Annotated in this window: 51 protein-coding genes and 1 pseudogene (1 of these 52 cut by a window edge); 30 read left to right on the top strand and 22 right to left on the bottom strand. The window is 61.1% G+C overall.

The window, feature by feature from the left end:
* Positions 1 to 1430: the 3' portion of a penicillin-binding protein 1A gene (locus ACP7AD_RS06250; RefSeq protein ID WP_426145606.1), read on the top strand. It extends 988 nt beyond the left edge of the window; the window shows 1430 of its 2418 coding nt (coding positions 989-2418); its start codon lies beyond the left edge, outside the window; the stop codon is at positions 1428 to 1430.
* 81 nt (positions 1431 to 1511) lie between these two features.
* Here the strand turns inward: ACP7AD_RS06250 and cyaY are convergent, their stop codons facing one another.
* Positions 1512 to 1847: an iron donor protein CyaY gene (cyaY, locus tag ACP7AD_RS06245; RefSeq protein ID WP_426145604.1), complete on the bottom strand. Its 336-nt coding sequence runs from the start codon at positions 1845 to 1847 to the stop codon at positions 1512 to 1514.
* A gap of 12 nt (positions 1848 to 1859) precedes the next feature.
* Here cyaY and lptM point away from each other — a divergent pair, with 12 nt between their 5' ends.
* Both lptM and lysA read left to right on the top strand, forming a co-directional pair.
* Positions 1860 to 2075 (top strand): LPS translocon maturation chaperone LptM, encoded by a 216-nt coding sequence (gene lptM / locus ACP7AD_RS06240; RefSeq protein ID WP_426145602.1) that lies wholly within the window; start codon positions 1860 to 1862, stop codon positions 2073 to 2075.
* Positions 2076 to 2203: 128 nt separating this feature from the next.
* Positions 2204 to 3487 (top strand): diaminopimelate decarboxylase, encoded by a 1284-nt coding sequence (gene lysA / locus ACP7AD_RS06235; protein ID WP_426145600.1) that lies wholly within the window; start codon positions 2204 to 2206, stop codon positions 3485 to 3487.
* Between the two features lie 122 nt (positions 3488 to 3609).
* Here the strand turns inward: lysA and ACP7AD_RS06230 are convergent, their stop codons facing one another.
* The 5 genes from ACP7AD_RS06230 to ACP7AD_RS06210 form a co-directional block, all read right to left on the bottom strand.
* A complete protein-coding gene (locus tag ACP7AD_RS06230; RefSeq protein WP_426145598.1) occupies positions 3610 to 4269 on the bottom strand; it encodes a sulfite oxidase heme-binding subunit YedZ in 660 nt (219 codons plus the stop codon).
* Positions 4269 to 5267 (bottom strand): protein-methionine-sulfoxide reductase catalytic subunit MsrP, encoded by a 999-nt coding sequence (gene msrP, locus ACP7AD_RS06225; protein WP_426145597.1) that lies wholly within the window; start codon positions 5265 to 5267, stop codon positions 4269 to 4271. Before msrP ends, ACP7AD_RS06230 begins: the two co-directional genes overlap by 1 nt.
* An 85-nt stretch (positions 5268 to 5352) precedes the next feature.
* Entirely contained in the window at positions 5353 to 6744 is a 1392-nt protein-coding gene (gene ccsB, locus ACP7AD_RS06220) for a c-type cytochrome biogenesis protein CcsB (protein WP_426145596.1), read from the bottom strand.
* On the bottom strand, positions 6741 to 8966 hold the full coding sequence (locus ACP7AD_RS06215; RefSeq protein ID WP_426145594.1) for a cytochrome c biogenesis protein ResB: 2226 nt from the start codon (positions 8964 to 8966) through the stop codon (positions 6741 to 6743). The genes ccsB and ACP7AD_RS06215 overlap by 4 nt, the downstream gene beginning before the upstream one ends.
* Positions 8967 to 9173: 207 nt before the next feature.
* Positions 9174 to 9857, bottom strand: a complete 684-nt coding sequence (locus tag ACP7AD_RS06210) for a c-type cytochrome (RefSeq protein ID WP_426145592.1) — start codon at positions 9855 to 9857, stop codon at positions 9174 to 9176.
* Between the two features lie 200 nt (positions 9858 to 10057).
* Between ACP7AD_RS06210 and yihA the strand changes: the two genes are divergently transcribed.
* Both yihA and ACP7AD_RS06200 read left to right on the top strand, forming a co-directional pair.
* On the top strand, positions 10058 to 10819 hold the full coding sequence (gene yihA, locus ACP7AD_RS06205; RefSeq protein ID WP_426145590.1) for a ribosome biogenesis GTP-binding protein YihA/YsxC: 762 nt from the start codon (positions 10058 to 10060) through the stop codon (positions 10817 to 10819).
* Positions 10820 to 10922: 103 nt separating this feature from the next.
* On the top strand, positions 10923 to 11834 hold the full coding sequence (locus ACP7AD_RS06200; RefSeq protein ID WP_426145588.1) for an alpha/beta fold hydrolase: 912 nt from the start codon (positions 10923 to 10925) through the stop codon (positions 11832 to 11834).
* Between the two features lie 115 nt (positions 11835 to 11949).
* Here ACP7AD_RS06200 and ACP7AD_RS06195 read toward each other — a convergent pair whose 3' ends face one another.
* Positions 11950 to 12813: a lipid A biosynthesis acyltransferase gene (locus ACP7AD_RS06195; protein ID WP_426145818.1), complete on the bottom strand. Its 864-nt coding sequence runs from the start codon at positions 12811 to 12813 to the stop codon at positions 11950 to 11952.
* A 29-nt stretch (positions 12814 to 12842) separates the two neighbouring features.
* Positions 12843 to 13700, bottom strand: coding sequence for a lysophospholipid acyltransferase family protein (locus tag ACP7AD_RS06190; RefSeq protein WP_426145587.1), 858 nt, complete (start codon positions 13698 to 13700; stop codon positions 12843 to 12845).
* Between the two features lie 169 nt (positions 13701 to 13869).
* Here ACP7AD_RS06190 and metK point away from each other — a divergent pair, with 169 nt between their 5' ends.
* Positions 13870 to 15057, top strand: coding sequence for a methionine adenosyltransferase (metK, locus tag ACP7AD_RS06185; RefSeq protein ID WP_426145585.1), 1188 nt, complete (start codon positions 13870 to 13872; stop codon positions 15055 to 15057).
* 336 nt (positions 15058 to 15393) lie between these two features.
* Here metK and ACP7AD_RS06180 read toward each other — a convergent pair whose 3' ends face one another.
* Positions 15394 to 16056, bottom strand: coding sequence for a hypothetical protein (locus ACP7AD_RS06180; RefSeq protein WP_426145584.1), 663 nt, complete (start codon positions 16054 to 16056; stop codon positions 15394 to 15396).
* 430 nt (positions 16057 to 16486) lie between these two features.
* On the opposite strand from ACP7AD_RS06180, the pseudogene ACP7AD_RS06175 reads away from it, so the two are divergent.
* The 9 genes and pseudogenes from ACP7AD_RS06175 to groL all read left to right on the top strand — a co-directional run.
* Positions 16487 to 16621, top strand: a pseudogene (locus tag ACP7AD_RS06175) (transposase); the annotation flags it as partial.
* A 471-nt stretch (positions 16622 to 17092) separates the two neighbouring features.
* Positions 17093 to 17896, top strand: coding sequence for a bacteriorhodopsin-like (locus ACP7AD_RS06170; RefSeq protein WP_426145583.1), 804 nt, complete (start codon positions 17093 to 17095; stop codon positions 17894 to 17896).
* Between the two features lie 211 nt (positions 17897 to 18107).
* Positions 18108 to 19034: a polyprenyl synthetase family protein gene (locus ACP7AD_RS06165; RefSeq protein WP_426145581.1), complete on the top strand. Its 927-nt coding sequence runs from the start codon at positions 18108 to 18110 to the stop codon at positions 19032 to 19034.
* Positions 19031 to 20509, top strand: coding sequence for a phytoene desaturase family protein (gene crtI / locus ACP7AD_RS06160; protein WP_426145579.1), 1479 nt, complete (start codon positions 19031 to 19033; stop codon positions 20507 to 20509). Before ACP7AD_RS06165 ends, crtI begins: the two co-directional genes overlap by 4 nt.
* A gap of 20 nt (positions 20510 to 20529) precedes the next feature.
* Positions 20530 to 21492 (top strand): phytoene/squalene synthase family protein, encoded by a 963-nt coding sequence (locus ACP7AD_RS06155; RefSeq protein ID WP_426145578.1) that lies wholly within the window; start codon positions 20530 to 20532, stop codon positions 21490 to 21492.
* A complete protein-coding gene (locus tag ACP7AD_RS06150; protein WP_426145576.1) occupies positions 21482 to 22684 on the top strand; it encodes a lycopene cyclase family protein in 1203 nt (400 codons plus the stop codon). The genes ACP7AD_RS06155 and ACP7AD_RS06150 overlap by 11 nt, the downstream gene beginning before the upstream one ends.
* 3 nt (positions 22685 to 22687) lie before the next feature.
* Positions 22688 to 23569: a Brp/Blh family beta-carotene 15,15'-dioxygenase gene (locus ACP7AD_RS06145; RefSeq protein ID WP_426145574.1), complete on the top strand. Its 882-nt coding sequence runs from the start codon at positions 22688 to 22690 to the stop codon at positions 23567 to 23569.
* Between the two features lie 472 nt (positions 23570 to 24041).
* Complete coding sequence (groES, locus tag ACP7AD_RS06140) at positions 24042 to 24332, top strand: co-chaperone GroES (RefSeq protein ID WP_011800072.1); 291 nt, start codon at positions 24042 to 24044, stop codon at positions 24330 to 24332.
* Between the two features lie 100 nt (positions 24333 to 24432).
* Positions 24433 to 26082 (top strand): chaperonin GroEL, encoded by a 1650-nt coding sequence (gene groL / locus ACP7AD_RS06135; protein WP_426145572.1) that lies wholly within the window; start codon positions 24433 to 24435, stop codon positions 26080 to 26082.
* A gap of 144 nt (positions 26083 to 26226) precedes the next feature.
* Here the strand turns inward: groL and ACP7AD_RS06130 are convergent, their stop codons facing one another.
* The gene (locus ACP7AD_RS06130) at positions 26227 to 26556 is read right to left on the bottom strand and encodes a DUF805 domain-containing protein (protein ID WP_426145570.1); all 330 of its coding nucleotides are present in this window, start codon (positions 26554 to 26556) and stop codon (positions 26227 to 26229) included.
* A 202-nt stretch (positions 26557 to 26758) separates the two neighbouring features.
* Between ACP7AD_RS06130 and ACP7AD_RS06125 the strand changes: the two genes are divergently transcribed.
* Complete coding sequence (locus tag ACP7AD_RS06125) at positions 26759 to 27052, top strand: hypothetical protein (protein WP_426145569.1); 294 nt, start codon at positions 26759 to 26761, stop codon at positions 27050 to 27052.
* A gap of 61 nt (positions 27053 to 27113) precedes the next feature.
* On the opposite strand, the gene ACP7AD_RS06120 is transcribed toward ACP7AD_RS06125, so the two are convergent.
* The 3 genes from ACP7AD_RS06120 to tal are packed head-to-tail and all read right to left on the bottom strand — an operon-like array spanning position 27114 to position 30368.
* Positions 27114 to 27737, bottom strand: coding sequence for an HAD family hydrolase (locus tag ACP7AD_RS06120; RefSeq protein WP_426145567.1), 624 nt, complete (start codon positions 27735 to 27737; stop codon positions 27114 to 27116).
* Positions 27734 to 29404, bottom strand: coding sequence for a glucose-6-phosphate isomerase (pgi, locus tag ACP7AD_RS06115; protein WP_426145566.1), 1671 nt, complete (start codon positions 29402 to 29404; stop codon positions 27734 to 27736). The genes ACP7AD_RS06120 and pgi overlap by 4 nt, the downstream gene beginning before the upstream one ends.
* Before the next feature lie 16 nt (positions 29405 to 29420).
* On the bottom strand, positions 29421 to 30368 hold the full coding sequence (gene tal / locus ACP7AD_RS06110; protein WP_426145564.1) for a transaldolase: 948 nt from the start codon (positions 30366 to 30368) through the stop codon (positions 29421 to 29423).
* Between the two features lie 149 nt (positions 30369 to 30517).
* On the opposite strand from tal, the gene zwf reads away from it, so the two are divergent.
* A complete protein-coding gene (gene zwf, locus ACP7AD_RS06105; RefSeq protein ID WP_426145562.1) occupies positions 30518 to 31984 on the top strand; it encodes a glucose-6-phosphate dehydrogenase in 1467 nt (488 codons plus the stop codon).
* A complete protein-coding gene (locus ACP7AD_RS06100) occupies positions 31985 to 32830 on the top strand; it encodes a MurR/RpiR family transcriptional regulator (RefSeq protein WP_426145560.1) in 846 nt (281 codons plus the stop codon).
* A gap of 113 nt (positions 32831 to 32943) precedes the next feature.
* Here the strand turns inward: ACP7AD_RS06100 and ACP7AD_RS06095 are convergent, their stop codons facing one another.
* From ACP7AD_RS06095 to ACP7AD_RS06085, 3 genes are all read right to left on the bottom strand, one after another.
* On the bottom strand, positions 32944 to 34209 hold the full coding sequence (locus ACP7AD_RS06095; protein WP_426145559.1) for a M20 aminoacylase family protein: 1266 nt from the start codon (positions 34207 to 34209) through the stop codon (positions 32944 to 32946).
* 323 nt (positions 34210 to 34532) lie between these two features.
* Positions 34533 to 35582, bottom strand: coding sequence for a porin (locus ACP7AD_RS06090; RefSeq protein ID WP_426145557.1), 1050 nt, complete (start codon positions 35580 to 35582; stop codon positions 34533 to 34535).
* A 351-nt stretch (positions 35583 to 35933) separates the two neighbouring features.
* The gene (locus tag ACP7AD_RS06085; RefSeq protein WP_426145555.1) at positions 35934 to 36995 is read right to left on the bottom strand and encodes a porin; all 1062 of its coding nucleotides are present in this window, start codon (positions 36993 to 36995) and stop codon (positions 35934 to 35936) included.
* A 738-nt stretch (positions 36996 to 37733) separates the two neighbouring features.
* On the opposite strand from ACP7AD_RS06085, the gene ACP7AD_RS06080 reads away from it, so the two are divergent.
* Positions 37734 to 38978: a porin gene (locus tag ACP7AD_RS06080; RefSeq protein ID WP_426145553.1), complete on the top strand. Its 1245-nt coding sequence runs from the start codon at positions 37734 to 37736 to the stop codon at positions 38976 to 38978.
* Positions 38979 to 39183: 205 nt separating this feature from the next.
* Entirely contained in the window at positions 39184 to 39813 is a 630-nt protein-coding gene (gene coq7, locus ACP7AD_RS06075) for a 2-polyprenyl-3-methyl-6-methoxy-1,4-benzoquinone monooxygenase (protein WP_426145552.1), read from the top strand.
* A gap of 271 nt (positions 39814 to 40084) precedes the next feature.
* Here coq7 and ACP7AD_RS06070 read toward each other — a convergent pair whose 3' ends face one another.
* Positions 40085 to 40549, bottom strand: a complete 465-nt coding sequence (locus ACP7AD_RS06070; protein WP_426145550.1) for an OsmC family protein — start codon at positions 40547 to 40549, stop codon at positions 40085 to 40087.
* A gap of 328 nt (positions 40550 to 40877) precedes the next feature.
* Between ACP7AD_RS06070 and ilvA the strand changes: the two genes are divergently transcribed.
* The 7 genes from ilvA to ACP7AD_RS06035 are packed head-to-tail and all read left to right on the top strand — an operon-like array spanning position 40878 to position 48167.
* Positions 40878 to 42527, top strand: a complete 1650-nt coding sequence (gene ilvA, locus ACP7AD_RS06065) for a threonine ammonia-lyase, biosynthetic (protein ID WP_426145549.1) — start codon at positions 40878 to 40880, stop codon at positions 42525 to 42527.
* Positions 42528 to 42535: 8 nt separating this feature from the next.
* A complete protein-coding gene (locus tag ACP7AD_RS06060; protein ID WP_426145547.1) occupies positions 42536 to 42859 on the top strand; it encodes a cysteine-rich CWC family protein in 324 nt (107 codons plus the stop codon).
* Positions 42822 to 43874 (top strand): nicotinate-nucleotide--dimethylbenzimidazole phosphoribosyltransferase, encoded by a 1053-nt coding sequence (cobT, locus tag ACP7AD_RS06055; RefSeq protein ID WP_426145546.1) that lies wholly within the window; start codon positions 42822 to 42824, stop codon positions 43872 to 43874. The genes ACP7AD_RS06060 and cobT overlap by 38 nt, the downstream gene beginning before the upstream one ends.
* A gap of 8 nt (positions 43875 to 43882) precedes the next feature.
* A complete protein-coding gene (locus tag ACP7AD_RS06050) occupies positions 43883 to 44719 on the top strand; it encodes an adenosylcobinamide-GDP ribazoletransferase (protein ID WP_426145544.1) in 837 nt (278 codons plus the stop codon).
* Positions 44720 to 44724: 5 nt separating this feature from the next.
* Positions 44725 to 45294 (top strand): histidine phosphatase family protein, encoded by a 570-nt coding sequence (locus ACP7AD_RS06045; RefSeq protein WP_426145542.1) that lies wholly within the window; start codon positions 44725 to 44727, stop codon positions 45292 to 45294.
* 49 nt (positions 45295 to 45343) lie between these two features.
* Positions 45344 to 46324, top strand: a complete 981-nt coding sequence (locus tag ACP7AD_RS06040; protein WP_426145541.1) for a 5'-nucleotidase — start codon at positions 45344 to 45346, stop codon at positions 46322 to 46324.
* Between the two features lie 22 nt (positions 46325 to 46346).
* The gene (locus ACP7AD_RS06035; protein WP_426145539.1) at positions 46347 to 48167 is read left to right on the top strand and encodes an ABC transporter ATP-binding protein/permease; all 1821 of its coding nucleotides are present in this window, start codon (positions 46347 to 46349) and stop codon (positions 48165 to 48167) included.
* Positions 48168 to 48211: 44 nt separating this feature from the next.
* Here the strand turns inward: ACP7AD_RS06035 and queC are convergent, their stop codons facing one another.
* From queC to ACP7AD_RS06020, 3 genes are all read right to left on the bottom strand, one after another.
* Positions 48212 to 48937: a 7-cyano-7-deazaguanine synthase QueC gene (gene queC / locus ACP7AD_RS06030; RefSeq protein WP_426145537.1), complete on the bottom strand. Its 726-nt coding sequence runs from the start codon at positions 48935 to 48937 to the stop codon at positions 48212 to 48214.
* Between the two features lie 75 nt (positions 48938 to 49012).
* A complete protein-coding gene (locus ACP7AD_RS06025; protein WP_426145536.1) occupies positions 49013 to 49264 on the bottom strand; it encodes a GlsB/YeaQ/YmgE family stress response membrane protein in 252 nt (83 codons plus the stop codon).
* 61 nt (positions 49265 to 49325) lie between these two features.
* Positions 49326 to 49907 carry a hemerythrin domain-containing protein gene (locus ACP7AD_RS06020; protein WP_426145535.1) on the bottom strand — a complete coding sequence of 194 codons (582 nt, stop codon included), beginning with the start codon at positions 49905 to 49907 and terminating at the stop codon, positions 49326 to 49328.
* Between the two features lie 202 nt (positions 49908 to 50109).
* Between ACP7AD_RS06020 and ACP7AD_RS06015 the strand changes: the two genes are divergently transcribed.
* The 3 genes from ACP7AD_RS06015 to ACP7AD_RS06005 all read left to right on the top strand — a co-directional run bounded on the left by ACP7AD_RS06015 (position 50110) and on the right by ACP7AD_RS06005 (position 54222).
* Entirely contained in the window at positions 50110 to 51570 is a 1461-nt protein-coding gene (locus ACP7AD_RS06015) for an AAA family ATPase (protein ID WP_426145533.1), read from the top strand.
* A gap of 14 nt (positions 51571 to 51584) precedes the next feature.
* Complete coding sequence (gene ybaL / locus ACP7AD_RS06010; protein WP_426145531.1) at positions 51585 to 53303, top strand: YbaL family putative K(+) efflux transporter; 1719 nt, start codon at positions 51585 to 51587, stop codon at positions 53301 to 53303.
* Positions 53304 to 53379: 76 nt separating this feature from the next.
* Positions 53380 to 54222, top strand: a complete 843-nt coding sequence (locus tag ACP7AD_RS06005; protein WP_426145530.1) for a DUF4239 domain-containing protein — start codon at positions 53380 to 53382, stop codon at positions 54220 to 54222.
* On the opposite strand, the gene ACP7AD_RS06000 is transcribed toward ACP7AD_RS06005, so the two are convergent.
* Complete coding sequence (locus ACP7AD_RS06000) at positions 54206 to 54454, bottom strand: hypothetical protein (RefSeq protein WP_426145528.1); 249 nt, start codon at positions 54452 to 54454, stop codon at positions 54206 to 54208. The genes ACP7AD_RS06005 and ACP7AD_RS06000 overlap by 17 nt on opposite strands.
* Positions 54455 to 54464: 10 nt before the next feature.
* Entirely contained in the window at positions 54465 to 55316 is an 852-nt protein-coding gene (locus tag ACP7AD_RS05995) for a DNA/RNA non-specific endonuclease (protein WP_426145526.1), read from the bottom strand.
* Positions 55317 to 55615: the final 299 nt, after the last annotated feature.

Here is a 55615-nt window from a genome sequence, read left to right as displayed (position 1 = left end):
GCAAGGGCATCATGGATTACGAGCGCAGGCAGATTTACCGGGGTCCCGAAAAATTCATCGACCTGCCGTCCAACCCCCCGGAAATTGAAGACGCCATTGACGACGCCCTGGCCGAGAACCCCGACAACGGAGACATCATGTCGGCTGTCGTGCTGGAGGCCAGCCACAAGCGGATCATTGCGATGCGTCTGAACAGCGAAAAGGTGACCATCACCGGAGAAGGCCTGCGGCCTGCGCAGTCGGGTCTGGCCGACAAGGCCAGCCCGAACATCAAGATTCGTCCGGGCGCACTGATCCGGGTAGCCAAGACGCCGAAGGATGACTGGGAAATTACCCAGTTGCCGGAAGTCGAAGGCGCCTTCGTGGCCATGGACCCGCGCGATGGCGCGGTTCGCGCGCTGATTGGCGGCTTTGATTTCGAGAAAAACAAGTTCAACCATGTGACCCAGGCCTGGCGCCAGCCCGGTTCGAGCTTCAAGCCTTTTATTTATTCGGCGGCGCTGGAAAAAGGCTTTACCCCGGCCACGGTCGTGAACGACGCGCCGCTGTTTTTCGATGCTGGCGTGACCGGCGGGCAGCCGTGGGAACCGAAAAACTATGACGGCGGCTTTGAAGGCCCGATGAGCCTGCGCACGGCCCTGAAGAAATCAAAGAACCTGGTGTCGATCCGCATCCTGCAATCAATCGGCGCCAAGTATGGGCAGGAGTGGGTGACGCATTTCGGTTTCGACGCGGACAAGCATCCGGCCTACCTGACCATGGCACTGGGCGCGGGCTCGGTCACGCCGATGCAGATGGCGACGGGATATTCGGTTTTTGCCAACGGCGGCTACCGCGTCAATCCTTACCTGGTCACCAAAATCACCGACCAGCGCGGCAAAGTTTTGCTGGACGTCACGCCTCCTGCGCTCAACGAGTCGATGCGCGGCATTGATGCCCGAAATGCTTTCATCATGAACAGCCTGCTCCAGGAAGTGGCGCGTTCAGGCACCGCCGCCAAGGCCCAGGCCATGCTCAAGCGGCCGGATATCTTCGGCAAGACCGGCACGACCAATGACTCGATCGACACCTGGTTTGTCGGTTTCCAGCCGACGCTGGCGGCGGCGGTCTGGATGGGTTACGACACGCCCAAGAAGCTCGGCGACCGTGAAACAGGCGGGGGCTTAAGCCTGCCAATCTGGATCAACTTCATGGAATACGCCCTCAAGGGCGTGCCGGTCACCGAGTACCAGCCGCCGGCAGGCGTGGTGAATCTCAATGGCGAGTGGTACTACGAAGAATATGCCAAAGGCGCGGGCATCAGCAGCGTGGGCATGCAGCCGGAGGCGGGTGCTTCCAGCGAGGAAACAGCGCCTGCGCCGGGCGGTGGCATTGAAGTCCTGCCCCCGTCTGACGAGAAAAAACGAATCCTGGATCTGTTCAAGAACTGATCGTTACCCGGGTCCGGGAGAATCCCTGAACAAAAAAACGGACCTTGAAGGTCCGTTTTTTTGTTCAGGGATTTCCAAGGATCAGGCGGCAGCGGCAAACACCAGTGGCTGGCCTGCCTGATCGCTGGCGTAACGCGACAAATTGGCAAAGAACTCCCGGCCATCCTTGGTGTCAAGCCATTGCCCGCCATTGAATTTGTAGTGAAAACCGCCAGCCCTGGCTGCCATCCAGATTTCCTGCAGCGGCTTTTGCAGGTTGATGATGATCTGGCTTTGGTTTGAAAAGCTCAGCGTGATCATGCCGCCGGTGCGCTGGTTGTCGATGTCCACATCGCTTTCGTCGTTCAGCCGGTCGCAGGCCTGCTCGATGGCCTTGAGCACGCTCTCCGCCTGGTTCTGGTATTGAAGGTCCGTCATTACAATCCTGTCATGGTTTTTTCACACCGAATTCTAGGCCGCCTTGCCCGTGTCGTTACCAGGCATGGTTTTCTCGCCATCGTGGCGGGCGCTGCAATGCTGTCCGGCTGCGGGCAGAAAGGCCCGCTGTTTTTGCCGGTGCCGCCACAGGCGCCTGCGCTGGCAATGTCGCCCGGCCTTTCCCAGCTTCCCGCGCCGGCGACTGCCCCGGCATCGGCAGCGCGATAGGCGCTGGCGACATGGCACTCCTAGATCCTTTGATGCGCTGACTCGCATGGCGGCAGTTTATGCAGCCTTCCCGCAGGGCCAGCCCGTCATCGCTCCCATTCTTGCCCCTTGCTAACAGAACCCGTCCCATGCTACTTCCCGTCCTTCCCGGCCATCCCCACTTTTCCTACCAGGGCAACGCACTGTTTGCCGAGGCGGTGCGCGTCAGCGAACTGGCCGCCACCTACGGAACGCCGCTGTTCATCTATTCAAAAGCCGCCATGCTGTCGGCGCTGGCGGCTTACCAGCGCGGCTTTGAAGGCCGGGATGCGCAGATCTGCTATGCGATGAAGGCCAATTCCTCCCTGGCCGTGCTGCAGGTGTTTGCGCGAGCGGGATGCGGCTTTGACATTGTCTCGGGCGGCGAACTGGAGCGGGTTCAGGCGGCGGGCGGCGACGTGAAAAAGGTCATTTTTTCAGGCGTCGGCAAAAACCGGGCGGAGATGCGGCAGGCGCTCGCGGCAGGCATTGGCTGCTTCAATGTCGAAAGCGAAGCCGAGCTTGACGTGCTCTCTAGCGTGGCTCTTGAAATGAAGTTGCGCGCGCCGGTGAGCATCCGCGTCAATCCAAATGTCGATCCCAAGACGCATCCGTATATTTCCACCGGTCTGAAAGGCAGCAAGTTTGGCGTTGCGCATGAAGACGCCCTGCGCATTTATCAGCATGCCGCTTCGCTGCAAGGGCTGAAGGTCGTTGGCATTGATTGCCACATCGGCTCGCAGATCACCGATGCAACGCCCTACCTCGATGCCATGGACAGAATGCTGGACCTGGTGGCCGTGATTGAAGCGGCCGGCATTGCGCTGGCGCATATCGACTTTGGCGGTGGCCTGGGCATCAACTACAACGACGACACGCCGCCCGAAGCCGACGCGCTCTGGCGGCAGCTGCTGGCCAAGCTCGATGCGCGCGGCTATGGCGGCAGAAAACTGATGATCGAGCCCGGCCGCTCGCTGGTCGGCAATGCCGGCATCTGCATCACCGAAGTGCTTTACCTCAAGCCCGGCGAACAGAAGAACTTCTGCATCATTGACGCGGCCATGAACGACTTGCCCCGCCCGGCCATGTACCAAGCCTTCCATGCCATCGTGCCGGTCGAGCCGCTAACCCCGAAGTCTGCCGGGCTGGTTTACGACGTGGTCGGTCCGGTGTGCGAAAGCGGCGACTGGATTGGCCGCGACCGCCTGCTCAATGTGGCGGCCGGCGACCAGCTGGCCGTCATGTCCGCCGGCGCCTACTGCATGAGCATGGCCAGCAACTACAACACCCGGGGCCGCGCTGCGGAACTGCTGGTGGATGGCGACGTGGCCCGGCTGATTCGTGAGCGCGAGTCAGCGGCCGACACCTTTCGCGGTGAATTGCTGCTACCTTGATTCCGCAGCACCCGGCGGGGTCATGGGCGCCCAGTGCCAAAACCGCCTTAATTTTAAGAAAAATATGCCTTTACCGCCCTGTCCTTGGGCATAGTATGCTATTTATTTAATAGCAAACAAATTCAATGAACGCCAACGGCTGACTGGCGGGAAAGTTGCTTGCGTGACTTCGACCAATGGTTCCAAACCCGCCAGCCCAGCAGCATGGCGACAATGGCGGCATAGACAAAGACTTCATTAAAATTGTTTTTTCCGGCGCGCATCCAGAAAAAATGCAGGATGCCCAGACCGGCGATCAGGTAGACCAGCTTGTGCAGCAACTGCCAGCGCTTTGGCCCCATGGCCTTGATGGCCGCATTGAACGATGTGGCCGCCAGCGGAGTCAGCAGCACGAAGGCCGAAAAGCCCACCAGAATGAACGGCCGCTTGATGATGTCCTTGACAATGTCGGCCACGTCAAAACCCATGTCGAACCAGCTGTAGCTGAGCAGATGGACGACGACATAGAAATAGCAAAAAAGCCCCAGCATGCGCCGAAAGCGCGCCAGCGCCGGGGTTTTACTGATGATCCGCAAAGGGGTGACCGCCAGCACGATGCAGACAAAACGCAAGGTCCAGTCACCCGTGGCGCGGATCAAGGCTTCAGCCGGATTCGCGCCCAGCTGGTCACTGAAGGCCTGGTAGAAAAGCCATGCGAACGGCAGCAGGCACAGCATGAAAACCAGCGGCTTGGACCCAGGGTGCAGCAACCATTTTTGCCGCCCCGCCATCGCGGCAGCCATCAGAAATTCTTCTTGAGGTCCATGCCGGCGTAGAGCTGGCCGACTTGCGCTTCGTAGCCGTTGAACATCAGCGTCTTGCGCTTTTTGGCGAACAGCCCGTCCTCGCCAATGCGCCGCTCGGTGGCCTGGCTCCAGCGTGGGTGGTCCACCAGCGGGTTGACGTTCGAATAAAAGCCGTATTCCTGCGCGGCGGCCTTGTTCCAGGCGGTGCGCGGCTCCTTGTCGGTGAAGCGGATCTTGACGATGCTCTTGCCGCTCTTGAAGCCGTATTTCCAGGGCACGACCAGGCGCACCGGCGCGCCATTCTGGTTGGGCAACACTTCGCCATACATGCCAAAGGTCAGCAGCGCCAGCGGATGCATCGCCTCGTCCAGGCGCAAGGCCTCGACATAAGGCCATTCGAGCACGCGCGAGCCGACAAACGGCATGGTCTTGGGATCGGCCAGCGTGATGAACTCGACGTATTTGGCGCTGCCCAGCGGCTCGACCTTCCTGATCAGCTCGGACAGCGAATACCCTACCCACGGAATCACCATCGACCAGCCCTCGACGCAGCGCAGGCGGTAGATACGCTCTTCCTGCGGGCTGAGCTTGAGCAGCTCTTCGAGCGTGAAGGTTTTAGGATTCTTGACCAGCCCTTCGACCGCGACCGACCACGGTTTGACCGGCAATGTCGCGGCATTTTTCGACGGGTCGGCCTTGTCGGTGCCGAATTCGTAGAAATTGTTGTAGGTCGTCGCGTCTTTGTAGTCGGTGAGTTTTTCCATCGTCACCGCGCCAGCCGCCGCTGATTTTCCGCCGGCCAGCGCCGCCAGCTTGCCGGGTTTCTGGACGGTTTGCGCCAGCGCATTGCGCCCGGCCCAGCCGGCCAGTGCCGCGCCGGCCGTTCCCGTGGCCATGAGCTTGATCAGGTCGCGCCGGCCCTGATAGATACCTTGCGGCGTGATGTCATTGGAAACCGGATGGCTGAATCCGCTGGAATTTGTCTTGATGAGCATGATGGTTCCTTTCAATCCTGCAATGGTTGCCGGTAGTACGCGGCAAGTCCCGCAAAGGATTCAATGACAGGGACTCGCCCGGTGCCTACAAGGTTCCGTAGCTGTGCAGACCCGACAGGAACATGTTGACGCCCAGAAAGGCAAAGGTGGTGACGGCAAGGCCGCCGAGCGCCCACCAGGCCGCCACCGTGCCGCGCAAGCCCTTCATGAGCCGCATGTGCAGCCAGGCGGCATAGTTCAGCCAGACGATCAATGCCCAGGTCTCCTTCGGGTCCCAGCTCCAGTAGCCGCCCCAGGCCTCGGCCGCCCAGAGCGCGCCCAGCACCGTGGCAATCGTGAAAAACGCAAAGCCGACGGCAATCGCCTTGTACATCACGTCGTCCAGCACTTCCAGGCTTGGCAGCCGCGCGGCGATGTGCTTGCGGCCCAGCAAGATGCCGCCGGCAATCAGGCCGGCCACCAGCAGGTAACCGATCCAGTAGTTGCTGCCGCCGGCTTCGAGAGGCGACTTGCGAAACACGATAGGCACGAAGCACAGCACCACGCCCAGCATCCACAGCGGCGTGAGCTTGTACCAGCGGGTTTCCTGAGCCTGCTGCTTGACGTGGTAGGACAGCGCCACCATGGCCGCCAGCGCGAACATGCCGTAGCCGATGAAGTTGGCCGGCACATGCAGCTTCATCCACCAGCTTTTCAGCGCCGGCACCAGCGGCTGGATTTCATGCGCTTCGCGAATGACGGTGTACCAGAGCAGAAAACCGACCGCGCCACTGACCACCAGCATCACAAAAGCGCCCAGCGCGCGGGTCTTGTACTCGGCTTCGAAATACAGGTAAAAAGCCGCCGTCATCCAGCAAAACAGCACGAACACTTCATACAGGTTGCTGACCGGAATGTGGCCGATGTCCGGGCCGATCAGGTAACTTTCGTACCAGCGCACCAGCGTGCCGATCAGCGCCATGCCGACGCCAACCCAGGCGATTTTGGAACCCAGCGACTCCAGCGTGGCGCTGTGGCTTGATCCGACGCTGTTCGGCTTGTTGCTGGCGAACATGCCAAGCCAGTAGAAAATCGTGCTCATGAAGAACAGCACGCTCATCCACAGGATCGCCGACTGGCTGGACAGGAAATACTTGAGCCAGAACACCTGCTCGGCCCGCGCCAAATCGCCCTGGTAAGACGTGATGCCCAGCAGGGCCAAACCGGCGACGACCATCATCAGCACACGCAGTGGCCGCCAGAACCAGCCCATGGCAATGGTGGCCGGAATGGCACCAAACAAGATGCTTTTTTCATAGACATCCATGTACGCGCTGTACTGGGCAAAGGCATACAAAAAGCCGCCCGCCACCAGCATGGCAAACACCCAGTCCAGCGCATTGCGCCTGGCGAAATAGCCTTCGTTCAGGCTCAGCGCGCTGCCTGCGCGTCCGGCCGAAAGGGTGGTCGTGGTGTTGATGCTTGTCGTGGTATTCATAGGGGCGCCTGCAGCAATTTTGTCTTCAACATCTCAAATTCCTTGTCGCCGTCCATGGTTTTGCGGTTGGTGGACAAGGCCATGGTGGCTTGGGCTTTTCCGGCAGATTTTGACACCGAATGCATGGTCTCGATACCGCCTTCGGAATCAGCATTAACGGGTGCAGGGGCAGGCGCCAGCCAGACCCATATCCGGCGCTCGCGGATGTAAAGCATGGCAAAGATACCGAGGATCAGGAAGGCGCAGCCCAGGTAGACGATGGTCTTGCCTGGCGCCCGCGCCACCTGGAAAACGCTGGCCTGGACCTGCTTGAAATCCTTCAGCTCAAAGGCCATGGGCGCCGGGTAATGCGGCGCGTCCGACAGGCTCAGCACCATCTGCGACATGAAGGCCTGCGTTTTCCCGTCCTGCGCCAAAGGCTTGAGGCCAGCTTGCTCGCGCGTCATCGAGGTCAGCTCGAACAGCACGCCGTTGAGGATGCGTATCAGCACTTCGCCAGCGCGGCTGCGTTCGGCTTCAGGCACATTGGCCTCCATGAAGTCCGAGACGGCCTGCAAGCCTGATGGCGGTTTTGCCTTGCCGGCTGGCGTACCGGCAACGGCTGGCAGACCAGCGTCCGCGCCGGCAAAAAGCGCCAGCGCACGCGATGCCGACTCGTTGAGTTGCTGCGCGAGTTCCGGGCGGTCCGTGCCAATGGCCAGGCGGGTGTAGCGCCTGACGGCCAGGTCGCGCTGCACCGGATCGGCCAGCGCGGCACGCAGGCGCGCGAAGGTTGCCGTGCTGCTTTCCGGATCGGCCGGAATGCGCAGGTACTGGAAGGCGTCCACCGTGTTCTCGCGCACACCCATCAGGAACATGGCCGGGGTGTCTGGGTTGTCATCCATCTTGACCGGCAGCATGTAATTTTGGAACTCGCGCGCCTGTCCGGCCGCATCGCGCAGCTTGTAGCTGACGCTGGGGCCGACATTGCGCAGTTTCTTCTGCGTGACGGTCTTGTTGGCCGCACCCAGCCGCGTTTCAATCGCCTTGTGCAGGTCCACCTTGCGCACATCGGCGCCCGGGCTGGACGCATTGCCCGAAACGCCGGCGAAATTCTCGACATTGATGACGCGCAGCGCGGTGTATTCCAGCGTGAGCTGCTCGGCGCCAGCGCCCTGGCCGTTGGTCAGGGCGCTGGCGCCGCCAATTGTTCCCTGAATCTCGAAAGGATTGCTGGCGGCGGACATCGGAATCGCCTTGAGCGTGACACTGGAGCCGCCGTCGTCAAAGCTGGACTGGTAGATCTCGATGCCCTTGTAGCTGGCCGGATGGTTGACCTCGACCCGCGCCGGCGTTTTCTCGCCCGTGTCCTTGTCGTGAATGACGATGTCGCTGGCAAACAGCTTGGGCATGCCGGTGGAGTAGTACTCGACGCTGAACTTCTTCAGTTCTATGGCAAAAGGCAATTCCTGCAGCAGCACGCCGCCCGGCTGGTTCAGGATCGCGGTGCTCGACTGCGTGCCCTCGGCCACCAGCAGGTTGGCGCGAAAGGTGGGGTTGCGCTCGCTCAGCCGATGCTCGGCCGGCACGTTGGCGATCAGCCCACCGCCGGTGAAGGTGGACTTGCCGTTCAGCAGCATCTGCGCCCGCACGATCATGTCGCCGTCAAGCAGTCCGCCCACGCAGATCAGCACGATGGCGCTGTGCGCGGCGATGTAGCCGAGCTTGTTGGCCGAGCCCTTCTTGGCGGCGACCATCCAGCCGGCGCTGCGCTGCTGGAGCTTGACCTTCCAGCCGCTTTGCACCAGGGTCTGGCCAATGCGCCGCGCGGCCACTTCCGGCGACTCGGCCAAACCCGCCTGCGCGCGGTGGCCAAAGGCCTTCAGGCTTTGCTCGCGCACGTCTTCTTTGAGCTGGCTGTAATCGGCCAGGATCTTGGGTGTGTTGCGGGCAATGCACAGGGACGTTGACAGCACCAGGAACGCCAGGATCAGCAAGAACCACCAAGCGCTGTAGACCGTATTGAGGCTCGCCAGGCTGAACACCTGCGCCCAGAACGGCCCGAACTGGTTGACGTAGTTGCCAAGGGGCTCTTGCTGCTTGAGGACCGTGCCGATCACCGAGGCAATGCAGATGACCGTCAGAAGCGAGATCGAAAAGCGCATCGACGACAGCAACTCCACCGACGCGCGCAGGGTGCGCGAGCCCCAGTTGACCTTCATGCCTTCGGTGGAAACTGTCATAAGTGAAATTAAAAACCCGAGGGCTTTGTGTGTGGCGTGGAAATGGGCGGTGAAAAACAAAAAGGCGGGCTTTCCTCAGAAAGACCCGCCTTGGTGTGATTGATTATTGGAGCTTCGGTTCAATGCCATCCAAGGATTTTTGGCGGGCACCGGCAAAAAATGAAAGTTTGCCTTGAACCATGGCAAACCTGCAGCTTCAAGGGCTGCTTAGCGCAAGCCGGCGATGTAGTCGGCAACCGCCCGGATTTCCTTGTCATTGAGCTTGGCCGCCACCTGGGTCATCTGGATGCTGTTGGTGCGAATGCCGTCACGGAAATAGGTCAGTTGCGCAGCGGTGTATTCAGAATGCTGGCCGCTCAAGCGCGGGTATTGTGAAGGTATGCCGCGTCCCGTCGGGCTGTGGCAGCCGGCGCAGGCAGCGATCTGGCGGTCGGCGATGCCGCCGCGATAAATGCGCTCACCCAGCGTGACCAGATCTTTTTCCGTGGAAAAACCGGGCTTGGCCTGCTTGCTGGTGGCCCAGTAGGCGACATTCTTCATGTCGGCATCGGAGAGCGTGGCGGCAAAGCCCTGCATGATGGCATTTTTACGCTTGCCTGCCTTGTATTCCTGCAACTGCTTGACCAGGTATTCGGGATGCTGCTGCGACAGCTTGGGATATGCCGGCGTTCCGGAATTGCCGTCTGCGCCATGACAGGCTGCGCACACGGCGGTGAAGGTGGCTTCTCCCTTGACCAGGTCGGGCTTGGCTGGCATGGCCGGCGCCGCTGCAACGACCGGCGCTGCCTGCGCCTGCGCGGCATCCGCAGGCGCAGCTTCGCCTGCGGCAAATGAAGACATGGCGGGCAAGGCCAGCAAGGCGGCCAGTAGGGAAGTAGCGAACAGCTTCATATCGGGACTTTTAATTGGTTGGCGCACAGAACTTGGTAACGCGCGATTTTACAATGGCTTCACGCCAAGTTCTATTATCGGGATTTGGATAACGGCTATTGCCTGCCTTGCACGCCAGCGCCTGCCGCTTCACATGTTTATTTTTCCCGGCCTGCCTTGCAACGGCAGCGCAGCCACCGACCTTCAGGGATCGCCCCATCATGACTTCTTCAGCCTCCTTGCCTCTTGCAGCCGCCGCCAAGCCCGATCCCAAGATCGCCATGGGCTGGCTGCACACCGCCAAATTTTTGACGACCGCACCCGAACTCAAGCACCTGCCGCGCATCGAAGTGCCTGAAATCGCCTTCGTGGGCCGCTCCAACGCCGGCAAATCGACCTGCATCAACACCCTGACGCAGCAGCACCGGCTGGCGTTTGCCTCCAAGACACCGGGGCGCACGCAAAGCATCAACCTGTTTTCGCTGGGCAAGCAGGGCGTGACCGATGCGGTGCTGGCCGACCTGCCGGGCTACGGCTATGCCGCCGTTCCCAAGGAAGCCAAGTACCGCTGGCAGCAGGTGATGGGCAATTACCTGCAGACACGCGACAACCTGCAGGCCATCGTGCTGCTGTGCGACCCGCGCTTGGGGCTGACGGAACTCGACGAAGTGCTGCTCGACGTGATCCGGCCGCGCGTCGAGGAAGGGCTGAAATTCCTGGTGCTGCTGACCAAGTCCGACAAGCTCAACAAGACCGATGCCGCCAAGGCGCTGCAAATTGTCAAGCTGCAGGCGGGCGGCGGCGACGTCAAGCTCTTTTCCTCGCTGAAACGCCAGGGCGTCGAGGAAGTGGCCCAGCATTTGTGGGACTGGGCGCATCCGAAGGAAAAGCCGGTCAAGGCATCCAAGCCCGCGCCAGAGTCGCAAGACGGCCCGGAGTCAATGCCGCAAACGTCCATCCCGCCAGCAGCTGATCCAGCCTGATCGCCGGGAAGCCAGCCGGCGCGGCCAGCAACTTCAATTTCAAGCAAATAATGGCCGTGGCGCACGTCCTGCCTGCGCAAGCAGCTATCAACAAAATAGCATCATGATTGAAACCAGCTTGTTCACCCTGCCCCACGGCATCACGCTTTCATGCCGTTTCGCAGGCGCCAGGGGCCGGCCGGTGCTGATGTTCCTGCACGGGTTTCCGGAAGCGGCCTTTGTCTGGGACGGCTTGCTGGCGCATTTCGCGCGCCCCGAAAACGGCGGCTTTCGCTGCATCGCGCCCAACCTGCGCGGCTATGGGCAGTCCAGCGCACCCGCCGACGTGGCCGACTACCGGCCGCGCCACCTGATGCAGGACATTGCCGCGCTAATCGAACACGAAGGCGGCCCGCTGGCGTGTTTGATTGCGCATGACTGGGGCGGCGCCGTCGCCTGGAACCTGGCCGCCAGTGCGCCGGGCTGCATGGAAAAGCTCGCCATCATCAACTCGCCGCATCCCGGCACCTTTTTGCGCGAACTGCAGCATTCGCCGGCGCAGCAGGCCGCCAGCGCCTACATGAACTTTTTGATCCGCCCGGATGCCGAAGCGCTGCTGGCCGAGAACGATTTTCGCCGCCTGTGGGAATTTTTCAGCAGCATGGGCGCGGTCAATGGCCCGCATTCCTGGCTGACCGACGCCGTCAAGGCGCAATACCGCAACATCTGGCGCGCCGGCTTGAGCGGGCCGCTCAATTACTACCGCGCCTCACCGCTGCGCCCGCCACGGCCCGGCGCGCCGCACCACGATCCGGCGGCCGCCGCCGTGGTGATTGCGCCCGAGAAGCTGAAAGTGAATGTGCCGACACTGGTCGTCTGGGCCATGGACGATACCGCCCTGCCCCCGGCCTTGCTCGATGGACTCGAAGACTTTGTGCCGCGAATGCAGTTGCACCGTGTCGAGGGCGCCACCCACTGGATCGTGCATGAGCAGCCCGAGCTGATCGCCGGCTATTTACAGGAATTTTTGCGCTGAGCCGGACTTTCGGGCGCGCAGTTCGCTACAAATAGCATAGCTGGTAGCGCCCGCCAGGTAAGCGCGACAGCCCTAAAAAGCTTAAAAACCGTGGTTTCGACCGCCGCCGGGCGGATCAATACACCGAAGGCTCGCCTTCCGGCCGTGTCTTGAAGCGTTTGTGCACCCAGTAATACTGCGCCGGCATGGTGGCGATGTAGTCCTGCAGCCGCGCATTCATCAGCGCGGTGTCGGCCACCGGGTCGGCGCTGGGGAAATCGGTCCAGGCTGGCAGCACCTGCACATCGTAGCCATTGGCCGTCAGGCGTGGCAGCAGGGGCACGACCTTGGCGCGTCCCAGGCGGGCAAAGCGGGACAGCGACGGCACGGTGGCGGTGGTGATGCCGTAAAACGGCACGAACACCGACTCGTCCGGGCCGAAATCCATGTCGGGCAGCAGGTACAGCGGCTGGCCTTCGCGCAGCGCCGCGACGATGGGCTTGACGCCCTCGATACGGCCGAACAGCCGCAAATGGCCAAAGCGCTGGCGGCCTTGCAATATCCATTGATCGACCAGCTTGTTCGACTGATCGGTGTAGATCGTCGTCGAGGACCTAGGCATGGCCAGGGCTGTTGCAGCCCAGGCGGCATCCAAACCGATGAAGTGCGGCAGGAAAATCACCGTCGGATCGTTGCCCATGAGTTCTTCGACAGCGCCGGTCAGCCGGACTCGCCGCCGAACGCATGCTTCAGGCGCATGCCACAGCCAGGCGCGGTCCAGCCAGGCTTGCGAGAAACAGACAAAGGTCTCGATGGCGAGCTTGCGCCGCCCGGCCTTTGAAAGCGCCGGAAAGCACACCTTGAAGTTCGCATGCACGACGCGCCGGCGCGCGCCGATCAGGCCATACAGCACCCAGCCCAGCACCGTTCCCAGGGCGCGCACGGCCGGCAGCGGCAGCCAGGCGAGCGCTTTCATGAAGGCGATGCCGGCCTGCGTCATGGCATGGCCGGCCGAGTGGCGAAAATGGTTCAAGCGGCTTCCTTGCGCGGCGTCTTGTAGCGCGCATAAGCCCACAGGTATTGACCGGGCTGGCTGAGCACGATGGCCTCGATGGCTTGGTTGATCCGCGTGACCACCTGCAGCATGTCGGGCTTTGCACCTTTTTCGCCCGCGTCCAGACCAGTCACGGCCGGCCAGATCTTCAGGAAATAGCCCTGGCCCCGGGGCAGGCGCTCGCAGCTGACCGGCAGCAGCGCCGCGCCGGTTTGCAGCGCCAGCCGGGCCGCCAGCGTCATGGTGTAGGCCGGCTTGCCGAAAAACGGCGCCCAGACGCCCCAGCCCTCGGGCGGCACCTGGTCGGTCAGCATGGCGACGGCCTGGTTGGCCTTCAGGGTCTTGTGCATCAGCCGGATGCCGCTCAGGCTGGCCGGCACGACGGTGAGGTTCTGGCGGTCGCGCGCAAAGCTTTCCAGGCGCGCCAGCCAGGCCTTGCGGGCGGGCCGGTAAATCGCCGTGATCGGACCGTAAAGCTCGGCCAGCGCTTGCGGTCCCAGCTCGAAACTGCCGCAGTGCGGCCCGAAAAAAATCACGCCCTTGCCTTGCGCAAACGCCTGCTCGGCATGCGCTTGGCCTTCCACGCGGACATTGCCCAGGCACGACTGCGAACGCGGCCGCATCCACAGCTTGGGCAACTCGCCAACAAAGCGCCCAGCCTCGGCAATCGCCGGACGCGCTGCAGCAAACGGCAGGCCGGCCTGCGCCACATTGGCCCGGAACTGGGCGCGGTAACGTGCGCTGACCAGCCAGACTAACCAACCCAAGGCGGCGCCCAGCGTGTGCAGCACGCCCAAGGGCCAGCGGGAAAAAAAACGGAATAACCAGAGCATGAAAAGGTTGGATTGGGGCCAGGTCCGGCAACAAGGGCCGCGTCTTATAATTTCACCTGTCGCCGAGTTACTGAACAACTTGCAGGGCGACGTTAAACCAAACTGCTAAAGCGTTCGCCAAAGCACTTCCTGCTGGCAACGCGCCAACAAAACTTATGGAGTGTACGCAATGGCGAACGATTTTCTCTTTACTTCCGAGTCCGTCTCCGAAGGCCACCCCGACAAGGTCGCCGACCAGATTTCCGACGCGATTCTCGATGCTGTTTTCAAGCAGGACCCGCATGCCAGGGTCGCTGCCGAAACCCTGACCAATACCGGCCTGGTCGTGCTGGCCGGCGAAATCACGGCGCGCGAGGACGTGAACGTGGATTACATCCAGGTGGCGCGCGACACCTTGAAGCGTATCGGCTACGACAACACCGAGTACGGCATCGACTACAAGGGCTGCGCGGTCATGGTCTGCTACGACAAGCAGAGCAAGGACATCGCCCAGGGCGTTGACCATGCCAGCGACGACCACCTGAACACCGGCGCCGGCGACCAGGGCCTGATGTTTGGCTACGCCTGCGACGAAACGCCCGAGCTGATGCCTGCGCCGATTTATTATGCGCACCGCCTGGTCGAGCGCCAGTCTCAGTTGCGCAAGGACGGCCGCCTGCCGTTTCTGCGTCCCGACGCCAAGAGCCAGGTGACGATGCGCTATGTCGATGGCAAGCCGCACAGCATCGACACCGTGGTGCTGTCCACCCAGCACAGCCCCGACCAGAGCGAAACGCCGCACAAGATGAAGGCATCGTTCATCGAAGCGGTGATTGAAGAGATCATCAAGCCGGTGCTGCCGAAAGAATGGCTGCAGAACACCCGCTACCTGATCAACCCGACCGGCCGCTTTGTCATCGGCGGCCCGCAGGGCGATTGCGGCCTGACCGGGCGCAAGATCATTGTCGATACCTACGGCGGCGCCTGCCCGCACGGCGGCGGCGCCTTCAGCGGCAAGGACCCGAGCAAGGTGGACCGCTCGGCGGCCTATGCGGCGCGTTACGTGGCCAAGAACATCGTGGCCGCTGGCCTGGCCCGGCAATGCCAGATCCAGGTGGCTTATGCCATTGGCGTTGCCAAGCCGATGAACGTGACGGTCTATACCGAAGGCACCGGCGTGATTCCGGACAGCCAGATCGCCGAACTGATCAACGCGCATTTCGACCTGCGCCCGAACGGCATCATCCAGATGCTCGACCTGCTGCGGCCGATCTACGAAAAGACCGCCGCCTATGGGCACTTTGGCCGCGACGAACCCGAATTCACCTGGGAACGCACCGACAAGGCAGCGCTACTGCGGGAAGCCGCCGGGCTCTAGTGCAACTTGCGCTGTGCACACCCGAGACCGTAGACCAGTACGGTCAGCCGCGCGTGCAAGGAGATTTTGGAATGCGCCTTGGCACTTGTCGCGGTGCGCCTCGCTCTGTTGAAACGGTAAAAAAATTTTGCAGTCATGCTGCATGGGGCGCAACCTGAGGCATTGTCAAACCTTGATCGGCAATAGATAGAACCTGACTCGATTGCCGGGCTTGCCGCCAACCTGGGGCGTGACCTCCATAAGCCTGCAGGAGACGAGATCGAATTTTTCAGGACTTTTCTGAATCGCGCTTCAAGGCTGGCTGTGGCCATGCCGCACCGCTAACGCCGCAACCACTCAACCGTGCAGCGCCTGCACGCTGTAGCCCAGCGTTGTACCCCGGTCATCATGGCGAAGGCTGACGCCCTCGGCAGACGCCAGCGCCAGCACGTCATCCCAGCCCAGGCTGCGGTAGGGCTGTGTCCGCAAGCTGCCATGCATGGCCAGGTCGGCGCTTCCGCCCTCTTCCAGCGAAATTTCCAGGTAAGCCACGTCGGCCGCATTGCCGGCGGTGACGATGACACGCGCCACCCCGTCCCAGCCGTCAGTCAGCGCAATCAGGCTGGCGGTGAACACGCTGCGCAGCATGCCGCGGGGCAGTTCCATTTCCAGGTCAGCGGTTTCGTTGGCGATTGCAAATCCCCGAAACGACAGTTCGGTGCTTATCAGGTTCAGCGACTCCTGCACTGCATGGCTTACCGCCACCAGATTATTGTCTGTCGGCGCCAGCCAGGACATCAGGTTCACCGACAAAGCGGCAGCCTCCCGCGACAGCACGTTCAGCATCTGGCTGTTTTTGCCCAACTGGACCAGGTCGGGCGTGGCCGCCTTGGTGCGTTTTTCCAGCATCGCGGCCATCATGCCGATCGGTTGTATGCTGCCTGCAAGGTCGTGGCGAATGGCAGGAAGCAGCCGGCGCATCAGCGCATAGCGCGCTGCTTCTGCCAGGCGTTCGTTCAAAAAAGGATGGGTGCTGGACATAAGACATTCAACTCGATTCGGTGTGGCATGGCCCCCAGGCGCCTGACACAAGCGTGCCCGGTTGCCAATGCGTCTGCTGCACCCACTTTCGCACTTGGCGCGGTATCGGGCGAGGCGGTGGGACCGGGATAATAGCAGTTCGGCAACAGGGCCGTAGGGCGGCTCGCCAGCGTAAATGTCGATTCCGACTCGACTCTGCATACAGGGGTCATACAGATCGGAAGCTTGTCCACGGCCTGCTCTGCCGACACTGAATTGCTGCTTCACGTAACTATGAATTTTCCATTGCGAAACGCATTCAGTTTTAAATTCATATTTAGCCCGGCAGCCGGCCATATGCGAGGTTATTCCCTGAATACTTAGCGCACGGACCCAATCCGTTCAGTTGCCCATGGTGGCTGCGCAGATTGAATATGGACGCCGAACCCGCGTAGCCACGCTGTTTCCCAACTCTGCCAGTTGCCTGCGCCTGGTCAGTGCCCTGCTGGCCGAACAAGATGAGGAAGGGATGACCGCAAAAATCTACCTGTCCATCAAACCCTGAGCATTACCAACGCCCAAAACCGAATCTCGGAAATTTACAGAAAAGAAGTTGCTTTATCAGTGATTCATCACCTGAGCCAGATCATGAACGTGTTGCCAAGCAGCCCTGCAACCTTCGCTATCGTTACAAGAGAAAGTTCGTCATACAGGCGCAGCCACCTGACCTTGCCAAACAGGCCCACAGCGATTATTTCTTTGCTCTCCCCTGCTTAAATATTCAGCAGATCAACGGAACACCATGGTCGAATTTGAGTCGGCACAATTCCTGTCGATGGCAGTGCTCGGCCTGCGGCAGCATGCTGATCCACTGGGATTAGGGGCATGCTGGTTCGCTTGCAGTACTCACCCAAACATCTCAATACAATCCAAATTTCATGCACGGTTAGTCTGAGCCTAGACTACCGAAACCATGGCAAACGAGAGATTTAAAATTCTCTCGTATCAACTAATCGTGTAACTTCAAGGAAACCATATGGTCACTTTAAAAACCAGGTCCGCCACGAATAAAGTAGGAGTTGCTAGCGCATTCATAGCTCTCTTATCCAGTCCGGCATTTGCAGCCGAAACCTTGGTGCTAAAACAGGACGATTTTGTTGGAATATCCTTCTGGATAATTTCAATGGCGCTCGTTGCATCCACTGTTTTCTTCTTTCTGGAACGAGACAGGGTTTCTCCAAAATGGAAGACATCCCTGACCGTATCCGGTCTGGTGACACTGGTAGCCGCCGTCCATTATTTCTATATGCGCGATGTGTGGGTCCAAACTGGCTCGACCCCTACTGTGTTCCGGTATATCGACTGGCTGATCACGGTGCCGCTGCTGATGATCGAGTTTTACCTGATCTTGTCGGCAATCACGAAAGTTCCCGTAGGCGTCTTCTGGCGCCTCATGATAGGCACGCTGGTCATGTTGATTGGCGGCTACCTCGGAGAAGCCGGATACCTTGCGGTATGGCCTGCGTTCATCATTGGCATGGCTGGCTGGGCATTTATCCTTTACGAAATTTTTGCAGGCCAAGCCGGCAAAATCAATGCACAGAGCGCACCGCCGTCTGTGAAGTCAGCCTTTAACACCATGAGGTGGATTGTGACAATTGGCTGGGCGATTTATCCAGTCGGCTATTTCTTTGGTTACCTGACCGGCAGCAGTCCTGAGACCAGCGCCAACGCGCTCAACATTATCTATAACGCGGCTGACGTGTTGAACAAAATAGCTTTTGGTTTGATCATCTGGACTGTCGCGGTGAGCGAAACCGAAAACGCAAAGGCAAAGTAAGAATCGCAAAGACAAGTACACGCTTGTCAACTGGCGTGTATTGTGATTTGTTTGCAAGATGCAAGGACAGCTGCTGGTAGTGAAAATGCACCATCCGGTGTACCTTCTCTACCAGCAGTCGACAGAAAATCAGATTCCAAGCCGGTAGTGACATTTGATTAAAAAATCCGATATGAAAGCCGCCCTTACTTTGCTTTCATAGGAACACTTTATGCACGGTCTTGTTACCAAGCATGCGCCCCGTGCCGACGTGGTGGCTCCGGATTTGCTTGAAGTGGAACAGCGAATGGCCTCTCTCATTGGACTAAACGATGAAGATGACACGGCCACACCAAATGTCTCAAGCGCTGCGGCAATGTACCACCTCAAAACAGGTGGCCAAAGAATTCGCGCAAGACTTGCCTTGCATGCCAGCAACAGCCTAGGCTTGGCAAGGGACGATGCCTGTTCAATCGCATCCACTGCCGAGCTTTTGGACAATGCATCGCTGATACACGACGATCTCCAGGATCGAGACAGGTCAAGGCGTGGTTCTGACACAGCATGGGTCGTCTATGGCGACGAGATTGCCGTTTGCGCAGGCGACCTATTGCTATCCGCAGCATATTGCGCCCTTGCGGGAGTTAGCTGCAAGGGCAGATTGTCACAAATGATGAACCTCACGCATTCGCGAATCACGCACGCTGTTCGCGGGCAATGTGCGGACCTTTCCGTATCGAGAACTCAGCCGTTCAGTATTGATGACTACAGAAAAATTGCAACCGCGAAATCCAGTGCGCTACTCGGCTGGCCGATCGAACTTGCGCTGATGGCAGCTAACAAGACTGACACTCTGGCTGTTGCCAAAAGAGCCGCCGATTCGTTCGCAATCGACTATCAGATTGATGACGACCTGTTTGATGTGAAAGCAGACACAGCGCGAGGTTCATCAGCGCCAGCAATCAATATTGTCCAAGTTCTCCAGTCAAGCCACGCTGCCAGCGACTACAACGCCAGTGAACTTGCCCGAAACCTGGGCCGTCAACACCTCATGTCGGCAGCAGTTGCCAGCGCCGATTTGCCTTGTCAAGCCGGCCGGTTACTTCAACAACTGGCGATTGAATGGCATACCCGGTTGACGGGAAGGTGCTTCCAATGAAAGCGCTCGTTGTAGGTGGCGGTTTTGGGGGCATAGCTGCGGCATTGCGACTGCGCGCCAAAGGCTATGAAGTGTTGGTTATTGACCGCTGCTCAGCACTCGGAGGGCGGGCTCAGGTGTTTGAGCGCAATGGATTTCGACATGACGCCGGACCGACAGTCATCACGGCGCCTTTTTTGTTTGAGGAATTGTTTGCATTGTTCGGCGAGAAGATGGCAGACCACATTCAGCTGGTTCCGCTCACGCCGTGGTACCGATTTTATTTTTCCGACAACACGACCTTCGACTACGGCGGCACTCTCGATGAGACACTGGCTGAAATTGCCCGCATAGAGCCGCGTGACTGCGACGGCTACCGAAACTTGCTGGCAGATTCGAGAAAAATCTTCGATGTCGGTTTCACCGAGCTGTCTGCCGTGCCTTTTCACCGGTTCATGACCATGGTCAGGCAAATTCCCAAGCTCATTGGGCTTCGCAGTTACGCAACCGTCTGGCAACTGGTTTGCCGTCATTTGTCCAACCCCAAGTTAAGGCAGGCGTTTTCTATTCAACCCCTGTTGGTGGGCGGCAATCCGTTCGACACTACCAGCATTTACGGTTTGATCCATTATCTGGAGCGGGCCTATGGTGTGCACTTTGCGATGGGCGGCACGGCTGCGATTACCGCAGCACTGGCCAGCCTGATGGCAAGACACGGAATCGACATCAAGCTCAACACCACCGTGAATCAAATTGTTGTACAGGATGGTGTTGCACGGGGCGTCGTACTGGCTGATGGCACAGCCCTGTCAGCTGACGTGGTGGTGTCAAATGTTGACCCTGCGCATTTGTACGGTGCAATGATCAAGCCAACAGATCAGGCAGTTTCGAGCCGGCTAAAACTGAAATCTGCCAAGTTTTCGATGGGCCTGTTTGTCCTGTACTTTGGGACCATGCGTGTTTACCCGGACGTTGCGCACCACACCATCTGGATGGGCGACCGCTATCGTGAACTTCTGGAAGATATTTTTGACGGCAAAACGCTGTCGGAAGACTTTTCGCTTTATCTGCACCGCCCTACCGCAACCGATCCGAGTTTTGCGCCAGCAGGTTGCGACAGTTTTTACGTGCTTTGCCCTGTGCCCAATCTTCAAGGCGAAGTTGACTGGGAAAAAGAAGCCCCAAAGCTGCAGTCGCGCATTGTTGCCGCGCTGGACAAAACCATTCTGCCTGGGCTTGCGCAGTGCATTACCAGCGAATTTTGCATGACGCCGGAAGATTTCAAGACTGACTATCTCAGTGCCTATGGCGCGGGGTTTTCAGTGGCGCCCTTGTTTCGGCAGTCTGCCTGGTTTCGTTTTCACAACCGGGGAGAAGGCATTAAAAATCTTTATTTAGTAGGCGCCGGAACCCATCCTGGCGCTGGCGTTCCGGGTGTGTTGTGTTCGGCCAAAGTGCTAGATGCGTTGGTGCCGGTGGCCCACCAAAAAGCGTGAGCAACTGTGAGCAGCACTTTATGAAAACGCAAACAGACAGCGCGGTCACATCGGCTTTATGCAAAGCGGACCTGACTTTGGCGCAAAAGGGGAAAACATTTCATTGGGCACGCCATCTGATGGGGTCGCTACATGCCTCCAGAGCGACCCGGCTTTACAGCTTTTGCAGATACATTGACGACCTTGCAGACGAATCGAGTTCCCCTGAGGCGGGCAGTGCTGCACTGCTGCTTGCGGCGCAAGACGTAACCCGAGGCATGTCAGACCATCCGGTGATTCAGGATGGAATTGACCTCATGCGCGAATGTGACATAGAGCGTTCTATCGTGCTGGAATTGATTTCGGGCGTTGCCTCGGACCTGGGCGTGGTCCTGGTCGCCGATGAAAATGCGTTGCTGCGCTACTGTTATCAGGTTGCGGGTACGGTGGGTCTGATGATGTGCAGGGTGCTGGACACTCAAAATCCCTCGGCGCTACCGCACGCCGTTGATCTTGGCATTGCCATGCAACTGACCAATATTTGCCGTGACATTGCGGCAGACGCGCAGGCTGGGCGGCGGTATATTCCGCAATCCATGTTGGGCGACTTGGCGCCCCAGGCACTGATTTGCCCGGCTGAGGCGTTGCGTCCGGCAATCCGCCAGTGTGTAGCTGCGCTTTTAGACCGCGCAGACGTGTATTACCGCAGTGCAGAGCTGGGCCTGCCTTATTTGCCGCTAGGCGCGCGCAGCGGCATTTTGGTGGCGGCGCGCACTTATCAGGCGATTGGCGCGCAGCTCAGGCGACGCGACTACGCCTACTGGACAGCAAGAGCCGTCGTGCGCAAGCCGCAAAAGGCAGCAGTCACAGCGTGGGCGCTGTTGACTGTTCCGCTGCAGCGTGCATTTTGGCGCAGCCCACGGTTGCATGACGACACCTTGCACACCTCACTAAACGAGTTGATGTGTTTCGGACGCTGTCCTGGCTCAGGCAATGGCCTGTAACACTGACCTGGTTATCTTGGGCGGTGGCTGCGCCGGACTGAGCCTTGCCGTGGCGCTTGCCAAGCTGCAGAAGCAGGGCTCGCGCATCCCAAAAGTCATGGTGCTGGAAAGCCGCATCCGCTACTCGAATGACCGAACCTGGTGTTTTTTCAAAGACTCCGCCGCATCTGCGCCGCACCGGGTGCAGCAGCAGTGGCAAACCCTGCGGGTTACAACACGCGAGCGCAGCGTCACGCTCGATTGCGGCGCCACGCCTTACCTGATGGTGCCTGCCGGGCCGTTTTATGCAGACGCTGAAAATGTGATCGCCCAGTCGGATCAAATTGCTCTACATATGGGCACGGCAGTCACCGGCGAGCCCGAAAAGCGAGGCGACTTGTGGCGCATTGAGACCAGCGCCGGCCCTGTCGAGACTCGCTCTGTGGTTGACACCCGGCCCATCCGCCAACCCGTGCGCGACGGCGCGGTGCTTTGGCAGTCGTTTTATGGCCAGGAAATCGAATGCGAGACGGGCGTTTTCAACGCCACTTGCGGCGAGCTGATGGACTTTTCTGCCGCCAATGCTTGCGGCGCGCTGGTGGCTTTTCCTGACGCGGCGAGTTTTGTTTATTTGCTGGCAACATCTTGCACCCGGGCATTGATCGAGTTCACCGTGTTCGGACCCGACCCGCTGGGCCCGGATGCTTTCAAGGATGTGCAGACCAAGGCAGTGGCCCAGCGGGTAGGCAGCGCTGCGTTTTCAGTGCTTCGCTCCGAGCATGGTGTGCTGCCGATGGGTATCTGCCCCGTGCCGCAGGGCCGTGACACCAGCTATGTTCGTGCCGGTTTGACGGCTGGCGGCGCCCGGCCCAGCACCGGGTATGCGTTTGCGCGCATCCAGCGCTGGGCAACTGCCTGTGCGCAAGCGCTTGCCAGCGGCAAAGCTCCGGCCGGGCATGCGCCTGATGGCTGGGCACTGCATGCCATGGACACGCTTTTCTTAAACGTGGTTCGTGCGCATCCGCAACTAGCGCCGGATTTGTTCATGGCACTGTTTAAAGGGGTGGACACCAAGCGGGTGATTCGGTTTTTAAGTGACCAAGGCACGTTTGCAGACTATGCCGCAGTGGTGGCGGCACTGCCACCATGGCCTTTTTTGCGGGCGCTGGCGAAGCCGCTTGCAGGAAAATTGCAGCGATCAACCATAGCGTAAAAAATGTATCCACTCAAAATCCAGGGCGTCGCGTTTAGCCTGCTGGCCTTCATTTTGACGGCCGCTGCCGTCGCACTGCCACGGCTTGATCCACAAGTGGAGCTGTATGTTTTTGCCACACTGGTGCTCTTTTTAGGTGTGCCGCACGGCGCGCTCGACCCGGTTTTTGCAAAGCAGTTGTACGGCATACGGACACTGCCGGGCTGGGTTGCCTTTACAGCAATTTATGTCGCCTTGAGTGCTTTGGTGGTCGGACTCTGGTGGCTGATGCCTGGCATGTTTTTAATACTGTTTCTGGTTGCTTCTGCGGTGCATTTTTCAGGCGATCTGGTTTCTAAAACCCCACGGGTTGCTCGCATTTTTTACGGCGGCACAGTCATTCTTTTCCCCCTGTTGCTGCACGCTGCCGATGTCTCTCAGCTATTTGGGTTTTTGATAGGTGCCGACGCTGCGGAAACGCTGATCGCAGGCATGCGCTGGCTCGTAGGGCCATGGTTGATCGCTACTGCGCTGGTGTTGGTTTTTATAGGGCGACGAGACTGGCTGACTGCGCTTGAAATTGCATCGGTCAGCCTGTTGATGATTGCCGTACCGCCGCTGTTGGCATTCACGGTGTTTTTTTGCGTCATGCACAGTGCCCGCCATGTGCTGCGTACCCAACAATATGCAGCCTTGTCAGCGTCCAGGTTGTTGCTGACCAGTGCTGCGCCCATGGCGGCCGTGTTGGTCGGGTCAGGGTTAAGCTTTTATTTTTTCAAAGACACAGCGCTTGATATGCACATCGTGCGGCTTGTTTTCGTAGGACTGGCCGCCTTGACTGTCCCTCATATGCTGCTGGTGGAACGGGTCCGGGTTTCTGGTCGAGTCGAACCTGGCGGGGCCTAGCAGGCCCGATGGCGTTGGCTATGCAAACGACGCACCGTGTCTGCGGCTCGGCTTGGCAATCAATGGATGGGTCGCCGGCAGCCCGCTTTTTCTCGAACTCACGCCGCCAGACAAAAGTAAGCAATCAATCCGGGGCCGTTGATCCTGGCCGCGCCATCTTCCTGTGAGCACAGGCTGAATTGGCGATGGAGATGAAAAATTTTCATTCAATCAACAGTTTATGCATGCCGGATGCTGAGGGGGAGTCCAGAACCAGGCGAGAAAAGTTCAGACCTAGCCAGGGACTGACGGCAAAGACACAGAGGAATTCCCGGGCCTACTCTTGAAATCGTCCTGGAAAGGCACTACTATTAGCACTCGATGGGGCGGAGTGCTAGCAGCAACCCCCGTCCATGCTGTTAACGCGCACCCATGGTTTTCATGGATGCTTTTTTGATCCCCCAAACCATTGTTCTACAACAAGGAGCCTTTTATGAACCTTCGTCCTTTGCACGACCGCGTGATTGTCAAACGCGTGGAAAACGAAACCAAAACCGCCTCCGGCATCGTGATTCCGGACAGCGCTGCTGAAAAGCCCGATCAAGGCGAAGTCCTGGCTGTCGGCCCAGGCAAGAAAAATGACAAGGGCGAACTCGGCGCCATGGCCGTCAAGGTCGGCGACCGCGTGTTGTTCGGCAAGTACAGCGGCCAGACCGTCAAGGTTGACGGCGACGAACTGCTGGTCATGAAAGAAGAAGACCTGTTCGCAGTGGTCGAGAAGTAATTCTCCCGCTTCAATATTGCTACTTATTTAATAGCTGCCCATGCACGCTGGACGTGCGCAAGCAGCCTATTTCATTCATAAATCTTAAGGAATCCGAATCATGGCAGCAAAAGACGTAGTTTTCGGCGGCGAAGCCCGCGCGCGCATGGTCGAGGGTGTGAACATCCTGGCCAACGCCGTTAAAGTGACCCTGGGCCCTAAAGGCCGCAACGTGGTGCTGGAGCGCTCGTTCGGCGCCCCAACCGTGACCAAGGACGGCGTTTCCGTCGCCAAGGAAATCGAACTCAAGGACAAGCTGCAGAACATGGGCGCGCAGATGGTCAAGGAAGTTGCTTCCAAGACGTCCGACATCGCCGGCGACGGCACCACCACCGCCACCGTGCTGGCACAAGCCATCGTTCACGAAGGCATGAAGTACGTGGCTGCGGGCATGAACCCGATGGACCTGAAGCGCGGCATCGACAAGGCAGTTGCTGCCCTGGTCGAAGAGCTGAAGAAGGCTTCAAAAGCCACCACCACTTCGAAAGAAATCGCGCAGGTCGGCTCGATCTCTGCCAACTCTGACGAAACCATTGGCAAGATCATTGCCGATGCGATGGACAAGGTCGGCAAGGAAGGCGTGATCACTGTTGAAGACGGCAAGTCGTTAGAGTCCGAACTCGACGTCGTCGAAGGCATGCAGTTTGACCGCGGCTACCTGAGCCCATACTTCATCAACAACCCGGAAAAGCAGTCCGCCCTGCTGGACAACCCGTTTGTTCTGCTCTACGACAAGAAGATCAGCAACATCCGTGACCTGCTTCCTACGCTGGAACAAGTCGCCAAGGCTGGCCGTCCGCTGTTGATCATTGCCGAAGAAGTCGAGGGCGAAGCCCTGGCTACCTTGGTGGTGAACACGCTGCGTGGCATCCTGAAGGTTGTGGCTGTCAAGGCACCGGGCTTCGGCGACCGCCGCAAGGCCATGCTGGAAGACATCGCTGTCCTGACCGGTGGCAAGGTCATCGCTGAAGAAGTCGGCATGTCGCTTGAAAAAGTGACGCTGGCTGACCTCGGCTCTGCCAAGCGCATTGAAGTGGGCAAGGAAAACACCATCATCATCGACGGTGCCGGCGAAGCTGGCGACATCGAAGCCCGCGTCAAGCAGGTTCGTGTCCAGATCGAAGAAGCGACCAGCGATTACGACCGCGAAAAACTGCAAGAGCGCGTGGCCAAGCTGGCCGGCGGTGTTGCCGTGATCAAGGTCGGCGCTGCTACCGAAGTCGAGATGAAGGAAAAGAAAGCCCGCGTTGAAGACGCACTGCACGCAACCCGCGCTGCCGTAGAAGAAGGCATCGTGGCTGGCGGCGGCGTGGCATTGCTGCGCGCCAAGCAGACCGCTGGCGTGATCAAGGGCGACAACGCTGACCAGGACGCCGGCATCAAGCTGGTCCTGCGCGCCATCGAAGCCCCCTTGCGCGAAATCGTTTACAACGCAGGCGGCGAAGCCTCTGTGGTGGTGAACGCCGTGCTGGCCGGCACCGGCAACTACGGCTTCAACGCCGCCAACGACACCTACGGTGACATGATCGAAATGGGTATCCTGGACCCCACGAAAGTGACCCGTACGGCCCTGCAGAACGCAGCGTCCGTCGCATCCCTGATGCTGACGACCGAAGCCATGGTGTGCGAGTCCGCCAAGGACGACGCACCTGCCGGCGGCATGGGCGGCGGCATGGGTGGCATGGGCGGCATGGGCGACATGGGTATGTAATTCAAAAATAGTGGGGACGGATGCCGGGCCTGGTCAAAAAGCCCGGACGCAGACCCCACATTTTTTGCGGCCCCCAGCCACTAAAAAGGCCACAGCGCGAAAGCGCTGTGGCCTTTTGTCATGACGTCCCGAAAAGCCGGAATCTCAGGCCGGGGTGGAGCCGTAGCTGCCGACGTCGTCCGACGTGGGCTGAACCCACCAGTAAAGCAGCACCAAAAATCCGATGCCAGAAATCATGAGAAGCTGCCACCAGCCGCTTTTGCCGATGTCGTGAAGCCGGCGCGCACCGACCGCCAGAGAAGGAAGCAGCAGGGCCAGATTTACCAGACCGGGCAGTTTTTCGCTGATCATGGACACCGCGATCATGACCAGCAGCTGGAACAGAAAAAACCACCAGAATTCCGAACGCGATGCGCGCCCCGAAAACGTTGCGTAGTTGCTCAGGCAACTGGAAATGGCTTGGCCAAAATTCATGGATTTGTTCCTCGGGATTTGTACAGGACGACTTCCCGCACGATGATATGCCAGACCCCAGGCGGCGCGGTCGTCAAGCCCGAATCGCATAGGCCGAAACGCCGCCATGCCCTTGGCGTTGCCAGCCATGTGCCCCCCTTGACGCCTTGTCCACCAATGCTTACCAGCTGCTGCCGCACCGACGGTTGCCGACAAGGTGGCGATGGCTGCCGCCTGGCAATTGCTGGCCTGCGCATCGGCCGGCACGCAGGCGCCGGTCTGGATGTCGGCCTCAATCTGGCGCGGCACGGCAGCCGTTACGGCCGCTGTTGCCGTAATCGTAGCGCCTGCCGTCAAGCCAGCCAACGGCATCGTCACATCGTTGCTACCCGTCGCCACAAAAACGATTTCATCGCCTTTGAAGCTGCCGCCAGCAGCACAGCTGCCCACATCGCCCCAGCTGTCGCCGAACGACACCTGTGAGCTGAACCTGACTTTGGTGGTGGGGTCGCCGTGATCACTACCGCCGCAGCCGGCGGCCGTGTATGGGCGGCTGGGCCATGGCGACAGAGAAAGCGCTACCAGCCTAATTGCTTCATCAACTGGCCCGGCAGCTGCTGCGGCACTTCGCAGTGGATCGTCTGCCATCCCAGCGCATCGGCTGCCTGCACATTGGCCAGACTGTCGTCAATGAACAGGGTGTCGGCGCCGGCCAACCCGTAGCGCGATGCCAGCAGCCTGAAAATCGCCGGGTCGGGCTTGCCCAGCTTCACATCGCTTGAAAAAATCCCGCCGTCAAACCACTGCAGAAAAGCGTGACGCCGTTCCAGCGCGCGGGCAAAAGGCCCGGGCATGTTGGACAAAAAATAGAGCTTGAGGCCGCCCCGGCTGCCCTGGCGCTCGCGCAAGCCGGCCAGCAGTTCGATGTTGCAGGCAATCGGCGCCAGCCGCTCACCAATCGGCGCCAGGGCGTCATGCAGCCTGGCTTCGGGCAACTCCAGCCGCAAGGCGGAGCGGGAAACCACTTGGTCCAGCGTCACCGTGCCGTGGTCAAAACCCCGCCAGTCGGCATGGTCGAACAGGGAATGGGCCAGTTTTCGTGCCTGCCCGGGCGTGGCGCCTCGCTCGGGAAAATGCTGCGCCACCAGTTGCACCGGCTGCCAGTCGAACAGCACCGCGCCAAAATCAAACACGATGTTCATGCGGGGCCGGACCCCAGCTTGCGCAGCAGGCCGGCGGTGGAGCTGTCAAGCCCCGAAACATCGCCGTTCAGCAGGCGCGGCTCGATGTCCTTGGCCAGCACCTTGCCCAGCTCGACGCCCCACTGGTCAAAGCTGTTGATGCCCCAGACCGCGCCGCTGACAAACACGCGGTGCTCCTGCAGCGCAATCAGCGCGCCCAGGCTGGCGGGCGTGAGCTGCTCCAGCAGCAAGAAGGTGCTGGGCCGGTTGCCGGGAAAATCGCGGTGGCCGCCGGAAAACATGCTGCCCCCACGCTCGCCCACTGCGTGTGGCTCGCTGCCCCCCGAGGGGGCTGCGTTGCCTTGGGGCGGCCCGGCGGCGTCGCGCTTGCCGTTCATCAGCGCCTGCGCCTGCGCCAGCACGTTGGCCAGCAGCTTGGTGTGGTGGCCGGGCAGGTCATCGGGCGCATGTGCTGCGGTTTTGACCGCCACGAATTCGACCGGAACCACCGACGTTCCCTGGTGCAGCATTTGAAAGTAGGCATGCTGGCCGTTGGTGCCGGGCTCGCCCCACAGCACCGGAGAGGTGTCAAAGGGCAAAGGCTGGCCGTCCTGGTCCACGCGCTTGCCATTGCTTTCCATTTCCAGTTGCTGCAGATACGCCGGCCAGCGGCGCAGGGCGCTGCTGTAGGGCGCGATGCTGCGGCTGGAAAAGCCGTGAAAGTTGCGGTACCAGACATCGAGCAGGCCCAGCCGTACCGGCAGGTTCTGTTCCAGTTCTGCCGTGCGAAAGTGCTCGTCCATGGCATGCGCGCCCGCCAGGAATTCACGGAAACCTGACGCACCAATCGCAATGGCGATCGGCAGCCCGATGGCCGACCACAGCGAATAGCGCCCGCCCACCCAGTCCCAGAAACCGAAGGTGGTGGTGATGCCGAAGTCGTTCGCTGCCGCCACATTCGTCGTCAGCGCCGCGAAATGCCGGGCAATGTCGTGCCCGCCCTGCGCCTCGAACCAGGCCTTGGCCGAATGCGCATTGGTCATGGTTTCGGTGGTGGTGAAGGTCTTGGACGCCACCAGGAACAGCGTGCCGGCGGGTTTGAGCTGCTTAAGCACACCGGCCAGTTCGTTGCCGTCAATGTTCGAAACAAAGTGAATCCGCTTGCCGGACGTGGCGAATTCAGCGAGCGCCAGCACCGCCATCTGCGGCCCCAGGTCCGAGCCGCCAATGCCGATGTTGACGATGTCGGTGATCGCCTCATCGGCGCGCACCTGCTCCGCGTAGGCCAGCATCGCATCGAGCGTCACTTCGACCTCGGCCTGCGAATCCGCTATCTTATTAATAGCTGCTTGCGCAGGCAGGTAGTGCGCGGAAGGCGGATTTCGCAATAAAAAGTGCATCACGGCACGGTTTTCGGTGCGGTTGATGCGTTCCCCGGCAAACATCGCGTCGCGTTGCTGCTCCAGAGCGCACTGTCGCGCCAGCGCCAGCAGCAGCGCCTGGCTGTCGGCGTCGATCAGGTTCTTGGACAGGTCGGCGAACACATGCGGCGCGTCCTGGCTGAAGGCCTCGAAGCGGCGGGGGTCGCGCGCGAACGCGTCGCGCAGGTCGAAATGCCGGCCGCCGGCCTCAAAGCAGGCCGTGAGTTCACCCCAGGCCGGGGTCCGGTCGCAACGCAATGGTTTCATGACAGCTTCCTTGGGTTCAGACAACCTGCATCAGCTGCTCAAGCTTGATCGTGTCAACGGCAAAGGCACGAATGCCTTCGGCCAGCTTTTCCGTCGCCATGGCGTCTTCGTTGAGCGCATAGCGAAAACGCGCTTCGTCAAAGTCCACCACCTCCAGGTCCAGCGCATCGGCGGCGCCGGCATCCAGCGCGCGCGCCAGGGGCGCGTCGCTGGCGGCCAGCTGGGCGAGCAGCTCGGGGCTGATGGTCAGCAGGTCGCAGCCGGCCAGCGCGGTGATCTGGCCGACGTTGCGAAAACTCGCGCCCATGACCTCGGTGGCAATGCCGAAATGCTTGTAGTAGTTGTAGATCTCGCGCACCGACTTTACGCCGGGATCGTTGGCGCCGGCATTCGCGGATTCGATCCAGCCGCTGCCGGCCGACTTCTTGTACCAGTCGTAAATCCGGCCGACGAAAGGGGAAACCAGCTGCACCCGGGCCTGGCCGCAGGCCACCGCCTGGCAAAAGGAAAACAGCAGCGTCAGGTTGGTGTGGATGCCGCGCTGCTCCAGCAGCCGGGCCGCCTGAATGCCTTCCCAGGTGGCGGCCACCTTGATCAGCACCCGGTCGATGTGAATGCCTTCGGCCTGGTACAGCTCGATCAGGCGCTCGCCGCGCGCGACCGTGGCGGCGGTGTCAAAACTCAGGCGGGCATCGACTTCGGTCGAGACACGGCCCGGGATGATGGACAAGATTTCGCAGCCAAAGCGCACCAGCAGCCGGTCCATGGTTTCGTCCAGCGCCCGGTCCTTGAAGCGCGCCACCGTGCCGTGCATCAACGGCGCGTAGTCGGCTTTTTGCACCGCCTTGAGGATCAGCGATGGGTTGGTGGTGGCGTCCTGCGGCTTGAACTGGGCCAGCTGGTTGAAGTCGCCGGTATCGGCCACCACGGTCGTGAGTTGTTTCAGGGCGTCGAGTTGGTTCATGGGCTTGAAGGCGCCAGGCAAAGACGCAAAGTTGGTGAGAGGCCGGATGAATCGTACCGCGTCAACACAAGGCGCGCAGCAGGTCACCGGGTCTAGTTACCATTATGCCCATAGAATATGAAACTTTATTACCACGACAAGTTCCCATCATGAGCTTTGACCTGATCCTGTTTGGCGGCACCGGCGACCTGGCGTGGCGCAAGATCATGCCAGCCCTGTTCCAGGCTTTTCGCCATGGATCACTACCGGCTGACGGCCGCATCGTGGGCGTGGCGCGCGACGATCTGTCCGACGAGCAATACCGCACGCTCATCAAGTCGCGCTTTGACAGCGTCGAACTCGCCAAGCGGCCCAGCGAGGAGGAGTTCTCGCGCTTTGCCCAGCTGCTCGGCTACCTGCGCATGGACCTGTCCCAGCCGGCCGACTATGCGCGCCTGGCGAGCCGGCTGCAGCAGCGCCCGGCCGATGTGGTGGTGATGTACCTGGCCACGGCGCCCGGCCTGTTCACCACAGTGTGCGAACAGATGGCCGCCGCCGGACTGAATGGCCCGCAAACCCGCGTGGTGCTGGAAAAGCCGCTGGGCCATGACCTGGCGTCGAACCGCGCCATCAACCAGACTGTTCGCAGCGTGCTGACGGAGCAGCAGATCTTTCGCATCGACCATTACCTGGGCAAGCCTTCGGTGCAAAACCTGTTTGCGCTGCGCTTTGGCAATTCGCTGTTCGAGCCGCTGTGGCGGCGCGAGTACATCGCCAACATCCAGATCACGATTGCCGAAGAACTCGGCGTGGAAAAGCGCGGCGCTTTTTATGACAGCACCGGCGCGCTGCGCGACATGGTGCAAAACCATGCGCTGCAGCTGCTGTGCGCCGTGGGCATGGAGCCGCCCATCAATTCGCATGCCGACGCGATTCGCGACGAAAAGCTCAAGGTGCTGCGCTCGCTCAAACCCTGGACGCCTGAAACCCTGAGCCAGCATGCCATTCGCGGCCAGTATGCCGCCGGCGCGATCGATGGCGAGGCGGTGACGGCCTATCGCAGCGCGCCCGGTGTGAACCCGGAAAGCCGCACCGAAACCTTCGTCGCCCTGCGCACCGAGATTGCCAACTGGCGCTGGGCCGGCGTGCCGTTTTACATCCGCACCGGCAAGCGCATGCCCGGCCGTGACGCGCATATCGAGGTCAACTTTCGTCCCACGCCGCACGCGATTTTCAATTCGCCGCAGACTTGCAACGAAGGCAACCGGCTGGTCATCAATCTGCAGCCCAGGGACGGCCTGGAACTGCACCTGCTGGCGCAGGGCGCCGACCAGCGCCATCGCCGCGGCACCCCGACGCTGGAGCCGGTGCAGCTCGACCTTGATTTTGACAAGCGTTTCGGTGCCGAGCGCGTCGGCGCCTACGAGCGGCTGCTGCTCGATGTGATTGACGGACGGCTCAACCTGTTTGTGCGCAGCGACGAGCAGGAAGAAGCCTGGCGCTGGGTCGAGCCTATCCTGGACCGCTGGAGCCACGACACCACCGGGCCGCGCCCCTATGCGGCCGGCACTTGGGGGCCGAGCGCCTCCAGCGCAATGATTGCCCGCGATGGCTACTGCTGGTCTGAAGAGCGCTGAATGCTGGAACGCATCAAAGCCTCCCTACCCTCGCTGGCGCCGGCGGAACAGCGCGTGGCGCGCCTGGTGCTGGCCGACCCGCGCGCCTTTGCCAGCCTGCCGATCACCGAGCTGGCCAGCCGCTCGCATGTCAGCAAGCCGACCGTAGTGCGCTTTTGCCGCAGCGTCGGCTACGACGGCCTGTCGGACTTCAAGCTCAAGCTGGCCGGCAGCGTCAGCGAAGGCGTGCCCTTCATTCACCGCAGTGTCGATGTGGACGACAAGACCGGCGACGTGATGGTCAAGGTGATCGACAACACCGTGGCGGCTTTCCTGAAATACCGCAACGACGCCAGCCCGGTGGCGATTGAAAAAGCCGTACTGGCACTGCTGGCGGCCTACAGCACCGGCAAGCGCATCGAATTTTTTGGCGCCGGCAACTCCGGCATCGTGGCGCAGGACGCCCAGCATAAATTTTTCCGGCTGGGCATCAACTGCATTGCCTACAGCGACGGCCACATGCAGGTGATGAGCGCGACGCTGCTCGGGCCGGGCGACTGCGTGCTGGTGATTTCCAATTCGGGCCGCACCCGCGACCTGATGGACGCCTGCGACATCGCGCGCAAGAACGGCGCCACCACCATCGTGATCACGGCCACCGCGTCACCGCTGGCCGTAGCCGGCCACATCCATCTGGCAGCCGACCATCCCGAAGGCTACGACCGCTACAGCCCGATGGTGTCCCGCCTGCTGCACCTGATGATCATCGACATCCTGGCCACCTGCGTGGCGCTGCGCATCGGCCCCGGCTTGCCGCCGCTGCTCAAGGAAATGAAGAACAACCTGCGCAACAAGCGCTACGCGTGAACGGGCCGGTTGTTTAACGGCTCAGCGCATGGCTTTCGGTTTTTTTAAGAAAAATAGGCCTTTGGCGCATACGCAGCATGCGCAATCAGCTATGTTTTTAGTAGCAAGCACGCTCAGCCTAACGGCATCGAACGCTCCACGATCCCCGCAAACAGCGCCGCGCCTAGCGGCAGCACGCTGTCGTTGAAGTCGTAGCAGCTGTTGTGCAGAAAGCGGCTGCCCACACAGCCCTGCTCACCCTGGCCCAGGCGCAGGTAGGCGCCGGGTTTTTTCTTGAGCATGAAGGAAAAGTCTTCCGATCCCATGCTGGGCTCCAGGTTGCGCTCCACATTCTCAAAGCCCACCAGTTGCTCGGCCACCAGGGCCGTCAGCTGGTATTCGGCCGGCGAGTTGATCGTGGCCGGATAGATGCGTTCGTAGTTCACCGTGGCCGTGGCGCCAAAACCGTCGGCCACCGCAGCGCAAAGCTGCCTCAAGCGCTGCTCGACAAAATCCTGCATCTCGGGCTTGAAAGTGCGCACCGTGCCGACCAGCGTGGCATGGCCGGGCACCACGCTCATCGCCGCCATGTCGCCCGCCTGCATGGCGCACAGGCTGATCACAACATTGTCCATCGCCTTGACATTGCGCGACACAATGCTTTGGATGGCGGTGATGATGTGCGCCGCCACCAGGATCGGATCAACGGTCAGATAGGCGTGAGCGCCATGGCCGCCCTTGCCGGTGATCTCGATGGTGATGCGGTCGGCAGCCGCCATCATGGGGCCGGAATTGATGCCGATGGTGCCGGGTCGCATGGCCGGCCAGTTGTGCATGGCGTAAATCGACTGGACCGGAAAGCGCTCGAACAAGCCATCGCTGATCATGGCCTCGGCGCCGCCGCGCCCTTCTTCCGCCGGCTGAAAGACCAGCACCGCGTCACCTGCAAAATTCCGGGTTTCGGCCAGGTAGCGCGCCGCACCGACCAGCATGGTGGTGTGGCCGTCATGACCGCAGCCATGCATCAGGCCGGGCTTGGCCGATTTCCAACCGAAGTCGTTGTGTTCAAGCATGGGCAGCGCGTCCATGTCGGCGCGCAGACCGGTCATTGGCCTGGAATTCGGTTGTGCAAATCGGGAAGGACTTCCAGGCTGCCGGCCCTTGATGATCGCGACCACGCCGGTTTTTCCAATGCCGGTGTGCACTTCATCCGCTCCGCACAGCTTGAGCGCCTGGGTCACGCGGCTGGCGGTGTAAACCTCTTCAAAACCCAGTTCCGGATGCGCATGCAGGTCCCGGCGGAAAGCGGTCAATTCAGGATGGAAATGGGAAATTTGCGCAAAGGCCCGGCCGCTCACTTGCAAGGGGCGTGGCCGGCCCAATGTAACCGAGTCGCTCATGTCCGCTGACAGCGGTGACAGAGTTTTTTCAAGAAGAGCCGGAGTACGCATGTCTGTTCGATCCTGATTTCAGCAAGTGGTAAATGCTAGGGCGAAACTTTGGTAGCGTAAACATTTGGCGCTTTGCACCAGCGGTATTTGCGTATAAACGACAGTCTGGATGCAAAAACTGGCGAACAACACACGGCTGCAACGCCAACACCTGTGTCAATCTCCGGAAAGCTCAGTGCGCCACGGCAAACCGCCCATAAAAAAACCCCACCGCGGCGACGCGGTGGGGTTTTGTTTTCTGCTTTAACCGCTAGCTTGCGCTAGCTGAAAAATTAGAACGCGTGGCGAACACCCAGACCGTAGGTCGTGATTTCGGTTTTAGGAGCGGAAGCAGCCGTGAAACCAACAAAAGACTCGGTGTTCTGGGCACCGGCGTACAGACGGGTGCGCTTGGACAAGTCATAAGTAGCCAGGACGGAGTAGCCCTTGCCAGTTTGCTCAACGTTGCCGCGCTCGCTCTTGGAACGGGCATAGCCTGCGGAAATGGCAGCTGCACCAAACGGAACCGACACGCCGACTTGGTATTCCTTGTCGTTGAACGTATTGTTCTTGGCCGTGTTGTAGCTACCGGTCAGCTTGGCGACGCCGAGGTCGTAAGAACCGGCAATCATGTTGTACTTGTTCTTGTCCTGAGCGCCAGCAACGGCAGCCAGTTTTTCTTCTTGGTATGCGTAGCCAACCAGAACAGGGCCATTGGCGTACTTGATGTGCAAGCTGGCGTTATCGGTTGCGTCGCCGTTCACGTTTCCAGCAAACGCTGGAGTCGCGGTGGCAGGTGCATTCTTGTTTTCGCCAAAACTGTAAACGACCGCGCCGCTGAAGCCGCTGAAGCTTGGCGAGGTGTAGGCAATCGAGTTGTCAACGCGGCTGGTGTAGTCCTTGAGACCGTTGCCAAACACAGGGATGCTTGCGCTGAAAGTGTTTGCGTCGTAGTTGTGGTTGGTCGCGGTTTGCAGGGCGTAGTACGCGGAGTACTGACGACCCAGGGACACGGTACCAAAATCGCTTTGCAGGCCGACGAAAGCTTGACGGCCGAACAACTGGCCGTTTTGTGCAGAAGAACCAGTGTCAAGGTTGAAGCCGCTTTCCAGCACGAAAATGGCCTTCATGCCGCCGCCGAGGTCTTCAGCGCCTTTCAGGCCCCAACGCGAACCGTTGACACCGCCGGAGGTCACAGCGGTTTGACGCTGCCCAGCGCCGTTGATTTCGGTTTTAGTGCTACCGACGAAAGCATCAGCAACGCCGTACAGGGTGACGGAAGATTGGGCCATTGCGGCGCCAGAGGCAGCCAATACAGCCAGAGCGATGAGTGATTTTTTCATTGAGAATTTCTCCAAGGTTAAACATAGGGCTCCGGCGTGGGGACTGTGCCTGGCTTTCACCTTTGCAGTTCCCCCAGAGACCCGGGCCAACCCCCTTTCGGGAAGTTGGGTCTATTGCACCAGAATGAACCTTGATCCGCAAAGGAATGCGCCACAAAAGCGACTTTCTGTTGCAGTGAAGCGACAAACAAGGCGGCGGCGTGGAGGGAAAACAACGTTGATGCGCCGCCCCTGGAAAGCTTCAATTTTCAGTGCTCTAAATCAGGTGGTCAAAAAAACGAAAAGCCGCTTTGGGTTTTCCCCAAAGCGGCTTTAAAAAGCTCAACGGCCTGGCTTCAAGCCAGGAACTGATCAGAACTTGTGCTGAACGCCCACGGCGAAGGTGTCGGTCTTGACTTCCGAACCAGCAATTTCGTTTTTAGCCATCTGAAGGCCGGTGTACAAGAAGGTCCGCTTGGACAAGCCGTACTTGGCAGCCAGGCCAACACCGGTGCTCTTGACTTCGCCACCGGCGCCGAGCGTGACTTTGGAACGTGCAACGCCACCGGATACGGTGACAGCGCCGAGCGGAACGTCAACGCCAATCTGGTATTCCTTGGCTTTGTCGCTGCCATCTTTCACATTGCCGTAAGCAGCCAGCAGTTTGGCAGGGCCGAAGTCATACGAACCATTGAGTTGCGTGTACTTGGTCGTAGCGTTTGCAGACAATGCACCGCCCTCTTTTTCGGTCTGGTAGGCCAGTGCAGCTGCCACCGGGCCGCCGGCATATTGCACGTTGAAGCTGGCAATCTTGCCTGCGCTTGCCGTTGTCGTCTTGTTCTCGCCAAAGCTGTACATTGCGGCAGCGCTGAAACCGCTGAAGTTTGGCGTTGCGTAGTAAAGCGCATTGCCTGGACGGTCCTGGTAGCTGTTGCTCACCCAGACGCCGGTTGCTGGTGCAAAAATGTTGGCATCGAACGCAGCCGCGCCGCTGCCTTTGACTTCGTCATATGGCGTCCACATCTTGCCGACGCGGACTTCACCGAAACCACCCGACAGGCCAACCCACGACTGGCGGCTAAAAACAGAGCTTGACTCTGTCCGGCCAGAAGTAGTGGTCGCACTAAAAGTGAACGGATTAGCATAGCTGCCGGAAGCACCTGTGCTGACGTCAAAGCCAGATTCCAGCACGAAGTTGGCCTTCAGACCACCACCCAGGTCTTCCGAACCTTTCAGGCCGAAACGGCTGGTGTTGAAACCGCCGCTGTCCACCACGGTCTGGCGCGTCGATGTGGTGGCAAATCCAGGCGATGAAAGCTTGACCCTGCTGGTGCCTACATAGGCATCGACCAGACCATAAAGGGTCACGCTGGACTGAGCGGATGCAACGCCGGAAGCGGCGAGAACGGCCAAGGCGATCAAATTCTTTTTCATTCAAAAACTCCAAAAGTGGAAAACAATAAGGCTGGTTTCAAAACATTGCTTGAGGGCTTTCTGGTTAACCCTTGATTGATTTAACCAAACTGTCACATTCAAGGCAAAGTCTTTTAACCCAAAAGCAACTTATATGCCTCCTCTGTTGGCGACAAGCAACACCGTTCGCAACATGGGTAGATTCCTTGGCAGAGCAACTTAAAAACTGCACGACTGCAGGGCGTTTTTGCACACTCCCCGCCTTTGCAAGCACCAAAACAGTGCACGCTTCGATATTTATTCTTGAACAGCAAATACCAGTGCATCGGCAGCAACAAAAGCCTGCACAGTTCACATCGCCGATTCCGCCCTGCGGACGGTTTAAAACACAAGCAATTCAAAAACGAAGCATTCATAGGTTTTAAAGTCTCTTTATTACAACAATTATTAAAAATGTATTAGCCGGTCTCGAAAACTTTCGCAACAGCACGCCAACGCAAGGAACGTGCACTGCGATGAGATGGCCCATGCTGATTTGAGGGACAAAGACAAGAACACAGTGACTTTGGCGCCCTCGCCTATCCGTTTGCAAGTTGTTGAAATTACAGGGTTTTCCCTTGTCCCACATGTGATACCCCTGCGTGGTAACACTCTTTACGTGTTTTGGCTTCGCAATTAATCTTGCCCTGTCGAAACCACCGACACCGTGATGGCGCGTTGAAAACCTTTCCTTATCAAATCAAGAATCCTGGAGACTTCATGAAAAAACTCACTCTCGTTGCAACTGCCGTGCTCGGGCTGCTGTCTGCGTCCGGCGCCATGGCGCAAAGCACCGTGACGCTTTACGGCTTGGTTGACGCGGGCTACAACCATGTCAGCGGCCTGAAGAATGGCTCTTTCAACGGCATCGCCAGCGGCATCATGGAAGGTTCGCGATTCGGCCTTCGCGGCACTGAGGACATCGGCGGCGGCTACAAGGCCATCTTCACGCTGGAAAACCGCCTGGAACTGGACACCGGTTCGGTGACGAATCGCCCCAACTCGGGCAACCAGTTGCCTGATCGCATTGGGACCACCGTGAATGCCAACCTGCCTGCTGGTCTCTCCGGAACCCCACTTGCACTCGGCACCATCTCAGCTATTAACACCGCTATTGGCACGAACGCATTTGGCGTCAACCTTGCTGGCAACCTGTTTGATCGCCAGGCTTTCGCTGGATTGATCACACCCTTTGGAGCTTTCACGCTAGGCCGCCAATACACACCGGCCTATCTCACCAGCGCCGCATTCGACGCTTCGGGCACCCAATCCAGCCTGGCAATTGGACAGGTTGCCAGTTTGCCGGCTGCGTTTGACATCCGGCTGAGCAACACCCTGCAGTACGGCATCAAAACAGGCGGTATCACCGCAACACTCATGTACGGCGCGGGCGAAGTACCAGGCAACAGTTCCGCAGGCCGGTTTCTGGGTGCCATGGCGATGTACACAGGCGACGGCTTCGCTGTAGGTTATGGCCACAATGAAAAGAAAAATGAGCGCGGCGAGAAGTCCCTGCACAACGATGTGTTTGGCGCCAATGTAACGATAGGCCCCGGCACCTTGTACGGTCAGTACGTCACGATCAAGGATGACAATCCATCGGGTCTGTCGCCATTTTTTGTGACCGCCGGCCCTGTTTTCCAAGGCGCCTACAACGCCGCATTCAGGCAAGACGCCCGGCTGATGCACATCGGCTACAAGTTCATCACTGGCCCGCACACCATCGTCACCGCTTACAACCGGCTCGACGACAAGCGCGCCGTCAATGCCGACACAGACTCCTACGGCGCGACCTACACCTATGCCCTGTCCAAGCGCACCAACCTGAATGCGGTGCTGACGCGCTTCAACAACAAGGGGCAGGGCCAGGTCGCACCGGGGGGCGCTGGCTTCCTGGGCGGCGTGACGGCTTCTCCTGGCACGGATTCGACCAACGTGGCTTTCGGTATTCGCCACACGTTTTAAAGGTAGCTCCGGCCCTGACGCCGGATGTGTTTGGCCTCAAGCCCCCTTTTGGGGGCTTTTTCAATTCCTTGCAGCTTGGCGCGCGGGCGCTAACATGGCGGGAATGTCACCGATCCTGTCACGGCCCGATTGTCCCGAATGATTTGGCAGGCCTTGCAGCGTTGCCCCTTGTTTCGCACCCAGCACGTACTGATGAAAGCTGACCATGACCACTGCCCTTGACCTTGCCATGAACGCCGCAGACGGCGCCTTGCGCACCCTGTTTTCCAAACCGCATGCCAGCCGCGCCTGCCCCACGGTGCCGGCCCATGCGACCGACTTGAGCGCCGAAGACAAAGTCCGGTCAGGCGCGCTGATGCGCGTCAACCATGTGGGCGAGGTTTGCGCTCAGGCGCTGTATGCGGCGCAGGCGCTGGGAACGCGCGACCCGGTGCTGCGCAAGCATTTCCTGGACGCCAGCCGCGAGGAAGGCGACCACCTGGCCTGGACCAAGGACCGGCTGGACGAACTGGGCGCCCGCCCTTCCTTGCTCAACCCCTTGTGGTATGCAGGCGCATTCGGACTGGGCCTGGTGGCCAGCCGCCTGGGCGACCGGCTGAGCCTGGGCTTTGTGGTGGAAACCGAGCGCCAGGTCGAAGCCCACCTGGCCAGTCACCTGGAGCATCTGCCGCAGGGCGACCATGAATCGCGCGCCATTGTGGCGCAGATGAAGGACGACGAAGCGCACCATGCCAGGATGGCGCAGGACGCGGGCGGCGTGCAGTTGCCCGCGCCGGTCAGGCTGATGATGCGTTCCGCCGCCAAGGTGATGACGACGGTGGCGCACCGGATTTAAAGATTTATCAGTGGCTAAACAGCTTGCCTAAAATCAGCAAGACAAGCGCTGTGTTCAATCCGACAGCCCACTTTAAAACAAGAAGATCAGCTTTCATGGGGTTAAGAGATTGCTCCAAAGCGATCTGCAAGTCTCTTTTTGTCACCAGATCGTCCTACGCCTCGGCAATGACGCGAACCACGGCTTCGGCTTGTTCTGCGGTGAAACCTGAAGCCTTGAGCTTGTCGCTGAGCTTGAGGGAATCAAATGTGATGGTAGCCATGACGTCTATTTAAGCAGAAATCTCTACCAATTCAAAACTGGTGGTGATGTCCGCCGTCTTGCCCAGCATGATGGTGGCCGAGCAGTATTTGTCGTGGCTCATGGCTATGGCGCGCTCCACGGCGCTGTCACTTAGCTTGCTGCCGGTCACGACAAAATGCATATAGATTTTGGTGAATACCTTGGGGTCCACGGGTGCCCGTTCGGTGCTGAGCCTGACCGTGCAGCCGCGCACATCGTGGCGGCCGCGCTTGAGAATCAAGACTACGTCGTAGGCCGTGCAGCCACCCGCGCCGGCCAGCACGGTTTCCATTGGGCGGGGCGCAAGGTTGGCGCCGCCGTTTTCAGGCTTGATGACATCGGGCGCGCCATCCATGACCAGCGTGTGGCCGCTGCCGGTTTCGGCCAGGAAGGTCATTCCCGATTTCGATCCATTGGCCGCATTGCCGCCGGTCCAGCTCACTGTGCATTCCATAACTACTATTCCTTGTCCAAGATGATTGTTGTTGTTGCCGACCCTGCCTGTATTCACTGCGCTGGCGGAAGGGGCATCGCCTTGTAGGTAAAAACCCCTAAACCCTGTCATCATGCGACTTTTGCCACAGACTAATGCTGCAGTGCAGCATTGACCCCGATATAATCGACTCATCGCAAAAACACACGGTCCCAACTGACCCGCCGTATTTTTGCACTGGTTGTCTCCTCCACCTCCTCAAAGGGTGGATTTACAGGCCCAGACCGCATGGTCTGGGCCTTTTTTTTCGTACGCCTATGATCATCAGGTTCTGCTGCGAGAAAAAAACATGCCTTCTGCTAAAAAATCCATCCCTGCCGCTGCCTCCACGACCGCCGCAAAAACCGGCCCCAAGGTTTCCGCCAAAACAGTCCTGATTCCTTTGTCCAGGACGCTCAAGCCCGCCGACTACCTGAAAAAAATCCTGACCGCCCGGGTTTATGACGTGGCGGTCGAGTCGGCGCTGGAGCCGGCCAAGAACCTGAGCCTGCGCCTGAACAACACGGTGCTGCTCAAGCGCGAGGACCAGCAGCCGGTGTTCAGCTTCAAGCTGCGCGGCGCCTACAACAAGATGGCGCACCTGACCCCGGCGCAGCTTAAAAAGGGCGTGATTTGCGCCTCGGCCGGCAACCATGCGCAAGGCGTGGCCATGAGCGCGCAAAAGCTCGGCAGCCGCGCGGTGATCGTCATGCCGACCACCACACCGCAGCTCAAGATCGACGCGGTCAGGGGCTGGGGCGGCGAGGTCGTGCTGCACGGCGACAGCTATTCGGATGCCCATGCGCATTCGCTGACGCTGCAAAAAGAGCAGGGCCTGACCTTTGTCCATCCGTTTGATGACCCGGACGTGATTGCCGGCCAGGGCACGATTGCCATGGAAATCCTGCGCCAGCTGCAAACCCTGGGCTCGCGCCGTCTGGACGCGGTGTTTGTCGCGATTGGCGGCGGCGGACTGATTTCGGGCGTGGCCAACTACATCAAGGCGGTGCGGCCCGAGATCAAGGTGATCGGCGTGCAGATGAACGACTCCGACGCCATGATCCAGTCGGTGGCCGCGAAAAAACGCGTCACCCTTTCCGACGTGGGCCTGTTTTCGGACGGCACGGCGGTCAAGCTGGTGGGCGAGGAAACCTTTCGCATCAGCCGCGAGCTGGTCGATGAGTTCATGACGGTGGACACCGACGCGGTCTGCGCCGCCATCAAGGACGTGTTCGTCGATACGAGAAGCATCGTCGAGCCGGCCGGCGCGCTGGCTGTGGCCGCGATCAAGCAGTACGTCGCCAAGCACAAGACCCAGGGCGAAACCTATGCCGCGATTTTGTGCGGCGCGAACATGAACTTTGACCGCCTGCGCTTCGTCGCCGAGCGCGCCGAAGTCGGCGAGGAGCGCGAGGCGCTGTTTGCCGTGACGATTCCCGAGGAGCGCGGCAGCTTCCGGCGGTTTTGCGAGCTGATCGACCAGTTGCCCGGCGGGCCGCGCAGCGTGACCGAGTTCAACTACCGCATCAACGACAACGCCATGGCCCATGTATTTGTTGGCCTGACTACCTCGACCAAGGGCGAAAGCAGCAAGATTGCCGCGCAGTTCAACCGCCACGGCTTCAAGGCGCTGGACCTGACGCATGACGAACTGGCCAAGGAGCACATCCGCCACATGGTCGGCGGGCACAGCGCGCTGTCGAAAGACGAGCGCCTGCTGCGCTTTGTGTTTCCCGAGCGGCCGGGCGCGCTGATGAAGTTCCTGAGCCTGATGCGTCCCGGCTGGAACATTTCGCTGTTCCACTACCGCAACCAGGGCGCCGACTACGGCCGCATCCTGGTCGGCCTGCAGGTGCCACAGGCCGACAACGGCGCGTTCCAGGAATTCCTGGACACCTTGGGCTACCCGCATGTGGAAGAAACCGACAACCCGGTGTACCGGCTGTTTTTGCAAAGCTGAGCGCCGTCATGGCATCGACTGAACAAAAACCCGACACCTCGATCTGCCCGCGCTGCGGCGCTGGCCTGCGCTGCGGCATGGTGGCCGGCGATGCCGAATGCTGGTGCGTCCAGTTGCCGCATGTAATGCCGGTGCCTTTCCCCCTCCCCTTCTGGGGGAAGGCCGGGGTGGGGGCCGGTACAGGTAGCAATACCTCAGAGAGCCCCCACCCTAACCCTCCCCCAGAGGGGGAGGGAATCGATCCGGCTGCCGCCACCTCCTGCTTTTGCCCCGCCTGCCTCAAACAGATCACCGATGAACGACCACACCCGCTTTCACCTGCCCGCGATTGAATTTACCGCCAACCTCGCTTTAGAGGCCAGGCTGCGGCACAAGATTGACCACAAGACCAAGCCATTGGGCGCGCTTGGCCAGCTCGAAACCCTGGCACTGCAGCTGGGCCTGATCCAGCGCAGCGAGTCGCCTGCGTTGCACAGCCCGCAGATGCTGGTGTTTGCCGCCGACCACGGCATTGCGGCCGAAGGCGTATCGGCCTATCCGCAGGCGGTGACGGTGCAGATGGTCGGCAACATGCTGGCCGGCGGCGCGGCGATCAATGTGTTTGCGCGCCAGCACGGCTTTGCGCTGCAGGTGGTCGATGCCGGCGTCGCCGCCGAACTGCCGGCCCATCCCTGCTTGCAGCCGCGAAAAATCGCCATGGGAACGAAAAACATCTGCCACGAAGCGGCCATGTCGCGGCTTGAGGCACAGGCCGCGCTGGCGGCGGGCATGCAGGTCATGCAGGCGCTGCCGGGCAATGTCGTGGCCTTCGGCGAGATGGGCATTGCCAACACCTCGCCCGCCGCGCTGCTGCTGGCGCGACTGACGGGTGCAAGCATTAACGACGCCACCGGGCGCGGCACCGGCCTGGACGACGCGCAATTGCGGCACAAGCAAGGTGTCTTGATGCGCGCCCTGGCCCGCCATCCGGCGACTGATCCGCTTGACGCCGTGGGCGAACTGGCGGCGCTGGGCGGCTTTGAAATCGCCATGATGGCCGGCGCCATGCTGCAGGCGGCCAGCGAACGGCGCGTGGTGCTGGTCGACGGCTTCATCGCGGGCGCTAGCGCGCTGGTGGCGCAGGCCTTGGTGCCCGCTGTGCGCGACTACCTGGTGTTTTGCCACCGCTCCGCTGAAACCGGCCACCGCCTGCTGCTGTCGTACCTGGAGGCTAGGGCGCTGCTCGAACTCGACCTGCGCCTGGGCGAAGGCACCGGCGCGCTGCTAGCCTGGCCCTTGGTGCAGTCGGCGGCAAATTTCCTCAATGAAATGGCCAGTTTCGAGTCGGCCGGCGTGAGCGAAAAGTAAGCGCCTTGATGCTCCGGTTCATTCGCCACTACCTGCTGGCCGTGCAGTTCTTCACCCGCATTCCGGTCACCGGACGGCTGGCCGAATGGGTGGGCTACAGCCCCGAGATGCTGCGCGCCAGCGCCGCGCACTTTCCGGGCATCGGCGTGGTGATTGGCGGCGCGGCAGCTAGCGTCTTTGCGCTGCTGCTCCTGCTGCTGCCCGACACGACCTTCACGCCGCTGGTGGCGGCGGCGCTGTCCACCGTCGCAACGGTCTGGCTCACCGGCGGCTTTCATGAAGACGGCCTGGCCGACGTGGCCGACGGCCTGGGCGGCAGCTACGACCGGGACCGCGCACTGGAGATCATGAAGGACTCGCGCGTTGGCGCGTTCGGCGCCATGGCGCTGGTGCTGGCGCTGCTGTGCAAAGTGGCGCTGCTGGCGCTGCTCGGCTCGGTCGAGGTGATGGCCGATGCCGAGGACACCGCGGCTTTTGGCGGCTGGTATGTATGCGCCGCGCTGTGGCTGGCCCATGTGGTGTCGCGCACCTTGCCGCTGGTGATGATTCGACTGCTGCCGCATGTCGGCGACACCGCCACGTCCAAATCCAAGCCGCTGGCTGACCAGATCTCCGGGGGCGGTCTGGCGATTGCTTTTTTATGGTGTTTTGGTGCTCTTGCGCTTGCCAGTCCTGTATTTGATGCTATCAATCTTGCGTTTGCCTGCGGCCTGTCGGTGCTGGCGCTGCTGGGGCTGCTGCGCTTTTTCAGGCGCCGGCTGCAAGGTTTTACCGGCGACTGCCTGGGCACCGCGCAGCAAGTCTGCGAAATCGCGTTTTACCTGGGGCTGGCAGTCAGCCTCTGATCTCAATGAAGCTCTGGCTGGCCCGTCACGCACAACCGCTGGTGGACGCCGGCGTTTGCTATGGCCGGCTCGACATGGCGGCGGACGCCAGCGCCACCGCCGAATGCGCCAAAGCGCTGGCCGCGCTGCTTCCCGTCGGTAGCCGCGTCATCAGCTCGCCGCTACAAAGATGTGAGCAGCTTGCGCACGCCCTGTATGCGCAAAGGCCCGATTTGGCTTATAAAACCGATGCCCGGCTGCAGGAAATGGACTTTGGCCAGTGGGAAGGCCGCGCTTGGCAAGCCATCGACCAGGACGAACTCGAAGCATGGACCAGCGACTTTGCGAACTACAGCGTGGGCCATGACGGCGAGAGCGTGGCCCGCTTCATGGCGCGCGTCGCCTCAGCCTTCGATGCGCTGCCTGGCCCGGGCGATGGCGCTGCCGATACCGTGTGGATCACCCATGCCGGCGTGATCCGGGCGGCCTGCCTGCTGGCCCAAGGCCAGCGCCATATCGAGCGCGCCGACCAGTGGCCGCTGGACGCGCCGAAATATGGACAATGGCGGCTGGTCAAGCGGCACGCCGGCCCGTGACGGCGGCGCGCCAGACATCCAAAAAAGCAACGCAAGGAGGGGCAAACCCATGTCGGCAAGTCTTGAGGGCCAGCTCGTGGTGGCGATTTCCTCGCGCGCGCTGTTTGATTTCGAGGAAGAAAACCAGGTTTTTGAAACCGGCTTCGCGCCAGGCCTGGACCCGCAGACGCCGCCGGGCGTGAAAAAAGACGCGGCCTACATGAAGCTGCAGCTGGAGCGGCTCGATGTGCCGGCCAAGCCGGGCGTGGCGTTTTCGCTGGTCAAGAAGCTGCTGGCCTTCAACGATGCGCCTGAAAGCGCCGGGGAGATCATCAACCCGGCGGCGCCGCGCCAGCGCGTCGAAGTCGTCGTGCTGTCGCGCAACGACCCGGTGTCGGGCATGCGCGTGTTCCGCTCGGCCCAGCACTACGGCCTGAACATCCAGCGCGGCACCTTCAACCGGGGCGCGCCGCCGTGGCGCTACCTCAAGCCGCTGCACGCCAACCTGTTTTTGTCCACCCACCTCAGCGATGTGCGCGCCGCGCTGCAAGCGGGCGTTCCGGCCGCGCAGGTCTATCCGCATTCGGTGCGCGCCAGCGACGCGCATCCGAACCAGGTGCGGATTGCCTTTGACGGCGACGCGGTGCTGTTTTCGGACGAAGCCGAACTGGTGTTTCAGGCGCAGGGCCTGAGCGCTTTCCAGGCGCATGAACGCGACAAGGCCGCGCAGCCGCTGCTGGCCGGCCCGTTCAAGCCGCTGCTGGAGGCCTTGCAACGGCTGCAGCAGGCGGGCACCTCGCGCATGAGCATTCGCACCGCGCTGGTCACGGCGCGCAGCGCGCCGGCGCATGAGCGCGCGATTCGCACGCTGATGAACTGGAACATCGAGGTCGATGAAGCCATGTTCCTCGGCGGGCTGGCCAAGGGCGAGTTCCTGCGCGAGTTCGAGCCCGATTTTTTCTTTGATGACCAGACCGGCCATGTCAACTCGGCGGCGCAGCATGTGCCGGCCGGGCATGTGGTCAGCGGCGTGTCGAACCCGCTGTTGTGAATTTTTGCCAAGAGACTACTGAATGACCCTGCCTGCACGCATCGCCCAAAAGCTGCGCGACTTCAACCATTTCAAAAACCGCGTCTGGGCCTTGTCAGCGCCCTACTTTCGCTCCGAGGACAAATGGAAGGCGCGCGGCCTGTTGCTGGCCATCGTGCTGCTGAACCTGGGCGCGGTGTACATGCTGGTGCTGCTCAACGAATGGAACCGGGTGTTTTACGACGCGCTGCAGAACAAGGACGCGGCGGTGTTCTGGACGCAATTGGCGCGCTTCACCTACCTGGCGTTTGCCTTCATCATCATCGCGGTCTACCGCTTCTACCTGACGCAGCTGCTGGAGGTGCGCTGGCGCGCCTGGATGACGGCGCACTACCTGCAGCGCTGGCTCAGCGACCATGCTTTTTACAAGATGGAACTGGCGCGCTTCACCAGCGAAGGCAGCGCAAGCACGGGCACGCCGGACAACCCGGACCAGCGCATCCAGGAAGACATCAACCTGTTCACCACCTACAGCATCTCGCTGAGCATGGGCCTGCTGAACGCGGTGGTCACGCTGGTGAGCTTTGTCGGCATCCTGTGGTCGCTGTCGGGCGCATTTGCCTTCAACTTCAATGGCGCCAGCTACTCCATTCCGGGCTTCATGGTCTGGATGGCGGTGCTGTACTGCGTGGCCGGCAGCGTCATCACGCACTACATCGGCCGACCGCAGATCAGGCTCAACTTCCAGCAGCAGCGCGTGGAAGCCGACTTTCGCCACCACATGGTGCGGGTGCGCGAATACAGCGAATCGATTGCGCTCGACAAGGGCGAGGCGGTGGAACGCGCGCAGCTGGACACGCGCTTTGCCGCCGTGCTGGCCAACTACCTGCAGCTCATCAAGAAACAGAAGAACCTGGTCTGGTTCACCAACTTCTTTGGCCAGGCGGCGGTGGTGTTTCCGTTCATCGTCGCCGCGCCGCGCTTTTTCAGCGGCGCCATCCAGCTTGGCGAGCTGATCCAGATTTCATCGGCGTTCGGCCGGGTTCAGGATTCGCTGAGCTGGCTGGTGGACAACTACAGCGCCCTGGCCGCCTGGCGCGCCACGACCGACCGGCTGACCAGCTTTGAAGACAATATTAGTGCCATCACGCAACAGGGACGGGCGCAAGTAGCTATTAATTCAGTAGCAAACAATGCCAACCCACTGGCGGCGGGAACGCTGGCCGTCAACAATTTATCGCTCAAGCTACCGACCGGCGCGACCTTGCTGAGCGGCGTGTCGCTGCAGGCCGGGCCGGGCGAAAGCGTGCTGCTCAAGGGCCCGTCGGGCAGCGGCAAATCGACGCTATTCCGCGCGCTGGCGGGCATCTGGCCGTTTGCCACAGGCCAAACGCAACTGCCGGCGGACGCCATGTTCATTCCACAGCGGCCCTACTTTCCCGATGGCAGTTTGCGCAATGCGCTGGCCTATCCGCAACCGGCCGCGCAGTACGACGACGCGGCCCTGAAGCAGGCACTGCTTGACGCGCTGCTGCCGCAGCTGACCGGCCGGCTCGACGACGAAGACGCCTGGAGCCAGAAGCTCTCGGGCGGCGAGCAGCAGCGCCTGGCGATTGCCCGGGTGTTGCTGAAAAAGCCGCGCTGGATTTTTGCCGACGAGGCCACCAGCGCGCTCGACGAAGCGGCCGAAAAAACCATTTACGACAAGTTGCTGGCCAGCGTCAAGGCGGCCAGCGGCAGCCTGGTGTCGATTGCCCACCGGCCGACCGTGGCGGCTTTCCATGGCCGGCTGTGGGAACTGGAGAAACAGCCGCCAGGCGCGCCAGCGCTGTACCGGGTGCAGGAAAGCAAGCGTGCAAAGTAGATGCTGTCAGCAATGACGGGCGAAAAATTGTTTTTTGCCAGAGGCTAGACGGCTTGGGTGTAGCGCTCAAAGCCGCGCGCCCGCAACTCACACGCCGGACATTCGCCGCAGCCGTAACCCCAGGCATGCCGGTGCGTGCGGTCGCCCAGGTAGCAGGTGTGGGTGTGCTCCACGATCAGCTCCACCAGCGGCTGGCCGCCCAGCGACTCGGCCAGTGCCCAGGTGTCGGCCTTGTCTATCCACATCAGCGGGGTTTCGATCCGAAAGCGCTTGTCCATGCCCAGCGACAGCGCCAGCTGCATGGCCTTCATGGTGTCGTCGCGGCAGTCGGGGTAGCCTGAAAAGTCGGTTTCGCAGACGCCCGTGACCAGCACCTGCAAATCGCGCCGGTAGGCCAGCGCGGCCGCCAGCGTCAGGAACAGCAGGTTGCGCCCCGGCACGAAGGTGTTGGGCAGGCCCGAGCTTTCCATCTTGAAGGCCACGTCGCGCGTCAGCGAGCAGTCGCTGACCTGGCCCAGCACGGCCAGGTCGAGCAGGTGGTCTTCGCCCAGTTTTGCGGCCCATGGCGGAAACTGGTTTTTCAGTTCGCGCAGCACGTTCAGTCGGGCATCGAGTTCTACCCGGTGGCGCTGGCCGTAGTCAAAGGCGATGGTCTCGACGCGCTGGTACTTGCTGAGCGCCTGCGCCAGGCAGGTGGTGGAATCTTGCCCGCCTGAAAACAGGACCAGGGCAGAAGTGTGGGCGCGGGAGATGGAGGCAGGCTTGTTCATGGCAGAAGGAAATTTGCCGTATTGTCGCCTGCCCTCCAGGCCATTCAAGGGCTGTTCAGGCGTAGGCGGCGCGCCTCAAGCTTTCCTGCCGGTCACCATGCGGTAAAGGAACAGCAGGATGATCGAGCCAAGGACTGCGGCAATGAACCCGGCCGATTCGCCGGGCCGGTAAAAGCCGAGCGCTTGGCCCAGATACGTGGCAATGACGGAGCCGACGATACCGATAATCGCGGTGATGACAAAGCCTCCCGGGTCGCGGCCTGGCATCAGGAATTTGGCCACGATGCCGACGATCAAGCCAATGATGATGGTCCAGAGAATGCTCATTTTTTTCTTTCAGTGTGGTTAAAAAATTCGGGTAAGGGCGCGGTCAGGGTGGCTGAAGGAATCAAAGGGCCAGGGACAGCTCGGCCACCGGCGTGACAGCCTTGCTGTCCTCCTGGGCCATCAGTTCTTCCTTGCGCTGCTTGAGCTGCTCGGCCAGGCTGGTCAGGTCCAGCTTGCTGGCGCGCGCCTTGACGAACATATCGGTGCGCTCTTCCTTGACGTGGTGGTCGATGTATTCGCCGAGCACCGTCACCTTGGCATCGAACAGCTCATCGGCCGGGTCCATGGCCTTGATCTGCGCGATCAGGTCCTTGGCGCTGGCATGCTCGACCGTGGCCTCGTTCAACAGGGCGTTGTCCTTGATGGCCTTGCGCACCGCCGGGTAGAAAATTTCTTCCTCGATGGTGGCGTGAACTGTCAGCTCCTTGCAGATCTGGTCAGCCAGCTGGCGCTTTTTGGCGGGGGAACGGCTGCGGCTTTCAGTCAGGCTTTCGTATTCCTTGAACAGCGCCTTGACGGCCTTGTGGTCCGCATCGAGCAGATCGCAGGCGTCCTTTTGCCGTTTGGCCGTGGAGGGTGCCCGGGCCGGTGTGGTCTTGGCGCTGGGGGTTGATGGCTTTCTGGTGGCGGCTGTAGTTGCCATGGCGGGTTCCTCATGGTTGCTGGGTTCATGGACCGACACATGCCGGACAGGTAGAGATTCCCATGGCAGCACATGCGGCCCCTGTCGGAAAACGCGCAAACCAGCGTAGGAGCAGGCACAATCCGCGCGCGCGGCGCTGCTCGGAAAACATTGCCCTGCCGCAAGAGGCGTCCAGCCTCTGGCATGTGCTAACTTGCAAGTCATGCGCAATACCCATTCCCTTGACCAGGCCCGGAGCCTGGTCGGCAAGCTCGCTGGCAGGCTGGGCGCCGACCTGATCGAAACCCATATCTCTTGGGTGCTGCTGGCCGGCGACAGTGCCTACAAGATCAAGAAACCGGTGAGTCTGCCGTTTGTCGATTACACCGCGCTGCAGGCGCGTCGGCATTTTTGCGAGGAGGAGCTGCGGCTGAACCGCCGCCTGGCGCCTTCGCTTTACCTGGGCGTGGCACGCATCACCGGCACCCCCGAGGCACCAGCGCTGGACACAAGCGGCCCGGCGCTGGAATACGCCGTGCGCATGCGCCGTTTTCCAAAAGGCGCGCTGTTCGCCGAACAGGTCACGGCCGGAACGCTGTCCAGCCTCGACGTTGACCGGCTGGCAGACCTGCTGGCCGATTTTCACAAAGCCCAGGCGCCGGCCGAACCGGCGGCGGGATTCGCCAGCGCCCAAGCCCGGCACATGGCGGCGCGGGCAGCGCTCCAGGGCGCGCTGGCGGTGGCCAGCCCAACCGAACAAGCGCAGCTGCACGACTGGCTCGAATCCGAAGCGGCCGGACTGCAAGCGCTGTGGACGCAGCGCCGCCATGCAGGCCGGGTGCGCGAATGCCACGGCGACCTGCACCTGGACAACGTCGTCAGCCTGGAAGGCAGCGTGGCCGCGTTCGACGGCATTGAATTCAACCCGGCGCTGCGCTGGATCGATGTGCTCGACGACATCGCCTTTCCCGTGATGGACTTCATGGCCCGTGGCCGGGCGGACTTCGCTTTCCGGCTGCTCAACCGCTGGCTGGACGGCACCGGCGACCATGCCGGCCTGCCGGCGCTGCGCTTTTCGCTGGTGTACCGCGCGCTGGTACGGGCGCAGGTCGAGCACCTGAACGGACCGGGGCATGAAGCCGCCGCGCGCCGCTACTTGGACACCGCGCTGGCACTGGCGCAGCCCGGCCAGCCCCGGCTGTTCATCACCCACGGCCTGCCGGGCTCAGGCAAGACTTTTGAGTCGCAAAAGCTGCTGGAGCGCGAGGGCGCCATCCGGCTGCGCTCTGACGTGGAGCGCAAGCGCCTGTTCGGACTAAACATGCTGGCCGATTCGCGCGCCAGCGGGCTGGACCTGTACCGGCCGGAAACCACCGCAGACACCTATGCGGAACTGTTCCGGCTGGCCAGGGGCGCGCTGCAGGCAGGCTGGCCGGTCATTCTCGATGCCGCGTTCCTTCACCGCACCGAACGCTCTCAAGCCCTGGCGCTGGCCGGCGCCCTGGGCGTGCCGTTTTCGATCATTGACTGCCAGGCATCGCCGCAGGTGCTGCGCGAACGCCTGCAGGCGCGGCGCGGGGATGCGTCGGAAGCAACCGTCGAGGTGATTGACCATCTGCGCCGGTCCGCCGAGCCGCTCACCGCCGAAGAATTCAAGCATGTCCTCCCGGCATCCGGCCCTTGATACCACCCCGACGCATGGAACACAACATCCCCCTCATCACCACGATTGCCGCCGGCTTCGGCATGGCGCTGATCCTGGGTTTCATCGCCGAGCGCTTGAGAGTGCCGGCGCTGGTCGGCTACCTGGTCGCCGGCATCCTGATCGGCCCGGCAACGCCGGGTTTCGTCGCCGACGTACACATCGCCTCGCAGCTCTCGGAAATCGGCGTCATGCTGCTGATGTTCGGCGTCGGGCTGCATTTCTCGCTCAAGGACCTGCTGGCCGTCAGGCGCATTGCCGTTCCCGGCGCCGTGGTGCAGATGACGCTGGCCACGCTGCTCGGCATGGGCCTGGCCTGGTGGTGGGACTGGAGCTGGGGCGCCGGCCTGATCTTCGGGCTGTCGCTGTCGTGCGCCAGCACCGTCGTGCTGCTCAAGGCGCTGGAAGCGCGCGGCGTGCTGAACACGATGAACGGCCGCATTGCCGTGGGCTGGCTGGTGGTCGAGGACCTGGCCACGGTGCTGGTGCTGGTGCTGCTGCCGCCGCTGGCCGGCGTGCTCGGCGGCGCGCCTGCCGTGGAAGGCGCCGCGCCGCTGTGGCGCACCATCGGACAGACGCTGCTCGGCGTGTCGGCGTTCATCGCCTTGATGCTGATCGTCGGCCGCCGCGCGCTGCCGTGGATGCTGTGGCAGGTGGCGCGCACCGGCTCGCGTGAACTGTTCACCCTGGCGGTCGTGGCAACGGCCATCGGCATTGCCTACGGCGCAGCGGCGCTGTTCAATGTGTCGTTCGCGCTGGGCGCCTTTTTTGCCGGCATGGTGATGCGCGAGTCCGAGTTCAGCCACCGTGCGGCGCATGAATCGCTGCCGCTGCGCGATGCGTTCTCGGTGCTGTTTTTCGTGTCGGTCGGCATGCTGTTCGAGCCGGCCATTTTGATACAGGAGCCGGTCCATGTGCTGGGCGTGGTGGCCATCATCATCGTCGGCAAGGCGCTGGCCGCGCTGGTGCTGGTGGTGGCTTTGCGCTATCCGCTCAACACCGCGCTGACCGTTGCCGCCAGCCTGGCGCAAATCGGCGAGTTCTCGTTCATCCTGGCCGGGCTGGGCCTGTCGCTCGGCCTGCTGCCGGCCGAGGGCATGAGCCTGGTGCTGGCCGGCGCGCTGATTTCGATTGCGCTCAACCCGCTGCTGTTTGCCGGCATCGCGCCGTTCCAGCGCTGGCTGCTTGAATGCTCCGCGCTGGCGCGGCGCCTGGAGCAGCGTGGCGACCCTTACGCCGAGTTGCCGATCAACACCAAAAACCAGTTCCTGCACGGGCAGGTCGTGCTGGTCGGCTATGGCCGGGTGGGGCGGCGCATTGCCGGCGCGCTGCGCGAGCGCGGCATTCCTTATGTGGTGGCCGAGCAGAACCGGGAACTGGTCGAGGGCTTGCGCAGCCAGGGTATGGCCGCCGTGTCCGGCAACGCAACCGACCCGGCGGTGCTGATCCAGGCGCACATTGCCAACGCCGCCATGCTGGTGGTGGCCACGCCCGACACCATCGACGTGCGCCAGATGGTGGACACCGCCCGCGCACTGAACCCGTCCATCGAAATCGTGCTGCGCACCCACAGTGAGGACGAGTTGCAACTGCTGCGCAAGGACGGCATCGGAACGGTGTTCCTGGGCGAGGAAGAACTCGCCAGGGGCATGGCCGGCCACGTCCTCGAACGCTTTGAGCCGCCGGGCAAGGCACCGGCTGCTGGCCATGCATGAACGGATTCGCACCGCCGGATATGCTTGCCGGCACCCGAACGCCGCCCTGCGCCCGTCGCTATCTTTTTGACCTGACATGAACCCTGAACTGCTGCAAACCTACGACCATTACCTTTATGCGCTGGTCGCCGTGCTCGGGACCGCCCTGGGCGTGGCGGGCCTGCAGTGGCTGCTGTGCCGGTCGCGCTGGGCGGCCTGGGCGCGGTCACTGGCGGGCGTGGCGCCGCCCTTCATCAACATCATCGGCGTGCTGTTCGGGCTGACGCTGGCTTTTCTGGCCAACGACACCTGGAGCGCGCACGACCGCGCCACCAATGCCGTATTCCGCGAAGCCGATGCGCTGCGCAGCCTGGCCACGCTGTCGGCAGCGCTGCCCGAGCCGCTGCAGGGCCGGGTGCGCGCGGCCGTTGCCGGTTACGGCCAGGCCAGCGCTAGCGAGTGGCCGTTGCTGGCCCGGCGCCAGTCCGGCCCACAGGTGCCGGAGCAGGCCGATGCCCTGCTCCGGCTGCTGGCCAGCCAGGACATCGCCAGCGCCTTGCCAGACGCGGTGCATGCGCTGATGCTGCGCAAGGTCAGCGACATTCAGGGCGAGCGCGACCAGCGCATCGGCCTGTCGCAAACCCATGTCAACCCGCTCAAGTGGCTGGGCATGGCTTTTCTGGGGCTGGTCACGCTGCTGTCGCTGGCCGTGGTGCATGCCGACAACGCGCGCGCAGCGCTGGTGGCCATGGTGTTGTTTGCGCTGGCCGCCGCGCCCACGGCCGCGATTGTGCTGATACAGGGCAACCCGTTCCAGCCGCCGGCAGCGGTGTCGCCCGCGCCGATTGCGGCGGCGGTGCAGGGTTTGCAAGGCGTCTTGCCGGTGCTGCCGCCAGCACTGGAAAAGCCGTTGGCACAGAAAGTCAAAAAGGATTTTTGACGACTTGGACGGGCTTGATCTCGACCTTTCCGGGCAGCTTTTCCTCCGCCTCCAGCGCCTGGACCACCTGGTCCATCAGCGCCTGCAGCTCTTTGGCCAGCGCCAGGCCGGCCTGGTCCCGGGTCAGCACCACGTCGCCGGTGAGCGAAATGCGGTCGGTGCGGTTTTCGATCTCCAGCGCGCCGATGCGGATGACGTCGCTTTCGTTGGCATAGGGTTTGAAGTGGCTCATGGCGTTTTCCTTAATGTTTGATCGCGCGGTTGAGGGCATCGATCAGGAGGCTGGTGAAATCGCGCAGCGTGAAGTCGTCTTCCGGCTTGGCTTTCTTTCTGCGGTCTTGCCGGGAATCGGGCTTGGGCAGCGCCATGCCCGCGTCGCGGACGTTCTGCGGCAGGCCGGGCAGCAGGCTCAGGCCGACCATCTTTTCCAGCTTGGCGACGGTGACGACCGCATAGTCGCGGGTGTCGTCGTTGGTGATCAGGTAGGCGCCGGCCTTTTGCTGCGCAGGGCTGTAGATCACCTTCCAGACATGCGTGGGCACCAGCACGTTGCCGATCTTCTTCAGGTTGCCGCCGATGAAGGCCGGGCCGGAAATGACATAGATCTCGCCTTCGGCGGTGGCCAGCTGGCGCGTCGCGCTCTCGATGCCGGCCCAGACGCCGGCATTGCTCTCATGCACCTGGGGCACCATGTTGGCCAGCGAAAACGACTCGGCCTGGGCCTTGCGGGTGGCAAAGTTGGCGTTCGGCGCCATGTGGCCCCGGTCGTAGCCCGAGCGCTCGTAGTCGCTGAGTTCGGCCCGGTCGCGCTCCGGCAGGGCGTCCTCGGCATGAAAGGAGTCCTTGCGCGACAGCTTGCCGGCATTTTTCATGTTCTGGCGCGTCAGGTGCTCGGCTGCGTACAGCGGCGTGCGGGTCAGGCCCGAATGCAGCACCGCAAACGCCCGGAAGCAGATTTCCTGCGTGCGCGGCTGCATCTTGGGGTTGGTGACGACGGGCCGCTGGCCAGCGGCAAAGTGCTGGGGGCAGCCGGTGTTTGCCAGGACGGAGGTGCCGACCAGTACGGTCAGGGAAAAAGCCAGGGTACGGAGCATGGAATGAAAACCGGGGGAATGTTTTTGAAAGGGCGCCAGTGTGCCTCAAGCCGGGGATTGACCGAATTGACCGCCCCCTGCCGCGCAAGGCGCACCTGGAAGGGCTGGACACGCCGGTCCATGGCCGGCAGGAAATGCACCACACCGCGTAGGCGCGGCGGACTTTCGGATTTCAAGCGAAAAACCCTGTTTGCGCATTACTCGCTTGCGCAGGCAGCTATTTATTTAGGGGCTTAGGAAGCAGAGGCGATTAAAGCGGGTTGCTTCTGAGCAAGGCCAGCAGGGCATGATAAAGGCTT

Origin of the sequence: Polaromonas sp. DSP2-3-2b2, from assembly GCF_049895905.1 — a bacterium.
In the GTDB taxonomy this organism is placed as follows: domain Bacteria; phylum Pseudomonadota; class Gammaproteobacteria; order Burkholderiales; family Burkholderiaceae_C; genus Polaromonas.
Note: the sequence above shows the minus strand (reverse complement) of the source record. Positions and strands in the feature narration are given on the sequence as shown.

What these genes read in the sequence shown, in the direction of transcription:
- cyaY (WP_426145604.1), bottom strand. Translation starts at nt 1,847, where the DNA reads ATGACGGACCTTCAATACCAGAACCAGGCGGAGAGCGTGCTCAAGGCC.
- lptM (WP_426145602.1), top strand. Translation starts at nt 1,860, where the DNA reads ATGGTTTTTTCACACCGAATTCTAGGCCGCCTTGCCCGTGTCGTTACC.
- lysA (WP_426145600.1), top strand. Translation starts at nt 2,204, where the DNA reads ATGCTACTTCCCGTCCTTCCCGGCCATCCCCACTTTTCCTACCAGGGC.
- ACP7AD_RS06230 (WP_426145598.1), bottom strand. Translation starts at nt 4,269, where the DNA reads ATGGCTGCCGCGATGGCGGGGCGGCAAAAATGGTTGCTGCACCCTGGG.
- msrP (WP_426145597.1), bottom strand. Translation starts at nt 5,267, where the DNA reads ATGCTCATCAAGACAAATTCCAGCGGATTCAGCCATCCGGTTTCCAAT.
- ccsB (WP_426145596.1), bottom strand. Translation starts at nt 6,744, where the DNA reads ATGAATACCACGACAAGCATCAACACCACGACCACCCTTTCGGCCGGA.
- ACP7AD_RS06215 (WP_426145594.1), bottom strand. Translation starts at nt 8,966, where the DNA reads ATGACAGTTTCCACCGAAGGCATGAAGGTCAACTGGGGCTCGCGCACC.
- ACP7AD_RS06210 (WP_426145592.1), bottom strand. Translation starts at nt 9,857, where the DNA reads ATGAAGCTGTTCGCTACTTCCCTACTGGCCGCCTTGCTGGCCTTGCCC.
- yihA (WP_426145590.1), top strand. Translation starts at nt 10,058, where the DNA reads ATGACTTCTTCAGCCTCCTTGCCTCTTGCAGCCGCCGCCAAGCCCGAT.
- ACP7AD_RS06200 (WP_426145588.1), top strand. Translation starts at nt 10,923, where the DNA reads ATGATTGAAACCAGCTTGTTCACCCTGCCCCACGGCATCACGCTTTCA.
- ACP7AD_RS06195 (WP_426145818.1), bottom strand. Translation starts at nt 12,813, where the DNA reads ATGACGCAGGCCGGCATCGCCTTCATGAAAGCGCTCGCCTGGCTGCCG.
- ACP7AD_RS06190 (WP_426145587.1), bottom strand. Translation starts at nt 13,700, where the DNA reads ATGCTCTGGTTATTCCGTTTTTTTTCCCGCTGGCCCTTGGGCGTGCTG.
- metK (WP_426145585.1), top strand. Translation starts at nt 13,870, where the DNA reads ATGGCGAACGATTTTCTCTTTACTTCCGAGTCCGTCTCCGAAGGCCAC.
- ACP7AD_RS06170 (WP_426145583.1), top strand. Translation starts at nt 17,093, where the DNA reads ATGGTCACTTTAAAAACCAGGTCCGCCACGAATAAAGTAGGAGTTGCT.
- ACP7AD_RS06165 (WP_426145581.1), top strand. Translation starts at nt 18,108, where the DNA reads ATGCACGGTCTTGTTACCAAGCATGCGCCCCGTGCCGACGTGGTGGCT.
- crtI (WP_426145579.1), top strand. Translation starts at nt 19,031, where the DNA reads ATGAAAGCGCTCGTTGTAGGTGGCGGTTTTGGGGGCATAGCTGCGGCA.
- ACP7AD_RS06155 (WP_426145578.1), top strand. Translation starts at nt 20,530, where the DNA reads ATGAAAACGCAAACAGACAGCGCGGTCACATCGGCTTTATGCAAAGCG.
- ACP7AD_RS06150 (WP_426145576.1), top strand. Translation starts at nt 21,482, where the DNA reads ATGGCCTGTAACACTGACCTGGTTATCTTGGGCGGTGGCTGCGCCGGA.
- ACP7AD_RS06145 (WP_426145574.1), top strand. Translation starts at nt 22,688, where the DNA reads ATGTATCCACTCAAAATCCAGGGCGTCGCGTTTAGCCTGCTGGCCTTC.
- groES (WP_011800072.1), top strand. Translation starts at nt 24,042, where the DNA reads ATGAACCTTCGTCCTTTGCACGACCGCGTGATTGTCAAACGCGTGGAA.
- groL (WP_426145572.1), top strand. Translation starts at nt 24,433, where the DNA reads ATGGCAGCAAAAGACGTAGTTTTCGGCGGCGAAGCCCGCGCGCGCATG.
- ACP7AD_RS06130 (WP_426145570.1), bottom strand. Translation starts at nt 26,556, where the DNA reads ATGAATTTTGGCCAAGCCATTTCCAGTTGCCTGAGCAACTACGCAACG.
- ACP7AD_RS06125 (WP_426145569.1), top strand. Translation starts at nt 26,759, where the DNA reads ATGGCTGCCGCCTGGCAATTGCTGGCCTGCGCATCGGCCGGCACGCAG.
- ACP7AD_RS06120 (WP_426145567.1), bottom strand. Translation starts at nt 27,737, where the DNA reads ATGAACATCGTGTTTGATTTTGGCGCGGTGCTGTTCGACTGGCAGCCG.
- pgi (WP_426145566.1), bottom strand. Translation starts at nt 29,404, where the DNA reads ATGAAACCATTGCGTTGCGACCGGACCCCGGCCTGGGGTGAACTCACG.
- tal (WP_426145564.1), bottom strand. Translation starts at nt 30,368, where the DNA reads ATGAACCAACTCGACGCCCTGAAACAACTCACGACCGTGGTGGCCGAT.
- zwf (WP_426145562.1), top strand. Translation starts at nt 30,518, where the DNA reads ATGAGCTTTGACCTGATCCTGTTTGGCGGCACCGGCGACCTGGCGTGG.
- ACP7AD_RS06100 (WP_426145560.1), top strand. Translation starts at nt 31,985, where the DNA reads ATGCTGGAACGCATCAAAGCCTCCCTACCCTCGCTGGCGCCGGCGGAA.
- ACP7AD_RS06095 (WP_426145559.1), bottom strand. Translation starts at nt 34,209, where the DNA reads ATGAGCGACTCGGTTACATTGGGCCGGCCACGCCCCTTGCAAGTGAGC.
- ACP7AD_RS06090 (WP_426145557.1), bottom strand. Translation starts at nt 35,582, where the DNA reads ATGAAAAAATCACTCATCGCTCTGGCTGTATTGGCTGCCTCTGGCGCC.
- ACP7AD_RS06085 (WP_426145555.1), bottom strand. Translation starts at nt 36,995, where the DNA reads ATGAAAAAGAATTTGATCGCCTTGGCCGTTCTCGCCGCTTCCGGCGTT.
- ACP7AD_RS06080 (WP_426145553.1), top strand. Translation starts at nt 37,734, where the DNA reads ATGAAAAAACTCACTCTCGTTGCAACTGCCGTGCTCGGGCTGCTGTCT.
- coq7 (WP_426145552.1), top strand. Translation starts at nt 39,184, where the DNA reads ATGACCACTGCCCTTGACCTTGCCATGAACGCCGCAGACGGCGCCTTG.
- ACP7AD_RS06070 (WP_426145550.1), bottom strand. Translation starts at nt 40,549, where the DNA reads ATGGAATGCACAGTGAGCTGGACCGGCGGCAATGCGGCCAATGGATCG.
- ilvA (WP_426145549.1), top strand. Translation starts at nt 40,878, where the DNA reads ATGCCTTCTGCTAAAAAATCCATCCCTGCCGCTGCCTCCACGACCGCC.
- ACP7AD_RS06060 (WP_426145547.1), top strand. Translation starts at nt 42,536, where the DNA reads ATGGCATCGACTGAACAAAAACCCGACACCTCGATCTGCCCGCGCTGC.
- cobT (WP_426145546.1), top strand. Translation starts at nt 42,822, where the DNA reads ATGAACGACCACACCCGCTTTCACCTGCCCGCGATTGAATTTACCGCC.
- ACP7AD_RS06050 (WP_426145544.1), top strand. Translation starts at nt 43,883, where the DNA reads ATGCTCCGGTTCATTCGCCACTACCTGCTGGCCGTGCAGTTCTTCACC.
- ACP7AD_RS06045 (WP_426145542.1), top strand. Translation starts at nt 44,725, where the DNA reads ATGAAGCTCTGGCTGGCCCGTCACGCACAACCGCTGGTGGACGCCGGC.
- ACP7AD_RS06040 (WP_426145541.1), top strand. Translation starts at nt 45,344, where the DNA reads ATGTCGGCAAGTCTTGAGGGCCAGCTCGTGGTGGCGATTTCCTCGCGC.
- ACP7AD_RS06035 (WP_426145539.1), top strand. Translation starts at nt 46,347, where the DNA reads ATGACCCTGCCTGCACGCATCGCCCAAAAGCTGCGCGACTTCAACCAT.
- queC (WP_426145537.1), bottom strand. Translation starts at nt 48,937, where the DNA reads ATGAACAAGCCTGCCTCCATCTCCCGCGCCCACACTTCTGCCCTGGTC.
- ACP7AD_RS06025 (WP_426145536.1), bottom strand. Translation starts at nt 49,264, where the DNA reads ATGAGCATTCTCTGGACCATCATCATTGGCTTGATCGTCGGCATCGTG.
- ACP7AD_RS06020 (WP_426145535.1), bottom strand. Translation starts at nt 49,907, where the DNA reads ATGGCAACTACAGCCGCCACCAGAAAGCCATCAACCCCCAGCGCCAAG.
- ACP7AD_RS06015 (WP_426145533.1), top strand. Translation starts at nt 50,110, where the DNA reads ATGCGCAATACCCATTCCCTTGACCAGGCCCGGAGCCTGGTCGGCAAG.
- ybaL (WP_426145531.1), top strand. Translation starts at nt 51,585, where the DNA reads ATGGAACACAACATCCCCCTCATCACCACGATTGCCGCCGGCTTCGGC.
- ACP7AD_RS06005 (WP_426145530.1), top strand. Translation starts at nt 53,380, where the DNA reads ATGAACCCTGAACTGCTGCAAACCTACGACCATTACCTTTATGCGCTG.
- ACP7AD_RS06000 (WP_426145528.1), bottom strand. Translation starts at nt 54,454, where the DNA reads ATGAGCCACTTCAAACCCTATGCCAACGAAAGCGACGTCATCCGCATC.
- ACP7AD_RS05995 (WP_426145526.1), bottom strand. Translation starts at nt 55,316, where the DNA reads ATGCTCCGTACCCTGGCTTTTTCCCTGACCGTACTGGTCGGCACCTCC.